Origin of the sequence: Parabacteroides sp. AM17-47 (assembly GCF_003434625.1) — a bacterium.
Classification (GTDB): Bacteria; Bacteroidota; Bacteroidia; order Bacteroidales; family Tannerellaceae; genus Parabacteroides; species Parabacteroides distasonis.
On record NZ_QTLI01000012.1, the window covers coordinates 115,343 to 168,338 of the forward strand.

Genomic DNA, 52,996 nt, shown 5'->3' on the forward strand with positions numbered 1-52,996 from the left:
GCTTCTGATATCTTTTGCGGATAAATCTGCTGTACAGCTTTTTGTTGTTCTTCGTCCAAATCAGCGAAATTCTTCCCGAATTTTTCCTTAGAAACCTTATTTCTCAATTCGTTATAAGCAGCCGCGATTTCATTCTGCACATCGATATAAGCTTGGTATTCGGTACCACGGTCATTCTGTAAAGAAATTACGTGGTTCTTCGTTACCATCATCTTTCCGAAGAATGGAACATCAGCCTCAACACGTTCAGGCTTATGTTCGTCATTGTAAGGATTATCAATGAACTCTTTGATTCTTTCTTTCAATTGCTTGATATCGACAAATTGATCACCACAGAGAATCTGGTTATTACTGTTGATCAATACAACCAACAAGTTTCTCTTTTTGATGTCAACATCGGTATCGTTCTTCTGATCTTTAGGTACAGGGGGCGGCAAACGTCTTGCCAAACCTTTATCTGTATCCATTGATGTAGTAATAAGGAAGAAGATAAGCAACATGAAAGCGATATCGGCCGAAGAAGAACCATTGATACCCGGTGTCTTTCTTTTCTTACCCATTTCTTTCTTGTTTTATCAGTTCGTTATTACTATTATTTACCCATGATTCTCTTTACAGAACCCCAAACTACACATGCTACGATCAGAACCAAAAGTACGATTGTAGACATGATCCACATGTCTGTGATCTTTAACCAACCCGGAGTATTGTAAACTTGAGAGTCTGCGTTCAAGCCTGCTAAAGGAGTCGCGTCACCCATTGTATAGGTGATGAACAATACGGCTACGAAACAAACTAATACTACCAAAGACATGATAGCTGATTTAGCGTTAGTCTTCAGCAAAGTCAAGAATTGCCAAACCGCAAACAATACTGTACTGATGATTGTCACGAAGAACAATACAGAAGTCCAGTTAATCAATAACCCTGTATAGATGGGTTCTTTCATTTCTGCGGCAGGGTCAACGACTCCACCCGCATAAAACATACCCAGCACAATGATACTGATAATAGAACTTATCAGTAAAGTCCAACTGGATATTTTTCTTATTTTAGTAACTGCCATAATTCGTTATTATTTTTTGAATTTGACGTTGTATTTGATAACCAAGTCAAGCAAAGAGATAGAAGCATCTTCCATCTGGTTCAAAATAGCCTCCAATTTGCTTAACAAATAGTTATAGAATACCTGAAGAATCAAGGCTACGATCAAACCACCTACAGTAGTAATCAAGGCCACTTTCATACCACCTGCTACAACCGTCGGGCTGATATCACCAACTTGCTCGATTTTATCGAACGCCATGATCATACCTACTACAGTACCCAAGAATCCCAAAGACGGAGCCATTGCGATAAACAATGTGATCCAAGACATATTCTTTTCCAAAAGACCGCCTTGAACACCACCGTAAGAAACGATAGATTTCTCTACAACGTCAATACCTTGGTCAATTCTCATCAATCCTTGGTAAGCGATAGAAGCGATAGGGCCTCTTGTGTCGCGAGCGATAGCTTTAGCGCCTTCAACATCACCTTTGTCTAAAGCATCCTCAATACCTTTCAACAGTTTGCTGGAGTTTGTCTCAGCCAAGTTTAAGTAGATAATTCTCTCTAAGCAGAATGCCAAACCGAAAATCAAAGCGATAGCGACCAAACTCATGAAGTCGGCACCACCTTCGATAAACTTTGTCTTTAATGCTTGATACATACCTCCTTCAATTGCTGGAGCCGCATCCTGTGCGAATGCTACGGTAGAAGTTCCAAGGGCACATAAACCCAAGAATGCTTTTGCAAATAACTTTTTCATTGTGTGTTTAATTTTTAAGATTAATAATTCTCTTATTTGTTTTTATTTTATTGTTAATTAATTCATGGTATTCTCCACTGCGGAGAGAGCGGGATTCGAACCCGCGAAACCCTTTAGGGGTTTACACGCTTTCCAGGCGTGCCTCTTCAACCACTCGAGCATCTCTCCAATTATTCGCCTAGCTTCTTCTAAAACGACCGCAAAATACGAAAAAATTCCCATATGCAATCTTTTCAGTGCACAAATCTATAGTTTTTGCTTGACATATACACAATATCCGCGAAATAAATTTTGACTTCATTCGAAAAAAAGTGTCTATATGGGTTTATTTAGGCTTTTAAACAATTCTAATGTGTTTTTTCGAGTAGCGTTTACGGTTTCCTCTAGCGTGAGGCCGAATGTTTCCGCCACTTTCTCGGCCGTCTTCCATATGTAAGTAGGCTCATTCCGTCTACCTCTGTAGGGGACTGGTGAAAGATAGGGGGCATCTGTTTCCAAGAGTATCTTTTCAAGATCTGTTTGCCGGATGACTTCGGACAGTTTTGAATTTTTAAAGGTGACAACCCCGTTTATCCCGATCTTGAAGGTGGGCAGTTTCTTTATTTCTTCCAGCTCTTCTGTTGTGCCGGTAAAACTATGAAATACGCCCTTAAGTCTTTCCGCTCCGACTTTATCTATGCATTCCAGAACTTCCGGATATGCGTCACGGGTATGGATGGCTACGGGCAGGTTTAGATCGATGCTCCAACGCAGTTGTTCCTCGAAAACGATTTGTTGCTCCTTCAAATAAGTCTTATCCCAATATAGATCGATCCCGATTTCACCGATACCGCAATAAGTACGTTTAGATAGATAGGATTCCGTTTGTTTTAGGATATCGATATAATTGCTATCCACACTGGTCGGATGCAATCCCATCATAGGGAAAGCGAACTCTGGGTATCGATCGCATAAATCGTGCATTCTGTCAATCGTCGTCAGGTCTACGTTTGGCAGAAGCAGGGTGTCGATACCTGAGTCTTTTGCTTTTTGAGCCAGTTCGTCTTGCTCCGGATCGAAATCCTCCAGATATAAATGGCAATGTGTGTCTATTAAGCTCATGGATTAGGATTGTCTATGCATTAAATGATCACAAACCTCTTTTAGGATCGTTAATTTTTCGGGGGCGACTTGTAAAGCGTTTAAGTTCTCTACGGATGCGTCGTAATAGGCTTGGATTTTATTTTCTGTTAATTGTTTTAGCTGCAATTCGTTGTAGATAGAGGTGAATGCCTGTATCTTTTGAGCCGGGTCGAATTCTTTTTTATCCATCCAGCTACGGAGAGCTTCCGCTTGTTCTTTATTGGCCAGTCTGAGAGCGTTGATCAATAAGAATGTTTTCTTGTTGCAAAGGATATCGCCGCCAATGTTTTTCCCGAAAGTGGCGGTGTCACCATATACATCTAGTAAATCATCTTGCAGTTGAAACGCTAGACCAATATTAATACCAAACGCATATAAATGGTCTGCGTCTTTCTGTGAGGCACCTCCGAGTAAGGCACCTGTTTTAAGGGCGCAGGCCAGTAGTACGGCTGTCTTTAGCCGGATCATCTCGATGTATTCTTCCTCGCTTACATCCATGCGAGACTCGAATTCCATGTCGAATTGTTGGCCGCCACATATTTCCGCCGCGGTTTGCGTAAATAAATCCAACACTTGTTTGAGGTGGCCGTGTTCCGTTGATCCGATTAATTGATAAGCCGCTATTAGCATCGCATCTCCGGATAGAATCGCCGTATTGGCATTCCATACCTTGTGTACGGTAGGTTTGTTCCTTCTTTTATCAGCTTCATCCATCAGGTCGTCGTGCAGCAAGGTGAAGTTATGGAAAACTTCCAGACCTAAAGCGGGCTTGATCGCATTCTCTATACTATTATTATATATATTACATGCCATCAACGTTAACGCCGGACGTATTCTTTTTCCTCCGAGGGACAAGATGTACTCTATCGGCTCGTATAAGCTCTTGGGAGGATTGGTGAATTGTAGTTGAGAGATCTCGCTTTTTATTCTTTGAAGTATATTCTCGAATGCTAACATAGCTGTATCAATTAATGGAGTTATGAAATAAAAAAAGGCTGCGAAAATGAAGCAGCCTTTTTGATATGTTTAATGTTATACTATTGCAATCTGAACGTGATAGGCACAGTATACTTAACACGTACTGGTTTACCTCTCTGCTTACCCGGAGTCCATTTAGGCATGGTACCGATCACACGAAGAGCCTCTTTGTCCAATGATGGGTCTACACCACGTAATACCTCAGCGTCTACTACTGATCCGTCTCGGTTAACCACGAATGCGCAGATTACACGACCTTGGATACCGTTTTCCTGTGCGATTACCGGATACTTGATTGATTTAGCGATAAACTTCAGCAATTCTGCGTCTCCACCGGGGAACTTCGGCATTTCTTCTACAACTGTAAAGATCTGTTGTGCGGACTCTTCTTCCTCTTCTACAACTGCGGGGGGAGTATAAACAGCCTCCTGCGCTGAGGTTTGGTCATCCTCTGATGATAAGATATCCTGCTGTTCCAATTCAACGTCATCTTCAACAACGTTCAAAACCTCGGTTACAACTGGTGCTGGAGGTGGTGGAGGTGGAGGAGGCGTATTCTCCGGTCTCGTGATTTCCACTTCTTCCTCGGCGATGATGTCTGCTACACCCTCGCTAGCCTGAACGACCATTACATCGCGGGTGCTCCATTCGAAGCCCACGAACAAGACAGCTAAGCCCACTACGAATCCCATCAGGATACTTAGAGACTTACCTCTCTCAAGGTCCGCTTTCGGTGATTTTTTAATTTCCATACGTTTATAATAATTTATAAGTGTTTTTCACTTCTGCAAAAATACAAATTATTTCATATATCAAACAAAAATGAGAGCGATAATATACCTTTTTGGCATTTTTCCCGTTTCTGTTAATGTGAAATCCGTATTTCTGAGATTTGCGGGTGTAAAGTAAAAACATTTTTCCGAATTAATGTATCTTTGAACGATTTTTTGCATGAAAATATGAGAAATAAACTATTTATACTGATTTTATTCGTTGTTACACTGTCTGTCTCAGCGCAAAACGGGAGCGAGGCGTATACTTTCTTACGTTTCCCGACCTCGACCCGGGCTAACGCCTTGGGTGGGCATACCGTGGCGTTGGTAGAAAGAGATCCTTCACTTATTTTTCATAATCCGGCGTTGCTAGGCACGGAGATGGATGGGATGATCAACTTGAATTATATGAATTACATCTCGGATATCAACGTAGGGAGTGCCTTGTTCACGAAAGCGCATGGCGAGAAAGGGGCTTGGGGCGTAGGCGCTACGTTTATAAGCTATGGCGATATCCAGGAGGTGTTGCCGGATAATGTCGTGACCGGAGCAAGTCTTTCGGCGAAAGATATCAGCGTGAATGGTTTCTACTCCCGCGACTTGAGCGAGCGTTGGCGGGGTGGATTGTCGTTGAAGTTCTTGTATTCGGGGCTGGCTGATTATACCTCTATCGGTTTATGCGTGGATGCGGGATTGAGTTATTATAATTCGGATAAGGGCTTTTCCTTTGGTTTTGCCTTGAAGAATATCGGCGCGCAACTGAAAGCTTACGAGGATGAGCGACAAAAGATGCCTTGGGATATCCAGATGGGTATCACGCAGAAAATGGCGCATGCCCCGATTCGTTTTTCTTTGACGGCCCAATACTTGAACCGTTGGAAGTTCGATTATATCGATAATACGGATAAAGAGTATGAAGGGGATTCTTTTGTTAAGACGTTGGCGAAGCATTTTATCATCGGCGTGGATTTTATCCCGTCCGAGAACTTTTGGGTGGGCGTAGGATTCAATCCGAAGGTCAATATGGATATGAAGTTGAAAGGCGGGGGAAGTTTCTCCGGCTTCTCGGCTGGCGCAGGCGTAAGGATCAAGATGTTTGACGTGGGCTTCTCGCTGGCGAAATATCATCCGTCCGCCATGTCGATGATGATTAGCGTATCTACGACCTTGGCCGATTTTAAGAAGGTGACAGAATAAACCTATACATTAATATATATATGAAGAAAATAGTTATCGCTATAGACGGCCACTCTTCCAGTGGCAAAAGTACCATGGCAAAAGATCTTGCCAAGGAGATCGGATATACGTATATCGATACGGGTGCCATGTATCGGGCCGTGACTTTGTATTGCATCCAGCATGGATTTTTTGAGGGAGAGAAGATTAAGGAGGAAGAGCTGAAGGCTTCTATCCATGATATCGATATTTCATTTCGTTTGAACGCGGAGACTGGCCGGCCGGATACCTATTTGAACGGTGTGAATGTAGAGAAAGAGATCCGTGGCATGGAAGTGGCGGATAAAGTGAGTCCGGTAGCCACTCTAGGCTTTGTGCGCCGTGCGTTGGTCGCTAAGCAACAAGAGATGGGGAAGGCGAAAGGCATCGTGATGGATGGCCGTGATATCGGTACGGTCGTATTCCCGGACGCGGAGTTGAAGCTTTTCGTGACGGCCTCGCCGGAGGTACGTGCCAAGCGCCGGGTCGATGAGCTGGAGGCGAAGGGGATCCCCGCTTCTTACGAGGAAGTGCTGGAGAATGTGAAGAAGCGGGATTATATAGATTCAACCCGGGAGGAAAGTCCTTTGAGACAAGCTGATGATGCCTTGGTATTGGATAATTCCCATATGACTTTGGACGAGCAAAAGGCTTGGTTGCTGGAACAATATCATAAAGCGATCGGTTCATAAACGAGTGCTTGGAGTTTCCTATAAAGAAACTTTTGTCTCTTCGAATGAAAACTATAGTTTCGTTACTAGGAAACAAAAGTTTCTCTTAGGGAAAACTCTAGTTTTGTTATGAAGAAACTTTAGTTTCTTGTGATTGAAAATTAAGAAAACTGTAAGTGCTTGTTTGTTAATGATATTATAGATATGATAGAAGTCGAGATAGATAAAGATTCCGGATTCTGCTTTGGGGTTGTCACCGCCATAGAAAGCGCGGAGCGGGAGCTGGGTAATACGGATACGCTGTATTGCCTAGGCGATATCGTTCATAACAGTTTGGAGGTGGAGCGGTTGGAGCATATGGGGCTGCATACGATCGATCATGATGGCCTTTCAAAGTTGAGAGACCGGAAGGTGTTGCTCCGGGCGCATGGCGAGCCACCTTCTACCTATTCTTTAGCGAAGCGAAACAATATCACGATTATAGACGCTACTTGTCCGGTTGTCTTGCGTTTGCAGCGCAAGATCCATAAATGTTATCAAGAGACCCGGGCGAATAACACCCAGTTGGTTATCTATGGGAAGAAAGGCCATGCGGAGGTGAATGGCTTGGTGGGGCAGACGGAAGGCACGGCGATTGTTATCGAGAAAATAGAAGACCTCGATCGTCTGGACTTTACCCGTGCGATCAGTCTGTTTTCCCAAACCACGAAGTCCTTGGATGGATTCAAGGCGGTAGTGGCGGAGATCAAGCAGCGGATGGCGGAAGGGGTGGAGTTTAATTATTACGATACGATTTGCCGTCAGGTGGCGAATCGTCTTCCGAATATAAAAGCGTTCGCCTCCAGCCACGATTGGGTCTATTTTGTGGCCGGTCGTAAAAGTTCCAACGGAAAGATGCTGTTCGAGGAGTGCCGGAAAGCGAACCCGAATACGCTTTTTATTTCCGAGGTATCAGAGATTACCGAGCCTTTGCCCGAGGGCGTGCGCCGGGTCGGGGTTTGCGGCGCTACATCCACTCCCAAGTGGTTGATGGAGGAAGTGGCGGTCCGGATCAAGGAACTGAATGCTTCGGAATGATATTTTGATTAAGATTACGTGAACTTTCCGGGAGAAAGACAGAAGGATAACTAAATATTTACTACTTTTGCCGGAGAACATTAAAATCAATGACGCTATGTCTACAGTAAAGTGTGTTGGTATTTTAACGTCCGGAGGTGATGCCCCGGGAATGAATGCCGCTATTCGTGCGGTAACACGTTCCGCTATTTATAACGGAATGAGAGTGAAAGGTATTTACCGTGGTTACAAAGGGTTGATCCTAGATGAGATTGAAGAGTTTAAGACACAAAATGTCAGTAATATAATTCAACGCGGTGGAACAATTCTTAAGACCGCCCGTTGCGTGGAGTTCAAGACTCCCGAGGGACGAAAACAGGCCTATGATAAGTTGCAAGAGCATGGGATCGATGCCTTGATCGCTATCGGTGGTGACGGAACGTTGACGGGAGCGCGTATTTTCGCTCAGGAGTTTAATTTCCCGATCGTAGGATTGCCGGGTACGATTGATAATGACTTGTATGGCACGGATACGACGATCGGTTATGATACGGCCTTGAACACGATCATGGAATGCGTGGATAAGATCCGTGATACCGCTACCTCGCATGATCGTCTGTTCTTTGTGGAGGTTATGGGGCGCGATGCGGGTTTCTTGGCGTTGAACGGAGCGATCGCTTCTGGCGCCGAAGCCGCTATTATCCCGGAAATCTCCTTGGAGAAAGACCAATTGGCCGAGATGATCGAGAATGGATTCCGTAAGTCCAAGAACAGTAGTATCGTATTGGTTGCCGAAAGTGAGGTAACCGGTGGCGCTATGGGTGTCGCTGAGCGTGTGAAGAAGGAATATCCGCAGTTCGATGTGCGTGTCTCTATTTTAGGTCACTTGCAGCGTGGTGGTTCTCCTACGGCACAAGACCGGATCTTGGCGACTCGTATGGGTGTGGCCGCGATCGATGCCTTGTTGGATGATCAACGTAACGTGATGATGGGTATCCAGAACGACCAGATCGTTTATGTACCGTTCTCTAAAGCGATCAAGAATGATAAGCCTATTAACCGGGATTTGTTGAACACGCTCCGTGTTTCTTCAATCTAAATAAGGCATATATTTATACGAATAGGAACCCGGATGTAGCGATTGCGTACATCCGGGTTTTTATTTGAAGAACCTGATATCATGAAGAAGTATAGCGGCGTGGCCTTGAATGTAATCGTATTTGTCTTTCTGTTTATCTTCTTGAGGATATTCAGTGAGTACCACTTTTACTGTGTCGAGCAGAACCAGTTATTCCAGTTGACTCCCATTTTTATTATCGATAAGTTAATGCAACCGGGAGGTTTAGCGATGGTTCTTTCCGGTTGTTTGGTGCAGTTCTTCATTCTCCCGAATGTGGGAGCTATGATAACGGCGGCCCTGCTGACAAGCCTAGGGGCCTTGTTCTGGGCGATCTTGAGGCGGATCGATCCGCGAAGCCATGGTATTTTATGGGCTTGGCTTCCCGTCCTATCCTTGTTGTTTGTGCAATGGGATTTTAATTACAGGTTTCAAGGAACGGTAGCCTTCGGTATGATGCTGCTTGCTTTATATCTCGTTTTAGGGATAAGGAATTTCATACCTCGTTTGATAGCAAGTCTGTTTGCCTCCCTGTTACTCTTTGGGTTGGCCGGGCCGGTCTCTTTGTTGTTTGCCTTGTCCATGATGGGATACGAGGCCATGAGCCGGACGCCCCGTTGGTATTATTCCGCGATTTTACCGATGATCGTGTTGATCTTGGGTGGATTATGTGTGCGTTACTCGGTGATCGGAGAATACCGCTTTGTCTTTTTACCGGATAGTTATTATTATTTCCGTTTGGTGCCGGATAAGGTAATTTATTTCTCATGGATCGCTTTCTATGCGGCGCTGGTTGTAACCTGCCTCTGTAAAAACAAGGAATCATGGGCTGGTAAAAAGCGTCTAGCGCTGGGAATCTCCCAATTCATTATCTTAGGGCTTATCTTCTGGAAAGGCTTCGATCTATATGGCGAACAGAAATCATACCGCTTGAAGATGATGGACTATTTTACCCGGACAGAGCAATGGGACCGGATCTTGGTATCATGCAAGGAGCCGACCACTAATCAACTCTATTTATGTTACCAAAATATGGCTTTGGCCCGGAAAGGTATTCTGGCGGATGAGGCGTTTAAGTACACGCAGCACGGGCCTCGTGGATTAATGGTGGCATGGAATAAATCGACTACCATATCCGCCTTGCTGAGTGATGTTTATTTTACGATGGGAAATGTCGCCGCGGCTCAAGAGATGGCTTTCGAAAGTAATATTGGTGCCTTATGTGATGGAAATCCCCGCATGACGCAACGTTTGGTACAAACGAACTTGATTTATGGAGCCTATCCGGTCGCGGAGAAATATATCGCTGTCTTAGAGAATACTTTCTATTATAAGGATTGGGCCAAAGCGCAGCGGAAATTCCTGTATAATGATGAGGCGGTCGAGACAGATCCTCTATTGGGGAATATGCGCAGGAACCTGCTAGCTGAGAATCATCTGATCCAGATGGATGGATTCGACACGGACTTGATTCGCTTGGCGGAGCAGAATCCTTCCAATAAAGCCGCTTTCCACTATGCCGGCGTATTCTATCTTTTAGCAAAAGATGTGACGCGCTTTAAGACGTTGGTGGAAACCTATTACGGAACGGATTTACTCCCTTCTTTACCGGTCTCTTTTCAAGAGGCGGTCATCATCCTATCGGAGAAAGATCCGGATTACTGGAAACGTTTCGGTGTCTCGGAATCTATCGTAGGGCGATTCACCGATTATAAGAGGCAAGTGCTCGCTGGGCGGAATAATAGTAATGCGCTGCCCGGTTTGATGTATCGCTCTTATGGCGATACGTATTGGTATTATTATATGTTTAAATAGGAGATGAGAAAAATGTATATAATAAGATGTATATGTCTGTGGATGATTCTGGGCTTGATGGCTTGTTCCGGTCCGGTACGTATACAGAAGAATCTGGAAGTCAAGCCGGAGATCTTTCCGGATTATGCGGATGTGACAATCCCGCCGAATATAGCCCCCTTGAATTTTAAGCTGAAAGACGCTTGCGCTGAGGCCCGTGCCATTCTCGAATGTGGCCCGGAGAAATTAGAGATCAAGACCGGGAAAGACGCTTGTTTCGTGATCCCGGCCTCCGGTTGGAAAAGGCTGTTGCGTACCGCTTCCGGGAATCATCTGAATGTAACCGTACAAGCCTTCGTGAATGATGAATGGATCGCGTATGCCCCCTTCATCATCAAGGTGGCGAAGGAGCCGGTCGATGGTTGGTTGGCTTATCGTTTAATCGAACCGGGCTATGAGTTGTGGAACCGTATGGGTATCTATCAACGTAACTTGGAAAATTATACGGAGAACGCGATCATCGAAAATAAGATGAGCGGCAATAACTGTATGAACTGCCATTCTTTCTGTATGCAGAATCCGGAGAAAATGCTTTTCCATATGCGTGAGACCTACTCTTGTACCTTATTGATCGATGGAGATAGGGTGGAGAAGCTGAATACGAAGACCGATCAGACCCTTTCTCCACTGGTCTATCCTTCTTGGCATCCTTCCGGAAAATATGTCGCTTTCTCTGTGAATAAAACCAAGCAAGCGTTTCATATGAACGATAGGAATCGGGTGGAGGTATTCGACTCGGCTTCGGATGTGGTCGTCTATGATACGCAAAAGCATGAGATCGTGACTTCTCCGCTGTTGTCTTCAGAGGGAGCGTTCGAGACTTTCCCTACATTTTCCCCGGATGGAAATACGCTCTATTTCTGTTCGGCTAAAGTCCGTACGATGCCCAAGGAATACGATCAAGTGAGATACGATCTATGCTCAGTCTCGTTCGATCCCGCTACACGCCGTTTCGGGACGGTAGTCGATACTTTGTATAAGGCATCGGAGATCGATAAAAGCGTTTCTTTTCCCCGGGTTTCCCCGGATGGAAAGTATTTGCTCTATACCTTGTCCGGTTATGGGAATTTCTCTATTTGGCATAAGGATGCTGATTTGTACATGATTGATTTATCGACTCTGCGAAGTTATCCATTGGAGGCGGCGAATAGCGACGATGTGGAAAGCTATCATTCATGGAGTAGCGATAGCCGTTGGATCGTGTTTAGCAGCCGGCGGATGGACGGTTTGTATACAAGACCGTTTATCGCTTATATCGATGAGAAAGGACAGGCTTGCAAACCTTTCCTGTTACCCCAGAAGGATACGGATTTTTATTTTCGCTTTATGAAATCCTACAATATACCTGAATTCATCACAGGAGAGGTAAAGAGACAAGGACGCACGTTAGCCGTGAAAGCGAAAGAAGATAAAGGAATTGATGTAAGGTTCAAGTGAAAAAGAGTGTCGCATGATCCGATCGTGCGACATTCTTATACTTTTATTTCGTAGCGATATGATCCAAGAATAAATCAATCATTCGTTTGGCTGCCACGAACGAGCTGATCTCGTTGTTCAAGACTTGCTTCTCTGTTTGTTCCAGCATGCCTTCTACCGCCGGGTTATGGTAGAACTTATCCCGCAGCGTGTCGTTGATGCTTTCGTACATCCAGTATTTAGCTTGCTCGTTACGTTTATAGTTGAAGTAGCCATTCTTTTTGGTGAACTCCATATACTCTCCGACCATATCCCATATTTCCTTGATACCTATGTTGTAATAACCGGAATAAGTCAATACTTTCGGGAACCAACCTGATTCCGAAGGTGGGAAAAGATGCAAAGCGTTCCGGAACTGAGCGGCGGCGAGATTCGCCTTATCGATATTGTCTCCATCCGCTTTATTGATAATAATACCGTCCGCCATTTCCATGATACCTCGCTTGATACCCTGCAATTCATCGCCGGTACCGGCAAGTTGGATCAATAGAAAGAAGTCCACCATAGAATGTACGGCCGTCTCGCTTTGTCCAACACCCACGGTCTCTACGAATACGGTGTCGAAACCGGCGGCCTCGCATAATACGATCGTCTCACGGGTCTTACGGGCGACCCCCCCTAAGGAGCCTGCGGATGGTGAAGGACGGATAAAGGCGTTTTTCTCTCTCGACAAGGCCTCCATACGAGTCTTATCTCCTAGGATACTACCTTTCGAGCGTTCGCTACTCGGGTCGATCGCTAGTACGGCAAGCTTACGCCCTTGGTTGATCAAGTGCATGCCGAAAGAGTCGATAGAGGTACTCTTTCCCGCTCCGGGAACACCCGTAATACCGATACGGACCGATTTTCCAGCGAAAGGCAAACATTTCTCTATAATCTCCTGCGCCACCTGTTGGTGCTCATGCTTAGAGCTTTCCACCAAGGTAACCGCTTGACTGAGTATCGTGATATTCCCTTTTAAGATACCTTCCACGAATTCGGAAGGCGTATATACCTTGCGTTGGGCACGCTTTTTTATATAAGGATTTACGGTAGGGACATCCGCAATGCCCTTATTCACTTTCAATCCCTTGTACTGATCATCGTTTTCTGGATGTTCCATATTAATAATTCATTATTTATATGCGGTGACCTTGATCAAGCGAATAGGCCCGTTCGGGTCGTTGCATACGACATTAATAAGTGCTTCAAGTTTTGTCTTTATCTCTTTCGGTCGCAAGGTTACTTTGAAAGTAGCGGTCGCTCCCGGTTTAAGTTCTTTCTTGCCGCCGGACAAATCGACACGCTCATCATCACAAGTGACGCTGTAGATCGTGAGCGGAGTCTTTCCGGCATTCGTAATCTCAAATGTACCCGATACTTTACCACCGATCAACGGAACGATGTTTTTCTTGTTCGGTAGCTTGCCGAATTCCAGTAAAGTGCCGGATAATTCCGCTATTGGGGCTTGGGCTTTATCCGCAGCGGATAGTTTGCTGAAATTATCGATCACGTTGGCGGAGATCTGGATCTCTCCGGATACTTCCTTCTTTCCGGCGTTCTGTACCATGACCGGCAAAAGCGTAGAGACTCGTCCTTTCCGCTTCAAGACCTTGGCATCCATAAGGATCGTAATGGCACCGACCTCGTCCGGTTGAAGGGTAGCCGGGTTCACCTGTACGTTAAGGTAGTGAGGTACTTTACCCAGATGAATCGTAGCCGAGGTCTTTCCCTCGTTCTTAATGTTGATCTTCTCGCCCAACGTTTCCTCCGGACGGATACTGCTGAATAGAACAGTCTTCGTATGCAGCTTCAGATCACCGATAGAATAAGGATACGTAAAGACCGGCTGCGAAGGTTTCGGGGTGACATTTCCTTTAATGGCTAGGCTGTAACTCCCTTTCTTTCCATTGCTGAATATCGATACGGTTTTATAAAACGGGCCGGGGCGTCCTTTCGGATTATACGTTATCTTAACTTCACCGGTCTTACCGGGAGCGATCGGCGACTTGGTCCATTCCGGCCGTGTACAACCGCATGACGCAGTAACACGGGTGATGACCAAAGGGGCGTCTCCCGTATTCTTTATCGTGAAAGTATGACTGGCGAATCCATCGGCCTCGGCTATTGTCCCGAAATTATAAGTCAACTCGTCCGACAAGATTTGGGCGCCTTGTTGTGCCCAAGCTGTCGTTATAGATATAATTGCTGTAAGAGCAAGGATCAACCTTTTTATATTCAGCATTCCAATTGGGGGTTTTTTACGTATTTCTTATTCAACCTCTCCCCGGATGTTCATGATGAAGCTTCCGGTTTTCCCGTTACTGTATACGGAAATGGTCTTCGTGAAAGGACCCGGACGTCCTGCCGGATCGAAAGTAACCTTGATCTGGGCTTTCTTACCCGGAGCTACCGGTTCTTTCGGCCATTCCGGGGTCGTACATCCGCAAGACGCGATTACACGTGTAATGACCAGAGGCATATCGCCTGTATTGGATACTTCAAACGTATGGGATACTTTTCCGTCCGCTTCCTTGATGGTACCGAAGTCGAAACTGGTTGTTTCCGCGGAAATAACTGCTTTCTTCTGAGCCGAAGCCATTCCTGTCGCTAACAGGATCGCCATGAAAATAAAAACTATTTGTTTCATCTTATCGTTTAGTTTTAATTCGAATTACAAAGATAGTCATTTCAATTGAAAGTTGAGAATTGAAAATTGAAAATTAGAGGAAGATAACGCTTCTTACGGTGCCCATTCTAACCTCCTTATACTGGGCATTGTAAGGAGGTTAGAACGGGCATTGTAAGAAAAGGCTTGTTTAGGGCATGATCCGCAAGCTTTCTCCGGCGGTGTGCGACACGAATTCCGGGGCGTACATACATTGAATCGTACTGATACCTCCGGCGTATTCGCCGCTACGGGATACGTAGACCGGATATTCCAAGACAAACGTACCTTCCGGCAGACGATTGATGAAGAAATTCTCGGATACGTCTTTTGGGGATCTGTAATACCAGATACCGTCTCTTGATTCCGGGCTGGAAAGTTGATCGGCCGGTTCGAAGCAGCCCGCACGTAGATCTTTCAAGAATACGTAATTCATTTCACGGTCTGTCCGGATCGTTAGCCGAACGATTACCTTGTCTCCGATGCGGAGCGGCTGCTCCGGTGTTACGGGACGGATTTGGCGGTTGGTACCGTTATTGGTCTCGACGAATAATTTCTTCTCGACACTCAACACCCCTTTTTGTCCTTTTACCTTGTCGATCTCTTGGAAGTATTGCTCGTAAACAGCTCCCCATGCCGGAGTGTTTCCTTCCTTGCGGATCGAGAGCACGGGGTTGGCGGAACTATTTACCGGCTCGTTCGGAAGTATCGTTTTGAGGTAACCGGTAGCGATTTCCCCTTCCGCTGTACTATAGGTCTTGCCGTCCCATGTCGCTACACAGGTGTTTTGCGTGTTCAGCCAATCACTACCCGTGAGTAGCAAGGCGTAAATGGCGTTTACCGTGGCGGGTACGGATTCCCAGTTTTGTGTACGTTTCTGGTTTAGCAACCATTGTTTCATCCGGTTTGTATTCTGGGTATCCGGCGCGATTTCGTTAAAGACGGACATTAATAAGCAATGCGTGTCGATCGGTGAGGTGAAATAATCACTCCCCCTGCGGTTGTTTGCCCAATACATACCTTTCTCCTCGGAGATCGTAGCGGTCTTCTTTAGTCCTGTCAGGATCGCTGTCGCCACCTCCTTTTTACCGTTTCGATGCATTAACAAGGCGATTTCGCCCTTGCTGATTAAAGAATATTGATTCCAGTGCTTCTCCGCTTGGTTCGTATAGAAACGGATCACTTCCCGGGCGTCTCCCAGTTCCGGGATATCCCGGTAGGAGCTGCGGACGAATAAGAACTCTACCTGCTCCGGCGAGGGCCATGCGTTTTGCCATTTCTTATCGTATTTCAGCAAGTTCTCATAATCCGTTTGCATACTTTTGTCCAAGAACTTGAGGGCCTTCATTTGCATCTCTTTCTCCGCTTGCCCATATTGGATCGCGTTTAGCTGTACAAGCTGTGACATACCTTTCAGGATAGAAAGCGTGATCGCACGGCTTGCGGGGAAACCTTTGAACCAGCTCCATCCACCCTCTTCGTTCTGTTGTTGGATCAGTTGTTGCAAGGCCGCTTCCCGTAATCCGTCCGCACGGTTTAGGTCGAACAATAAAGACAAGCGTTGTTTTTGCTCTGTCTCGTTATCGGCGGCCAGTACCCAAGGCGTCTCTTCCAAGAGTATGTTCTTCAGCTCTTGGTTCTTTTCCAAGTTTGAATAGAGGGTAGAGGCATTCCCTCCTTGGGCGGTCCATTGGTTGATCACTTTCTGGATGCGGGGATGGGCTTGGGCGATATAGGAAGCCAACGTATTGCTGTAATAAGCGGCAAACCAAGATAAGATATTATCATTGTTCGGCTGTGTGATCGTTGGTAATGCCTGTACCGCGTACCAAATCGGATTCCCGGTCATCTCCAGCGTGAGACGGAACGGTGTCGCTCCCTCCGAGTTCCCGGAGATACGGATTTGTTTCTCTCCTTCCTTGAGCAAATAGAACGGGGTACTTTCCGTGATGAGCAATTGATTGGAAAGAACCGGTACGATCTGCTGCTCCCCGTCGCTTCCCTTTTCAGAGTCGGCTAGGATACGTACGCCCAGTAGGCTGATCTGTTTGGGGACCGGGATCATCCAGCTTACAGTAGCGATGCTATCCGGTTGCAACTCAAACGGACGTTGTGACTTGCTCAAGCAGATAATCGGTTGGTCTGTAGCGGGATCGAATAGTTCGATGCGTACACGGCCGGATACCGCTTCCTTGGAATTGTTGATGACTTGCGTGCTGATGCTGACCTCATCCCCTTGGCGGACGAAACGAGGCAGATTCGGTAGAACCATCAAGGGTTTGCTGCTAATGACCTCTTTCGTAAGCAGACCGTATTTTAGGTCTTTGGTGTTGGCCAACATCTGTAGTTTCCAAGTCGTATTACTTTCCGGCAGGGTGAAATTTACGAATACGTCTCCTTCCTCGTTCGTTTGTAAGGTCGGGTAGAAAAAGGCGGTTTCCGCGAAGTTCTGCCGGATTTGCTCCGGACTTATCGGCTGGCTGCTCTCTTTGGCGAAAGGATCGGATAGGCTGAACACGGGTTCCCCTTCCGTAGATTCCACACTAGGCTCTTCTAACACGGCGCTGTCTTCCATGATGTTCATGGATTCCGCCACTACTGGGGCTGCCGCGGATTTCAGCATGATACCACCCGTGGCGAAAGCCCGGTTGCTGGAACCGTATCCTCGTATGACAATCTCATTGAATAGACCGAACCAATTTAAACGGTCATACTGATATTGAGGTACTTTTATATACTTGGCCTCTGTCTGGTCATATTGATAACTACGCTGGAATCCGGCTCCGGTTGAGAAACGGGGAGCTTGTAGCAAGATCGTTCGCCGCGGGGAGAAATACCAATTGAATGGTATGATTTTATCTAGCGAGGCATCATACATGCTGGTCAGTACCTCGGCGGATACGATCGTGGAGTCCGCGTCGGTGATACGGAATTTCCAGCTCTCTTTACTTCCCGGAAGTAAACGATCCCGGAAGGTTATCGGCTTGATGGTTAATTGCCGGTTGGGTAGCTGAAGTTCTACGGGTACTTGTGTGATATATAGCTCACCCTCTTTTACGAACGTAAAGGATACGATGATTCCCTCTCCATATTCCGGCTTGAACGGGATCTTAAACCGATGGTTCGCGTCGCTTAGCTTTATCAACTCGTGATGGATGCGGTTATTTCCGGCAAACCATTCATAGAGTACGTAGGCGTCCTTGTCGGAGGTGCCGAATACGATCTCCGCTTCCTCCCCGGGTAAACAAGTTGTCTTCTCTTTCAGCAGCCAAGTATGGGTAAATACGGGAGGACGCTTGTCGTTCTTTCCGTATAGGATGAAATCGGACTGGTTTTTACTGGGTCGTCCTTGGCTATCTTTGGCTTCTACTAAAATGCGATAACGTCCGGAGGGCAATGGGTTGAAAATAGCCGGACTGATCTCCTTGCCACTGGTAAAGCTACCGGAAGCTACTTGCTTGCCTTCTTGATAGCTCTCTCCGCTATTCTTATCGGATCGGTTCGCGATCAGTTCTACGATCTTGAAAGTACCGGAGGTGGAAACCATCTCCCCATTGATTGTCCGGGCTTCGACTACGGCTTTTACCGAGTCTTTCTCGATTTGTGGCGGTAGGTTCGTGAATAAGACGATACTGGATTCTCCTACCGAGAAGGTGTAATTCGCCTCTTGGGTCTCTCCCTTGCTATCGGTTACGGTAGCCGATACCTCGTAGGTCTGGTATGCGGAAGCGTATGGATTCGTATCCTCCTCTTTTTGGGGACGGAAAGATACGCTGAATGTCCCATCGCCGGAAAGGGTGGTACTCCCTTCCGCAACTTGTGTCGGAGCGCTCGGACGGAAATACCTCCACAACAGGAAGGGCCTGCGTGTAATACGCCAAGTGACATCTCCGCTGGGCAGCGACACGCCGGAGAATGTAGCCGCCTTGCCTTGTATGGTTACGGAATCGCCGAAAGCGATATCGCCCTTGATCGGGAGGAAGTACGCTTGGAAAGTCGGACGTTTGTATTCCTCTACATGAATATATACGCTCATCTGTCCGGTACTTAACCGGAAGACGCCGCTTAGGGTCTGTTTGGGGAGGGAGAACTCTCCGTTAAAGGAACCGAACTCATTGGTCGTGACTTTCTTCTGGGTTATCTCTTTCCCGTTAGCGTCGTATAAGGTCACCGTAAAAGGCTGTCCGGCCACGGTATGCGGGTCGTTCGAGTCTTTTACATAGGCGAGGCCTTTGAAGAAAATGGTTTGTCCCGGACGGTAAAGCCCACGGTCCGTAAAGATAGAGACTTCTATCGGGTTCTTTTCCGGTTTGTGGCCGGAACCCATCGGATAGATATTTGTCAACATAGCGTTGGTATCTCCCGGTCTGCTGGCTTGGAACGCCAATACTTGACTGTTCGCTGGAAGCGTGGCCAAGCCTTCCCGGTCTGTCTTGACGGTACCCAGTTCTTGCAAGCTACGACGCTGACCTCCGTAATAGGTAACGATAGCCCCATCAACAGGCTTCCCGCTAAGATAGTCGGTAACCATGACCTCTTGTTTATTACCGGAAAGATTACGATAGATCGCGGCCAATCGGGTTACGCTAACCGTATTGATCGTCTTTAGCTGTTGTCCGGGTACGGTTACGACACATTCATACAATCCCGGTTGATCCATAGATATATGTAAGGTCGTATCTTGCTGCGAATAGGTGTTGGGCAGTAGCAAAGAGAATGTCTTCTCATTTACGAGTTGTCCCAAGGTGCTGCTACTTGATTTTTTTGCGGATGTATGGGCTGCCGCTTGTAAAGGTGTTTTCGAGCTTCGATAGATTTGTACGATGACTTTCTGTACATTCTTATATTCCAGCTTGATCCCCAGTTGCTGTCCCGGATAAACCGTATTGTTTGTAGATGCGGATAAAGTAGGTTGTTCCAATTGCGCCAAGCGATTCTTTAAGATAGCCGTGCGAGGGTAACCGGAATATCGTTTGATACCCTCCTCGCATAGTTTCACCTCTTCCGCTTTGATAGAATCCCATTGGGTAGAGACGTAACGAAACATACTGCCGCTAACCAAATCCAATTTAGCGATTAAGATCTCGGTGGCATAGTTTTGAGAAGCTAAGTTCCTGTAAAGCTCATCCAATGCGTTCATGTAAGCCTCGAAAGACTCTTTATCCCTTTTATCCCCGTAAAGGAATCGTAGGTAATCCAATTCCGTAAGGAGGACCGATTTCATATTCGGCTCCTTATTTTGAAAGGCGATCAAGTCTTTATAGATCTGTACGGTCGGTTGGATGTCCAGTGCCCGGAAGGCAAGGAACTCATAGAGGGTCGGACGCAGGGTTTGCGAGTCCTTTCCGATCTCCAGAATATCCTTGAACTTGCTGACAGGCGTATTTTGCAATAAGGCCGTAGGTCGCAATGATAAATCGATCTCTTCCTTGATCTTATCCGTGAATAAGTTGGAAGTCCATACCCGGATATCCTCCGGGATATAACCGCTTAATTGGGTTCTTTGGTTGATGGTCCACTGGTTCCGTTGGTAGTAGTTCTGATACATCTCCGCCAGCATGGAATGTAATACCGCCACGGAAGCCGAGTCGGCCAGGCTGTTGGTGTAATTCTCCACCTCCTTGATCAGTTCCGGGAACTGATCATCGTTTACCTCCATCTGTTCTTTCATTTTAAGGATAAGATTCTTGATCACCATAGGGGTATTCTTATCGTTTATAGCTTGCGTGATAACAGAACTTTTTTGTTGAGGCTGGGCGGCCCGGCTATACATAATAACCGCCGAGATGCCGCAAAGTATCAGGGCAGATAAAATAATTGCTCTTATCTTCATATCTTTTGGGTTTTATAAGTTTAACAATAAACCTTTCCTATATAGATACAAAGAAAGAGCAAAAAGTTGTAAAACGTACGTTAATGTTTATTTTTTGCGCACGTAGGTGATGTAGGTGTAGGGGTAAGGGTTCTTCTCGTCTGCGGGATACTCCTCACGTTCAGTCTCTTCCCAAAGGTCCCAGTTTACGACGGGAAAGAACGAGGTCGCGTCGGGAAACTCATGATGGATGCGGGTAATATACATTTTGTCGGCTATTCTCAAGGCCTGTCTGTAGACCAACGCGCCGCCAATGATGAATATCTCGTCCTCTTTCTCACATAAATCCAGAGCGGCCCCCATAGACTCGCAAGCGAAACAATTCACGAAACCAGCCTCGGGCATAGTCGTCAATACGACATTCTTCCGATTGGGCAGTGGCGCTACAGGGAGAGACTCGAATGTCTTACGTCCCATGATTACCGCATGTCCCGTGGTTAATTCCTTGAAACGCTTCATGTCTGAAGGCATGTGACATAATAATTGCTGATTCTTTCCGATCGCGCTTTTATCTGCGATTGCTGCGATGATAGAAATTGTACTCATAGACTTATTGATTTATGATTTGTAATTTATGATTTATGAATTAACTGTCAACTGTCCATCGTCAACTGCCAATTCTCAGACGGCCACTTCTCCCTTGATGTGGGGATGTGGGTCGTATCCGGTCAAATTGAAATCCTCGAACTTAAAATCGAAGATGCTCTTTACGTCCGGGTTGATCTCCATACGGGGCAACGCACGTGGCTCACGTGTCAATTGTAACTTAACTTGCTCCAAATGGTTGCTGTAGATATGGGCGTCTCCCAACGTATGAACAAAATCTCCCGCTTTAAGGCCGGTAGCTTGTGCCATCATTTGTAATAACAAGGCATAGGAGGCAATGTTGAACGGAACGCCAAGGAAAATATCCGCGCTACGTTGATACAATTGTAGGCTCAACCGTCCGTTCGCCACGTAAAACTGGAAGAAAGCGTGGCAAGGAGGCAGGTTCATGTTGTCTAAGTCCGCCACGTTCCATGCGCTTACAATGATTCGTCGTGAATCCGGGTTATGCTTGATCGTCTCCACGGCCTCGGTGATCTGGTCGATAGATCCTCCTTTATAATCCGGCCATGACCGCCATTGATAACCGTATATATGCCCAAGGCTACCATCCGCGTCGGCCCACTCGTTCCAGATGCGTACGCCATGATCTTGCAGATATTTTACGTTGGTATCTCCATTCAGGAACCATAACAATTCGTAGATGATAGACTTCAGATGCAGCTTCTTGGTAGTGAGTAGCGGGAATCCCTCTTCCAGATTGAACCGCATCTGATGACCGAATACGCTGATCGTTCCCGTACCCGTCCGGTCTTCTTTTCTAACTCCCTCGGTAAGCACTCTATTGAGCAGCTCTAAATATTGTTTCATTACTCACTTATTACAATAGTGTGCAAATGTACAAAAGTGAATCGTATTATACTAGAATAACGGGTCAAAATATGAAATCGGTTGAGGATTCAAACGGTTTCTTCATGTATCCTTGGCTGTTTCTTCGGGAGGTATTAGGGGATTTGTATGAAGGTCTAGCTTATTTATCAGCTGTTGGATGATCATCTAACAGCTGTTGCATGATCTTCCAACGGCTGTTGCATGATCATCTACCAATTGGTGGATGATTAAGATGTCAAGAGGAAGGGTGTAGTACTTCGAGTAGAAATCGGTAAGGATTCCCGAGAAAATGCGTAAGGATATTGGACCTCATGTGGATAGAATGCGTATCTTTGCCCGAAGAATAACATTTATTAATTTTAAAGGTAAGAGATGAAAAAACTTTGTTTTGCGGTCATGGCAGTGTGTATGTTATTGTCATGCGGAGGTAAGAATGAGAAGGGGGCGGCTACGGAAGAGGCCACTCTTTCTGGTTTGATGAAGTCGGATTTTGTATCTGAGGTAGATGGTAAGCCGACTGCTTTGTATGTGTTGAAGAATAAGAAAGGGGCTGAGGCTTGCGTAACGAATTGGGGCGGACGCTTGGTTTCCGTGATGGTGCCTGATAAGAACGGTAAGATGACGGATGTTGTGCTTGGGTATGATAATATCGCTCAGTATGTAGCTTTTCCGGATAATAACTATGGTGGTTTGATCGGACGTTATGGCAACCGTATCGCAAATGGTAAGTTTACGTTGGACGGAACGGAGTATCAACTTCCGCAGAATAATAACGGGCATTGCTTGCATGGAGGTCCGAAAGGATATCACGCGGTAGTTTGGGACGCGAAACAGATCGATGACCAAACCTTGGAGTTGACTTATCTATCGAAAGACGGTGAGGCAGGTTTCCCCGGTAATCTGGATATCAAGGTGATCTATAAGCTGACGGATGATAACGCCGTTGATATTAAATACGAGGCGACGACGGATAAACCTACTGTCGTGAATTTGACAAACCATAGTTATTTTAATCTTTCCGGCGTCCCCGGCTCGCAAATCATGGATCATACGATCATGATCGACGCAGATACATATAACCCGGTGGACGAGACGTTGATCCCGACCGGTATCGAACCCGTGGAAGGCACGCCGATGGATCTCCGCAAACCGGTAGTGGTAGGCGCAGATATCGACAATCCGTTTACGCAATTGGTTTACGGTGGTGGTTACGATCATAATTGGATCTTGAACGCCGCCGGCGATATCAATAAGGTAGCCGCTAAAGTTGTATCTCCGACAAGCGGTATCGTTATGGAAGTTTACACCAACGAGCCGGGTCTTCAATTCTATGCCGGTAACTCAATGACGAAAGCGGGTGATAAAGGCAAGTTAGGTGTGGTTTACCCGCATCGTGGCGCTCTATGTCTGGAGACTCAACATTACCCGGATAGCCCGAACCAGCCGACATTCCCGAGCGTAGTGCTTCGTCCGGGCGAGAAATATACGAGTGAGTGTATTTATAAGTTCTCGGTAGAGTAAATAAGGAAGAAAGTTCCGGATTTGGAAATATCCAAATAATGGTGGAGGCGCATATACATTAAATAGGATGTATATGCGCCTCTCTTTTTTACTCACGGAAGCATCTTGTTTATAGTGGAAGGATTTATCGCTAGAGAGTATACGCCATCTTTTCCCAATAGATTTTAAAAGAGAAAAATAAATCCATATGATGTATGAGAAAAAGCGTTATATTTGTATCGATAAAGTAAACTCTTGTGGAAATTCAAGGGTTTATGAATCAAAGTGTGATTACGATAAGCGTTTAAGATATTATCTTTGGAACTGAAAATCGCCAAGTTTCAAGTCGGACAGAGATAATAGGCAACTAAACGCTCACGCTTGTTATATATACTGCCTAATAGTATACGTAATAAGGCGTGGGCTGTTGTTTATTATTTGTCCGATGGGTGTTTGGCGATGCCTCAGTTTCGAATAGTAGATTAACAGTTCCCACGCTTCTTTTTTGTAGCATATAGAAATACCGAACAAGGTGAACGGTCCGGTTTGAGGGAAACGTATATGGAGGTAATTAAAAAGCAACGTTTGGCTGTCTGTCGTATATTATTGGATGTAGTGGAAGGTGCGTGTGAGGTCCGTGATCCGGATCTGATCATGCGGACTCGTCATTATCCGGCACTTCAAAGGGAGATGTGTTTTGCGGATCGGGATTGGGAAGAAGCGAGAGATTTGAGTGTACTTGCCTGCTTGGTACTATCCAAGGAATTGCATTATAAGGTTAAGATGATGATCGGTTTGGTAGCTCATGACTTGTATTCAAGGGAGTCCTCGGTCTCTTATCAGCAACGCCTGTCCTTCGATGTGCTGATGAGTGCGATCGATTGGCCGGTCTCTTTTAAGGAGATCACGCTCTTTGCTCCCTCAAAATAAGTTATAGTTTGTACGTAAGACCTTGAATTCCGTTCTGCGGTTGATCTGGTCGGCGATCTCTTGTTGTTCCGGCGGCAGGGCAAGGATGAATTCCTCGGTAAGCACATCGCCTTCTTTCAAGAAATCGAATTGTTTAGCCATCTTCTTATTGATCGTCTTGGGAACGCTTTCTCCATATCCTTTCGCTTCCAGACGAGCCGCCTCGATACCTCCCGCTATTAGGTAATCCACGACCGATTGCGCACGGCGTTGAGCCAAACGCTCGTTATACTGGTCCGTACCTTTCCGGTCCGTGTGGGCACCCAGTTCGATCGTTACGTTCGGGTTATCGTTCAGCATCTTGATCATCTCGTCCAAAGCTTTCTTGGATTCCGGACGAAGGGTCGCTTTATCGAAATCGTAGAAAATGTTATCGATAACAACCGGCTTGCTGATCGGAGAGAGGAAGAAATCCACGATATACGTCTCGTTTTTCTCCTCGGGGCCGGTATGCAACTCGTAATTCTGGTTGAGGTAACCACGGGCGCTGGCCATCATGACATAACGGATGTCCCGTTCCAACTCGACACGATAGGTACCGTCTTTCTTGACCGGGACTTTCACGTTCAGTCCGTCTTTTCCGACGATGCGTACGGTAGCGTCCTCGATCGGATATTCATCGACATCGTTTACGATTCCTTCGATGAAGATGGTGATCGTAGGCCGTTCAAAGGAATATATATGGTCATAGCCCCGTGCGTCGTTGCGGTTGGAGCAGAAGAAGCCCCGTTCCTCTTTTCCGGCGAAGGTGATACCGAAATCGTCTGCCATAGAGTTGATGGGAGCGCCTAGGTTCTCGACCTTCCACTTCCCTGTACTGTCTTGCGTGGCCTTGAACAGATCGAGGCCGCCCATTCCCGGATGTCCGTTGGACGCGAAATAAAGGGTGACGGAATCCCGGACATACGGGAACATCTCGTCTCCCGGGGTGTTGATCTCTTCTCCTAGGTTCTCCATCGGGCCGAAATCGTTTCCCGCTACCCGGGCACGGAAAATATCCTTGCCACCGAAACCGCCCACGGCGTCGGATACGAAATACAAGTATTTGCCGTCCGGCGAGATGGAAGGATGACCGAGGGCGGTAACCGAGTCTTTTACGATCGTCGCACGGGTTCCTTTTCCCCATTTGGCGCTGCTTCGGGTAGATATGTAAATCTCGGCAGTACGAGGGCCTTCCGGATCTTGGGCGCAATAGGTATAATACATCGTGTTTCCATCGGGGGAGAAAGAGGGGGTTCCTTCGTCGTATTCCGTATTCACCTCGTCTTCGAGCTCTACGGGAGCTAGCCAAGCCCCTTTCTCGTCTTGCTTGACAAGGAAGAGGTTATTGTTATTTTGCCCGGTGATGGCGCTAACTTTCGCGTCTTTGTCTTTCGAGCGGGAAGAAGCGAAGTATAGTTGGTCGTATTTATCTCCGGCCAGCATCGGACTGAATTCTCCCCGGCGGGAATTGAATTTATCCATGCGTCTTACCTCGTAGCGGGTAGGGTTCTTTTTCCATCCGGGAGCTAACTCGCATCCTTGTATGCCGTTGATAGCTAATAAATTGCTAGGATCGTTCTCCATATAGATATCGTAGTTCTTGATCGCCTCCGGATAACGTCCGGTCTTCTGTAACATCTGTCCCATGCGTAGGTAGACGGTGCTATCCGGGTAATCATAGCGGATGGCGTTCATATAGGCGCTAGTCGCTTTCGCCGTATTATTGATCAACCGGTTACATTCGGCCATACGGTAAGCGATATAGCCGCGCAAATCCCTTTTCTTCGGGGATGTTTTCGTGTAAACCTTACGATAAATGGCGGCTGCCTCATAGTATTCCCCGATACGCTGCTTCTCCTCGGCATCGCTCAACTTCGCCGATTTGCAGGAATACAAGGAAGATACGATAAGCAAAAATAAAATATATATAGTAAAATGCGCTTTCATTCAATCTGGAATATATTCGTGCAAATATAACGAATTGTATGGGATCTTATTGTATGTCTGTTACAATAACAAGGAACTATCCCCATAACTCAGGAACCTGAAATCGTGCTCTAAGGCATACTCATAGATGGATTTCCAGTTTCCTTTTACGAAAGCGGAGATCAGCAAGAGCAAGGTGCTTTTGGGCTGGTGGAAGTTGGTGACGATTCCTTTTACGATCTTGAACTCATAGCCCGGGGCGATGATGATTTGCGTAGCCGTTACCAGCGTATCCGCATCATGCTTATCCAGATAATTGAGGATGTTTTGAAGGGATCGCTCCGCTGTCAGCCGGTTGTTATTGGTGTCGTAAGGCATCCATTGTTTTACGACGAGATCTTCGGAAGTCGCTTCCGGGTTATTATCTAGGATCACGCCCATGTAATAGAGACTTTCCAAGGTCCGTACGGAAGTCGTTCCTACGGCGATGATATTTCCAAGGTTGCTTTTGATACGTTCGATGGAACTGCGGCGGACGGAGATAAATTCCGTGTGCATCTCGTGCCCTTCGATCGTGTCGCTTTTTACCGGTTTAAAGGTACCCGCTCCGACATGCAAGGTGACTTCTTCCCGCCCGATGCCCCGAGCATCTATATCGGCAAGTACTTCCGGAGTGAAATGAAGTCCGGCGGTCGGTGCGGCGACGGAGCCTTTTATCTTAGAATAAACCGTTTGATAGGTCTGTAGGTCGCTCTTCTCTGTTTCTCTGTGTAAATAAGGAGGAATCGGCAAGACCCCGGCGGCATCCAAGATATCGGCGAATGTATAAGTCTCGTTATCCCATGTGAATTCGATCAAATGTGTGTCACCATGAGACTTTTTCTTATCTGCTGTCAGCACGACCGGTTGATCCTTAATGAAGATCGTTTTGGATAAAGTGCCTTCTTTCCATTTCTTAAGGTTGCCAACCAAGCAAGTCCAGCTACAGCGTCGGGTCTCTTGAAAAATCAAGGCGTAATCATGAGGCTCGATGGGCTCCAAACAGAAAATCTCGATGCGTGCGCCGGTCTCTTTCTGGAAAAGTAGGCGGGCTTGTATGACCCGGGTATTATTGAATACCATCAAGGTGTTTTGGGGAAGATAATCCGTGATATGCTTAAAGATACTTTCGCTTATTTCCCCGTTACGGTAGAGTAAAAGTTTGGACTCATCCCTTTTAGGCAATGGGAACTTTGCGATTCGTTCGTCCGGTAACGAATAGTTATAATCTTCGATACGTATTTCTTGTGTCTTCATTACTTCTTCTGTCCTGTTAAAAAAACATCCGTTTGTACGGATTCCGAGTGCAAAAGTAGTAAATAGGTTTCGGATTCGCGGATTATTCCCTAATTTTGTGCGCATAATATAATAAGGTATAGAATATGAGTATTCAAATAGGTGATAAAGTTCGCTTCCTGAATAGTGTGGGAGGTGGAGTCGTACGTGGATTCCGTGGAAAGGACCAAGTGTTGGTTGAGGATGAGGATGGGTTTGAGGTTCCTGCCTTGATCAAGGAATGTGTCGTGGTTGGGGGTAATGATATGCAAGTGCATAGCTCGAACCGTCCGAAAGTACAGGCTCCGGTAGAGACTCCTTCCCCAAAGAAGCCTGAACCCAAAGAGGAAAAGGTCGAGGAGACACCGGAGGGAGAGCGTCTGAATGTGTATCTGGCTTATCTCCCGGTCGATCCGAAGGCGTTTCAGCAATGCGGCTATGAGACGTATTTCGTGAATGATAGCAATTACTATTTGTTCTTCAATTATATGAACCGGACGAATAATAGCTGGACAAGCCGTTATAACGGGATTATCGAGCCGAATACGAAAATATTCCTAGAGGAGTTCGGTAAGCCGGAGTTGAATGATCTGGAAAGGATCTGCGTGCAACTGATCGCTTTCAAGAAAGATAAACCCTATTCGTTGAAAAACGCCGTATCTGTAGAGTTGCGCTTGGATACGGTTAAGTTCTACAAGCTTCACTGCTTTATGGAGAATGATTTCTTTGAGGAGGATGCCTTGATTTATCCGATTATCCGCAATGACTTGCCCGAGAGAGAACTATTGGTCTCTGCGGCAGAGTTGAAGGAAGCTATGCAGCAAAAGGTTCGTGAGGAACGTAGGGTTCCCCGGCAAATCGTGAAAAAGAAGCCGACGAATAGCGCTATCCTTGAGATCGATTTGCATATAACCGAATTGTTGGATAATACGAATGGATTGAGCAATGCGGATATGCTGACGTACCAGTTGGGAAAATTCCGTGAGGTGATGGATCAGTACGCTCTTAATAACGGACAGAAGATTGTCTTTATCCATGGAAAAGGCGATGGCGTGCTGCGTAAGGCGATCGAGAAGGATTTGAAGACCCGTTATAAACAACATTATTTTCAAGATGCTTCTTTCCGCGAATATGGTTTTGGTGCGACGATGGTAACGATTAAGGCTGATACCTCGCAACATGGCCATTGAGATAGAACGGAAATTCTTGGTCTCCGGTGATTTCTTACCGGAGGCTGTTAGCTCCACCCGTATCGTGCAGGGATATATTTGCTCACAGCCCGGACGTACGGTTCGTATTCGTATCCGGGGAGAGGAGGGATTTCTAACGATCAAAGGCGCTTCGGATGAGAAAGGCTTGAGCCGTTATGAGTTTGAGCAAAAGATTCCTCTGGTGGATGCCGAGCGGTTGTTGGAGCTTTGCGAGCCGGGTGCGATCGACAAGGTTCGTTATCTGGTTCCCAGAGGCAGCCATACGTGGGAAGTCGATGTTTTCCACGGAGCGAATGAAGGGTTGATCCTTGCGGAGATCGAGTTATCGTCTGAGGACGAGCCTTTTGAGAAACCGGCTTGGCTGGGTAAGGAGGTAAGTGGAGATCGCCGTTATTATAATTCAATGTTGACAAAACATCCTTTTAATAGTTCAAATACATGAAGAAACTCTTTTTATCTGTAGCGGCCGCTATATTGGCGTTTCCGGTCTTGGCCGAAGAGGGCATGTGGCTGCTCCCTTTATTGAAGCAACAAAAGTTTGCGGAGATGCAGGCCCTTGGTCTGCGATTAAGCGATCAGGAAGTGTATAGCGCCGAGGCTCCTTCCTTGAAAGACGCCGTGGTTCGTTTTGGCGGTGGTTGTACGGGCGAGATGATCTCTCCGGACGGGTTGGTGCTGACGAATCATCATTGTGGTTATAGTAGCATCCAACGGCATAGTACCTTGGAACATGATTATCTGACGGACGGCTTTTGGGCGATGTCTCGTGATAAGGAGCTTCCGAATCCGGGATTGACGGTTACTTTTATCGATAAGATCGACGACGTGACGGATTATGTGAGGACGGAACTGAAAAAGATCACGGATCCGAACAGCATGGAATTCTTGTCCGCTAAGTACTTGAATGGCCTCGCTAAAGCGAAAGTAGGTGAGAAGTTCTTACAGGATAACCCCGGTACGGAAGTCGAGATCAAGGCTTTTTATGGAGGTAATAAGTACTATATGTTTACCAAGAAGGTCTATTCGGATGTCCGTTTAGTCGGTGCTCCCCCTTCCTCTATCGGTAAGTTCGGGGCGGATACGGATAACTGGATGTGGCCTCGCCATACCGGAGACTTCTCTCTTTTCCGTGTGTATGCCGACGCGAACGGAAATCCGGCACCTTATTCGGAAACCAATGTCCCGCTTCGTCCGAAACGTTGGCTAAAGCTTTCTTTAAAAGGTGTGGAGGAGAACGATTATGCCATGATCATGGGTTTCCCCGGTCGTACCAATAAATACTATACCTCATGGGAGGTAGCCGAACGTCGGGATATAGATAATGCGGTACGTATCAATATCCGTAATCTCCGTCAAGAGGCGATGCTGGAAGAAATGCTGAAAGATCCGCAAGTCCGGATTCAATACGCTAGTAAGTATGCGGGTTCTACGAACGCTTATAAGAATGCGATCGGTAGTAACTGGGCGATCAACAAACGTAATTTTGAGCAGGTGAAAAACGATGAGCAGGATCGTTTGATCGCTTGGTCGAAGAAGATGTGTGAGCCTGCTTATCCGGAAGCGCTTCTGACATTGGAGCAGATCGTTAATGATCGTAAGGATTTGCGTTTCCGTAGTTGGATGTTGGATGAGGCATTGAGCCGTGGCATCGAGTTCTCCAAAGTTCCGACCGATATCGAGACTGTTTGTGAGGCTTTGGAGGGGAAAGATCGTTCCGAGCAGCAAAAACAGGTCACTCAATTGGAGAGGGCTTTCCACCGTTTCGCTGATAAGGATTATGCGCCGATGGTTGATAAGAAGATAGCAAAAGTCATGTTAAAGGAATATAGGCGTTTGGTCGCTCCGAAGTCGCAGCCGGCTTATTTTTCCGTAATCGATAGCAAGTTTAAGGGGGATGTGGATAAATTCGTTGATTATCTGTTTGATAAATCGATCTATGGTAGTGAGAAGAACTTCAATGCGTTCAAGGAGCATCCGTCTGTCAAAACTTTGAGAGAAGATCCGATGATTCTGTTCGCACAATCCGTAAAGGATGAGAAAAAGGCGTTAGATAAGGCCTTGGCTGATTTTGATGCCGGATATGCGATCGCCCATCGTGCGTATGTGAAAGGACTTTTAGCGATGTATGGAGACTTGGCTAGTTTTCCGGACGCGAACTCTACGCTTCGTCTGACTTATGGGCAGGTGAAAGGTTACAGTCCTCGTGATTGCGATTATTATGGTCATCAAACCACTTTAGACGGCGTCATGGAGAAGGAGGATTCTACGAATTGGGAATTTGTGGTTTCTGCTCGTTTGAAGGAATTATATCAAGCAGGAGACTTTGGCCCTTATAAGATGCCTAACGGTAAAATGCCGGTTGCCTTCTGTGCTACGACCCATACAACGGGAGGGAACTCCGGTAGTCCGGTATTGAATGGACAAGGAGAGTTAATCGGTATCAATTTCGACCGTAACTGGGAAGGAGTAGGAGGGGATATCCAATATCTGCCCGATTATCAACGCAGTATTATCGTAGATATCCGTTATGTCCTATTCGTAATCGATAAATATGCCGGAGCCGGTTATTTATTGAACGAGATGGAATTCTCAAGATAGAGAAGTAAGTTAACTTCGTGGGCGAAGTATGTTAACTGAAATGCCGAAGTATGTTAACATACTTCGCCCATGAACCTAAGTTCCTTTTTCTATAAAGCCAAAAAGAGGAGACATATCCTTGAAAGATACGTCTCCTCTTTTTGTATATGTATATCTATAACTTAATAAATCTTGTCAAGATCAACAGCTTTGACTCTGAAGATATGACCGTTACGAGAGAATACCAACTCTCCGTCTTCCTTCTTCTTCTGATTCACCAAACGCTGAAAAGCTATATTTGCACCTTTTACTATATTCTCTTCGAATTCTCTAACTTCTTGCTCATTCATGATGTTCAAGTTTTGTAAAAATATCTAGATTATACACTTCCCTTTTATCATTCTTGAATCCCTTGGCGATCACTTCCATGGGAGACATCGAATTATCTGTTATCATCCAATAGTCACTAATAGGAAGGTATAGCTCGAATAAATTGTGGATACCGGCCTCATATCGACGCCGTATCGTTGCTTCCGGAATATTGTGACCTCCGGCGGCTACCCTCATTTTCACACGTTCCACGGCTAGATCCGGCGTATTTAGCCAGAAGTAAAGCAATGTAACATAATAACCTTCCCTTTGTGCTTCCCGTATCAAGTTTGCGACTGAACGGGTGGCCAGCGTAGTTTCCATTGCGAAAGTCTCACCAGCACCGATGAGTTCCTTTATCCGCTTATACATAATACGACTAGCTTCAACGGCGACGGCTATACTGTCTGCATTAAAAGGGGAAAGTCCCTTGGCTATCTCGTCTGAGTTAACAAACTCCCTACATTTTAGCATTTCTGGTAAAATCGTGAAGGAAGCTGTTGTTTTTCCTGCTCCGTTGCAACCTGATATTATATACAAATATGGCACTGTTTGCTGTTTTTGATGCTGCAAATATATGTAATAGTTTTTTAATATGCGTCGTTTTATTTCTCAAAAATCGTGAAAATGTGCAGGAAATGTACTTTTAACTAACAGGTTTGTTGGAGAAAGTGGTGGTTTTGTTAATTTTTATACCCAAAGTAGATCACTCATGATTCCGTCGGAAACGAAGATTCCTGACTTGGATAAAATCAATTTGTCACCGGTTTGTAATAAGAGACCTTGGTTGATATGGGGTTGAGCTTGCTTTTGACAATAAGAAAGGAGCTTCCTGCCAAATTTTGTCTGGATATCAGCGAAAGAGACTCCCCACATGGTTCGAAGGCCGGTGATGATGAAGTCGTTGTACCGGGTGCATAGGTCTAAATCCTCGGATTCTATTGTCGGATGCCCATTTTCTATACCGTCTATATATATAGGTAGAGAAGATGGATTCCATTCCCGGTCTATCCCGTTATAAGAATGGGCGGAAGGACCGAGGCCTAGATATTTCTTTCCGGTCCAGTAGGAGCTATTGTGCTTGGAGAAGAACCCGGGACGGGCGAAATTAGATATCTCGTAATGCAAATAGCCTGCTTCTGCCAACCGATCTATTAATGTGGAAAAGAACGAGACGCTTAACTCCTCGTTTATGGGGGTCACTTTTCCCGCTTCCAGCAATTTGTAAAGTGCGGTACCTTCCTCGTAAATGAGGTGGTAGGCGGAAAGATGGGGAACATCCAACCGGATCGCTTGTCGCAAATTCTCTTCCCATGCTTGCTGCGTTTGGTTGGGGAGTCCGTAGATCAAATCGATACTGATATTTGTAATCCCATATTCCTTGCATAGTTCTACTGCTTTAATCGCTTGTTCCCGGTCATGGCGACGATTCAGAAAACGCAAATCTTCCGGATGAAAACTCTGTACACCCATACTGACCCGATTAAAAGGATAATTACGGAGAAGCGATACATATTCTCGTTTCATGTCATCCGGATTCGCCTCTAAGGTAATCTCCATTTGCTCGGCTACATCAAAATGACGATAGATGGCCTCGAATATCTTGCCAAAATCCTTCTCGTCTAATTGGGAAGGAGTACCGCCCCCGAAGTAAATGGTTTCTAATGCTTCGTTTCCTATATATCCCTTCCGCAATTCCATCTCTTTTATAAGTGCGTTTATATACGGCTCTTTATACTTCATCTCCGTATTGGAAAAAAAGTCACAGTATAAACACCGCTTGGCGCAAAAAGGAACGTGGATGTATAAACCTGCCATCTGTATGGACACAATTATATCTTTACACAAAGATATAATTTAAATTTCAAAAAACCTTGCTGCTGCACAACATAGTTCTCAAACACCGGGCGATAATTGCTTTTTTCCTTTACAATCTCTAATTTGCGCCCTCGTGAAAGTGATTCACGCCAAATAAACGTATTGTTAAACTCAAATAAATCCTGATATCATGAAAGTATACCAAACAAATGAAATTAAGAACATCTCTATCTTGGGAAGTTCGGGCTCTGGGAAAACCACTCTCGCTGAAGCTATGCTTTACGAGGGTGGAGTTATAAAACGCCGCGGCTCCGTTGAGGCAGGAAATACGGTGTCCGATTATTTCCCGGTTGAGAAAGAGTATGGATACTCAGTTTTCTCAACCGTTTTCAGTGTTGAGTGGCAGGATCGGAAGCTGAATTTCATCGATTGTCCGGGTTCGGATGATTTCGTTGGAGGAGCTGTTTCCGCTCTGAATGTCACGGATACGGCACTGATGGTATTGAATGCCCAGTACGGTGTTGAGGTTGGAACCATTAACCAGTTCCGGTATACTGAACAATTTCATAAACCGGTGATTTTCGTTGTCAATCAGCTTGATAATGATAAAGCCGACTATGAGGGAACTATCGCCCAGTTGAAAGACCGTTGGGGCAGTAAGATCGTTCCGATCCAATATCCGATTAGCTGCGGCTCTTCTTTCAATGCCGTGGTGGATGTATTAAAAATGAAGATGTATCGTTGGAAACCGGAAGGTGGAGTTCCTGATGTATTGGAAATCCCCGCCGAGGAAATGGATAAGGCGATGGAGTTGCATCAAGCCTTGGTGGAAGCCGCCGCTGAGAACGATGATACTTTGATGGAGAAATTCTTTGAGGAAGGTGCCTTGAGCGAGGATGATATGCGTGCCGGTATCCGTGCGGGCTTGGTTACTCGCGGTATGTTCCCGGTATTCTGCGTATGTGCCGGTCGTGATATGTGTGTTCGTCGTACGTTGGAGTTCTTGGGTAACGTGGTTCCTTGTACCGACAAGATGCCTCGTCTGATTACTACGGAAGGCGTAGAGGTGACTCCGGACTCGAATGGTCCTACTAGCTTGTTCTTCTTCAAGACTACCGTGGAACCTCATATTGGTCAGGTTTCCTATTTTAAAGTGATATCAGGAAAAGTAAAAGAAGGTGACGATTTGATGAATGCCGATCGTGGTTCTAAGGAGCGTATCGCACAGTTATTTGCGGTAGCCGGACAAACTCGTACCCCGGTTACGGAAATGGTGGCGGGTGATATTGGAGCGACCGTTAAGTTAAAGGATGTTCGCCGTGGTAATACATTGAACGGAAAGGGTTGTGATTATCGTTTCGACTTCATTAAATATCCGGATCCGAAATATCGTCGTGCTATCAAGCCGGTGAATGAGGCTGACGCCGAGAAGATGATGGAAATCTTGATACGTATGCGCGAGGAAGACCCGACATGGGTAATCGAGCAGTCCAAGGAATTGAAGCAGACAATCGTTTCCGGTCAAGGTGAGTTCCATCTTCGTACATTGAAATGGAGAATCGAGAATAATGATAAATTGCCGATCGAATATCTGGAGCCGAAGATCCCGTATCGTGAGACGATTACGAAAGCGGCCCGTGCGGATTACCGCCATAAGAAACAATCTGGTGGCGCAGGCCAGTTCGGTGAAGTTCACTTGATTATCGAGCCTTATTATGAAGGTATGCCTGCTCCGGATACCTACCGTTTCGGCGGACAGGAGTATAAGATGAATGTTCGTGATACTCAAATAATTGATTTGGATTGGGGTGGTAAAGTCGTGTTCGTAAACTGTATCGTTGGTGGTGCTATCGACGCTCGTTTCTTGCCGGCTATCCTAAAAGGTATCATGGCTCGTATGGAGCAAGGGCCGTTGACGGGTTCGTATGCTCGCGATGTGCGTATTTGCGTATACGATGGTAAGATGCACCCGGTAGACAGTAATGAAATCTCTTTCATGCTTGCCGGACGCAATGCGTTCAGTACCGCTTTCAAGGAGGCTGGCCCTAAGATCTTGGAGCCTGTTTACGATGTCGAGGTTTCCGTTCCTGCTGATTATCTGGGAGATGTGATGAGTGACTTGCAAGGACGCCGTGCCTTGATTATGGGTATGAATAGCGAGAAGGGATTTGAGAAACTATTGGCGAAAGTTCCTTTGAAAGAGATGTCTAACTATTCTACTTCACTAAGCTCCATTACGGGCGGACGTGCTTCCTTTACGATGAAGTTCGCTAGTTACGAGTTAGTTCCTGCCGATGTACAAGAGAAGTTGTTAAAGGCTTACGAGGCTACTCAATCAGAAGAATAGGTAAAGTAAAATGTCATCATAATTTTTTAATATTTAAAGTTAAACGAGAAAAGGCCGGCTTTGTGAAGAGCTGGCCTTTTTGTTATGTCTTTTTCATTAGGTTGTCGTGAACTTGTAATACCGAAAGTGTTCTTTTGTATCATCTTAAACAAGGAAAAGATGATATTAAGAAAGTACTATCCGACTATTGTCCTCTCTGACATCCATTTGGGATCGGAACATTCCCGGACGGAGGAGGTCACCCGTTTTCTCAAGCACGTAGATTGCGATCGATTGATTTTGAATGGTGATATCATCGATGGCTGGCAATTGAAGAAATCCGGTAAACGCTGGAAACAAAAGCATACCGATTTCTTTAAGGTATTGATGAAGATGATGGAGAAAAGGGGTACGGAGATTATCTATGTAGTGGGGAACCATGATGATTTTCTCGATAGCTTGGCTCCTTTTAAGTTCTCCAATATATCGATCGTAAAGGATTATTTACTGAAGACGAGACAAGGAAAACGCTATTTCGTGACACATGGCGATATTTTCGATACGGTTACGACCCATATGCGTTGGCTTGCCATGCTCGGGGATGTGGGATATACTTTTTTATTGTGGTTGAATAAGGTTTACAATCATCGTAGAGAGCGGCAAGGAAAACCTTATTTCTCTTTATCCCAAGAGGTGAAACACCGGGTGAAAAGTGCGGTCTCTTATATCTCGGAGTTTGAGAAAGAGCTGGTACGCTTAGCGGAGGCCAAGCATTTGGATGGGATTATTTGCGGCCATATTCATCAAGCGGCGAGCGTATGGTATGGTAATGTGCATTATCTAAATTCCGGCGATTGGGTGGAAAGCATGACCGCTCTCGTGGAGGATGAACAAGGAGAGTGGGATATTGTTACATATAATAATGTACAACTATATGCGGATGCCGTATGAAAATTCTGTTTATCATACAAGGTGAGGGACGTGGGCACTTGACCCAAGCGTTATCCTTACGCCAGAAATTGATGGCCGAAGGACATGAGATCGTTGGTGTGTTGGTAGGAAAAAGCCCGGCCCGCCGTTTGCCGGATTTCTTCTTGAATAAGATACAATCGCCGGTATATCCGTTTGAGAGTCCGAATTTTTTACCGACGGCTAAGAATAAACAAGTGAGTTTGATGCGTAGCGTATTATATAATGTATTGCGTCTGCATAAATACATGGGAAGTATCCGTTATATCGACCGGATGATTCGGCAGACGGATGCGGATGTTGTCGTGAACTTCTACGAGCTATTGACGGGGCTGACTTACTTGATTCTCCGTCCGAAAGCAACGATGGTATGTATCGCCCATCAATATCTATTCTTGCATCCGGACTTCGTTTTCCCGAAGCAGAGCACATTGTCGTTGGCATCGCTACGATTTTTTACGAGATTAACGGCGATAGGCTCCGTCAAAAAATTAGCCTTGTCTTTCCGGAAGATGCGCGAGGCGCCGTTGGGAGGAATAGTCGTGGTTCCTCCTTTATTAAGGCAAGAAGTCTTGGATGCGGTTCCCTCGAACGGCAGTTATTTGCATGGTTATTTGTTGAATAGCGGGTTTAGTGAGGAGATCCGTTCTTGGCATTCCCGTCATCCTTCGGTTCCGATGCATTTCTTTTGGGATAAGAAAGATCAGCGAGCCGAGGTGAAAATAGACGATTGCCTTTCTTTCCATCAGCTGGATGATACGTTGTTTCTACGTTATATGTCGGGGGCGAAGGCTTATGCTACGACCGCCGGGTTCGAATCCGTATGTGAGGCGATGTATCTGAATAAACCTGTATTGATGGTTCCTACACATATTGAGCAAGCTTGCAATGCTTACGATGCCTCTTTGTCTGGCGCAGGCGTTGTCGCTGATTGTTTTGATCTGGACGTGTTATTATCCATTTCGGAAAGTCATGTGGAGAATCCGGTCTTCCGGCATTGGGTGAAACAGGCGGATTGGCTTATTCTTCGTGAGTTCCGTGAGGATTTGTTGCGTGAGGAACATCCGGTAACGAGCCTAGGGAGGATTACGACAAATTGGGTGGCGCGTCTGGGGAGATTCCTGCCTATCTAGGAACTTATAGCAGTACCGTGCTGTAGATGCAGGTGTGCCATGCTGATGGCACAGGCGTGCCACACTGATGGCACAAGCGTGCCACGCTGATGGCACAAGCGTTTCATCAGCATGGCACAGATGTCTTATTTATTGAGCGCTTGCTCAATATCGGCGATGATATCATCGGCGTTCTCGATACCTACAGAGAAGCGGATCAAGTCCGGAGCCACGCCAGCCTCTATCAATTGCTCATCGCTCAACTGGCGGTGCGTATGACTGGCCGGGTGAAGCACGCAAGTACGGGCATCCGCTACGTGAGTTACGATAGCGGCGAGTTTCAAGCTATCCATAAACTTGATCGCCACCTCACGTCCACCTTTCAATCCGAAGGATAATACACCGCAAGAGCCATTCGGTAGATACTTCTTGGCGAGTTCATGGTACGGATTGCCTTCCAATTCCGGATAATGAACCCAAGCTACCTTATCACATTTCTGTAGCCACTGCGCTACCGCCAAGGCGTTTTTGCAATGCTGCGGTACACGAAGATGCAAGGTCTCCAATCCCAGATTCAATAGGAATGCGTTTTGCGGGGATTGGATCGCTCCGAGGTCACGCATCAGTTGGCTAGTCGCTTTCGTGATGAACGCTAATTTCCCGAATGTCTTGGTATAGGTCAATCCGTGGTAAGAAGGGTCCGGTTGGCAAAGTCCCGGGAACTTCTCGGCATGCGCTTCCCAATCGAAATTACCGCTGTCCACGATACAACCACCCACGCTCGTGGCATGGCCATCCATATATTTAGTCGTGGAGTGCGTAACGATATCCGCTCCCCATTCGAACGGACGGCAATTGATCGGCGTGGCGAACGTATTATCGACGATCAAGGGTACGCCATGATTATGGGCGATGCGGGCAAACTTCTCCACATCCAATACCATAACGCCCGGGTTGGAGATCATCTCGCCGAACATCGCCTTCGTATTCGGGCGGAAAGCCTTGGAGATCTCTTCCTCGCTCGCATCTTGATCTACGAACGTGCATTCGATTCCCAGCTTCTTCAAGGTAACGGCCAGTAGATTATAAGTACCTCCATAAATGCTGGTAGCGCTTACGATATGATCGCCAGCCTCGCAAATATTGAAGAAAGCGAAAAAGCTAGCGGCCTGTCCGGATGAGGTCAGCATGGCGGCCACGCCACCTTCCAACGCCGCGATCTTGGCGGCTACAGCCTCGTTTGTCGGGTTTTGAAGGCGGGTATAGAAATAGCCGCTTTCCTCCAAATCGAACAATTTAGCCATCTGCTCGCTCGTCTCATACTTGAATGTCGTGCTTTGATAGATCGGGAGGACACGGGGTTCTCCTTTCTTGGGTTGCCAACCGGCCTGTACGCACAGGGTTTCCGGTTTGAATTTGTTATCCATATAGGTTGTTTTTTTAATTGAATGTCATTTTAATCGCGAATGTACGGAAAATCGGTAAGAATTGTTCCGCTTACAAGATCTTCTTCTGTAAGATACTGAACCAAATGAAAGCGACGACACCTTTTAGCATGCTGGAAAGGCTGATCGCCCACCAAACACCCGTAATACCCAGTCCCGCTGCCGCTAGCCCGATGGCCAAAGGTATGCGTAAGGTGTTACACGAGATGCTGATGATCGCCGGCGGAACCGTTCGGCCGGTACCGTAGAACATGCCTTGCGTGGTAATCTCCAGCATCATGAAGATCATCGAATATCCGTCGATCCGGAGAAATATACCACCGGCCTCATAAGCGGCTTGCTCCGGCACGATCAGCGAGAAGACCTCGCTACCGTAAAAGACGAATAACAACGTGCAGAGTACACCGATGATAGAAGTCATTTTAAGCGTCGTATGATAAGCGGTCAAGATACGTTCTTTCTTGCGTGCGGCGTAGTTCTGGGCGGTGAAAGCGGAGAGGGCCGTACTGAAGCCTTGTGAGGTGTTCCATGCGATCGCCTCCATTTGTCCGCCTGCCGTAAGCGTCATCAAACCGATATGCCCTCCGTAGGTGGAAGCTGTACGAGCCATAAAAAGATTGATGATCGCGAAGAATGTATTTAATAACGCTACCGGCAGGCCCAATTGGAAGATCCGCTTGGTGTAGCGTTCCTTTAAACGGACAAAGAAAGGGAATCCCCCGAACAATTTATTGCGGCATTTTAGCTGATAGACGAATAGTCCGCAAACCACCGCTTGGGAGATCCACGTAGCCCAAGCCGCGCCCGCCGTGCCCAAATGGAAGCCGAGTATAAATAAAGGATCTAGCACCATATTCAGTAAAAGACCTGTTCCGCTGATATAAAATGGAATCTTACTCAATCCCGCCGCATTATGAATCCCGGTAAACGCCGCCGAGAGGAAGATAAATGGGAATGCGGAAGCGACGATTCTCAAATATTCCACGGCGTTCAACGCGATCGGTTCCTCCAGTTTGTAGAAGCCGATAATCGGATGAGCGAGGACGAATAGCAAGAATCCCCAACAAAGCGAGAGGATCAAGGCGATCGTTAGGTTATGGGAAGCGAATCCTCGGGCATCTTCCACGTTTTGCGCCCCGATACTTTGCCCGACACTCACCTCCGAGCCTACTTTATTCAAGTAGGAGATCGAGTTCGTCATCCAAGTAAGGATACCAACGGCGCCGATAGCGGCTACGGCCTCGCTTCCCAATCGGCCTACCCAAGCCATGTCGGTGATGCTATAGGCCATTTGGATAAATGAGGTACCCATGATCGGCATCGCCAGATTGAATAGTTGCCGGGAGATGACCCCTTCGGTCAGATTTTTTGTTCCTTGCATGATCGTTTGTTTAAATGTGCGCGAAAGTAGAAATAATTTTGCTACCTTTAGCGACGTTAATCTTAAAGAATAGTATGATGATAACGAGACGGAATTTTTTGAAAGCGGGTGCCGCTGTGGCTGCACTGAGTGTAGTACCGAATGGCTTTGCCTCTATCTTGGCTAAGAAAGAGAAAGCGATAGGTGTACAGTTGTATAGTGTCCGGGACGACTTGAAGACGGATTTTGACGGTACGATGAAGGCTTTGGTGGATATCGGTTATAAACGGATGGAAGCCGCCGGTTACCGGGATGGCAAATTCTACGGGAAATCCCCGGCCGAGATGAAGAAATATCTGGCGGATCTGGGTGCCCGTATGGTAGGTTCCCATACCGGAAGCGGTTTGCTGGCGGAGGGTGATACCAAGGGATGGGACTTCTGGAAAAAGAATGCCGCCGATACGGCAGAGGTAGGCTGTAAATGGATTGTTCAGGCGGGTTATCCCTCCAAAGATATCAAGAGCCTTTCGGACGTGAAGCGTTTAGCGGATCAATTTAATAAATGTGGTGAGATTGCGAAGGCGAATGGGTTGCGTTTCGCTTTCCATAACCATGTGGATGAATTCCATGAGCTGGAAGGGAAGATCCCGTTCGACGTGATGATCGAGAATACGGACAAAGGGCTGGTTACTTTCCAGATCGATACGGCTCAATTAGTGTATGGCGGTTTTAAATGTCATGATTACGTGAACCGTTATCCCGGTCGTTTCGCCAACTGGCACTTGAAAGACGCGAACGCGGATGGAAAGGGCAGCACGGAGATGGGCGCCGGAATCGTAGACTTCAAATCCTTATTCGCTGTGGCGGAGAAAGCCGGATTAGAGGATTACTTCATTGAGCAAGAGCGTTATAATATGACACCGCTGCAAGCGATGAAACATGATTATGACTTCTTGATGAATGCTTCTTATGTGAAGTGGTAAACGGGAGTATAGGCGTAGCCTTATGCCAGTATCGGTATAAGGCTGCGCCTATATCAGTGTGAGGCTATGCCGATACTGGCGCAAGGCAACGCCAGTACTGGTGTTTTTTATCGGATAAACAGGAGTTCCCTATACTTCGGCAACGGCCACATCTGGTTGTCCACCATCAGTTCCAGATCATCGATATGGTCACGGATCTCATCCAAATAAGGGGCTACCGAGTCGTGGTAAGCGATCGCCTTTTCCCGCATATCGGTCAAGCGGTTCGCTTTCTTGCGGGCCTCTACCATCTCATCCACTTTCTTGGTCACGGCACAGATATGTCCGGCTATCTTACGAACCAAGCGACGGGGTTCTTCCGACATATCGCGGAATTCCGGGTCATCGCCGAATGTCTCTTTCAACTTCGCTATATTATCCAGCAATACGCTCTGGTAGCGAACGGCTACCGGGATGATATGGTTCAAGGATAAATCCCCTAATACCCGAGCCTCGATCTGTACCTTTTTGATATAGACTTCCCATTTTACCTCATTACGCGCTTCCAATTCTTTCTGGGTAAGTACGCCGGTAGACGTGAACATCTCGATCGACTCCGGTTTAAGATAAGCGTCATATTGCAAGGGAACACTGTTTTGGCAATCCAGACCTCGCTTGGCAGCTTCCTCTTTCCATTCGTCCGAATAACCGTTTCCATCGAAGCGGATCGGCTTAGATTCCTTGATATAGGCTTTCAGCACCTTGAAGATCGCTACTTCCTTGCTTTTTCCTTCCGCTTGCAAAGCCTCTACGTCCTTCTTGAATTGTTGCAATTGATAGGCTACGGCGGAGTTCAACGCTAACATGGCCGATCCGCAGTTCACGGAAGAGCCCGGGGCACGGAACTCAAAACGGTTTCCGGTGAAGGCGAAAGGAGAGGTACGGTTACGATCCGTATTGTCCAACAGCAGTTCGGGGATCTGCCCGAAGCCAAGATGCAAGCCCTTTTTATCGTCTACCTCGATAGCGTCCTCGATAGAGCTATTCTCGAACTTATCCAAGATATCACTGATTTGCGTTCCGAGGAAAGTGGAGATGATAGCGGGAGGTGCCTCGTTCGCGCCTAGGCGGTGTGCGTTCGTGGCGGAAGCGATACTCGCTTTTAATAAAGCGTTGTATTTATAAACGGCCATGATGGTGTTTACCACGAAAGTGATGAAGCGTAGGTTGTCCTCACGGTCTTTACCCGGAGAGAATAAGTTTACACCCTTGTCTGTTCCCATAGACCAGTTACAGTGTTTACCGGAACCGTTTACCCCGTTAAATGGCTTCTCGTGCAATAATACACGGAAATTATGACGGCGGGAGACACGTTTCATGACCGACATCAATAATTGGTTATGGTCGTTGGCTAGGTTACATTCCTCGTAAATAGGAGCTAGCTCGAACTGGTTGGGGGCTACTTCGTTATGGCGGGTCTTTACCGGGATACCTAGTTTATAGCATTCGGTTTCCAAGTCTTTCATGAATTCTTGTACACGAGAGGGGATAGCGCCAAAATAATGGTCGTCTAATTGTTGGTTCTTTGCGCTCTCATGTCCTAGCAAGGTACGCTCGGTCAGTGAGAGATCCGGACGAGCGGAATACAAGTCCTCGTCAACAAGGAAATATTCCTGTTCCCAACCAAGGTAAGTAATTATCTTATTGACATCCTCATCGAAATACCGATATACGTCCTTGGCGGCCTCTCCCAATACTTCGATAGAGCGGATCAGCGGGGTCTTATAATCCAGCGCTTCACCGGTATAAGCGATAAATACGGTTGGGATACAAAGTGTGTCATCTACGATAAAAGCGGGAGAGGAAGGGTCCCAAGCGGAGTAGCCGCGGGCCTCGAAGGTATTGCGAAGTCCACCGTTCGGGAAACTGGAAGCGTCCGGTTCTTGCTGGACGAGCAACTTGCCGCTGAACTCCTCGATCATGCCGCCGTTGCCATCGTGTTCTACAAAAGCGTCGTGCTTCTCGGCGGTGCCATCGGTAAGCGGTTGAAACCAGTGGGTGTAATGAGTGACTCCTTTTTCCAGTGCCCACATACGCATGCCGGCTGCCACATGATTGGCGATTTCCCGGTCGATAGGTGTGCCATTGTCAATGGCGTGGGTCAAGGCTTTGTACGTTTCCTTGGAGAGATATTTTTGCATCGCCTTCCGGTTGAAGACATTCTCGCCATAGTACTCAGATACTTTGTGTTCGGGAGTAACGGCTTCCACGGCCTTTCGGTTGGATGCCTTCTCCACAGCATTAAAGCGTGAGATTGACATTGTTGAATTGTTTTATGTTTTTACGACGCAAAGTTACTACAAAAAAGTGAAATGCGGAAAGATATAGTGATAGAATTGAGTTACAAGGGTTTTAGTTAAAGTGGCGATAATTCGTGAAGCCATTACAATCCTTGCCGAAGCCAAATCTTGACGCCGCAACGTTACTTGTTCGTAACCATGTCCGAAAATGCGACAAACGGGTACGAATGGCGAAACAAGACACTATGTTATAGTGAGTTACCCACAACTCACGTAACAAATACGGTTACGGAAAAAAGATTGCGCCGTTCCTCCCCGTTTTGCGTACCGACACCGGACTCTTCACCAACTAATTTTGAAATCCAAAAATTAAGAACGATGAAGAGTACATTTTCAGTAATCTACTACCTCAAGCGTCAGGTAGTGAAAAAGGACGGGACGGTTCCCGTCATGGGACGCATCACGGTGGACGGCAGCCAGACGCAGTTCAGTTGCAAGTTGAGTGTCGATCCGAAGCTGTGGGACACCAAAGGGGGACGTGTCACGGGCAGAAGCTCGGCGGCACTCGAAACGAACCGCATGCTCGACAAGATGCGTGTGCGCATCAACAAACACTATCAGGAAATCATGGAGCGTGACAACTTCGTCACGGCGGAGAAGGTAAAGAACGCCTTTCTCGGACTGGAACACCGCTACCACACGCTGATGCAGGTGTTCCGTCGGCACAACGAGAACTATGAGAAACAGGTGGAAGCAGGCATGAAAGCAAAAGGTACACTGGAAAAGTACCGTGTCGTTTACAAGCACCTGCAAGAGTTCCTCGACATCCGCTACCATGTGAAGGACATCGCCCTAAAAGAGCTTACTCCCGCTTTCATCTCCGACTTCGAGATGTTCCTGCGCACGGACAAGCACTGCTGCACCAATACCGTGTGGCTGTACGTCTGCCCGCTACGGACAATGGTGTTCATAGCCATCAACAACGAGTGGCTGACACGCGACCCGTTCCGCGAGTATGAAATCAAGAAGGAGGAAACGACACGCAGTTTCCTGACCAAAGACGAAATACGCCTGCTGATGGAGGGGAAACTGAAAAACGCCAAACAGGAACTGTACCGCGACCTCTACCTGTTCTGTGCGTTCACCGGATTGTCGTTCGCGGATATGCGCAACCTCACGGAAGAGAATATCCGTACCTATTTCGACGAACACGAGTGGATAAACATCAACCGCAAGAAAACGGGCGTGGTGTCCAACATCCGCCTGCTTGACATCGCCAACCGCATAATCGGCAAATACCGTGGGCTATGCGAGAACGGCAGGATATTCCCCGTTCCGCATTATAACACGTGCCTTGCCGGTATCCGTGCCGTCGCCAAGCGTTGCGGCATCACCAAGCATATCACGTGGCATCAAAGCCGCCACACGGCAGCCACGACAGTTTTCCTTTCCAACGGCGTACCCATCGAAACGGTCAGCTCCATGCTTGGACACAAGAGCATAAAGACGACGCAGATTTACGCGAAGATAACCAAAGAAAAACTCAATCAGGATATGGAAAACCTTGCCGCAAGGTTAAACAACGTCGAGGAATTTGCAGGTTGCACCATCTAAAAAAGAGGAGCCATGAAACGTGACATAATCATCATAGAGGACAAGGCGGTCAGCGTAACCGGTAACGATGTGTGGATGACCGCCACCGAAATAGCCGGACTGTTCCATACGACCGTCCCGGCAGTGAACGCCGTCATCAAAGCCGTCCGCAAGTCTGACGTGCTGAACGACTACAAGGTGTGCCGCTACATGCAGCTTGAAAACGGGCTGTACGCGGACGTGTACGCGCCTGAAATCATTATTCTGATTGCTTTTCGGCTGAACACCTACAACACCTACCTGTTCCGCATGTGGCTGGTAGGAAAGGTTCTCTCACAAGAGAAGCGGCAAACATACGTGATGTTTATACAGAACGGAAAAACTGCGTACTGTTGAAGATATCAAATGAAAATTATACGAAAGAATTTCTATATGGATCCTTATCTAAATAGCCATATCATATCTCAAAAAATATAGAGGTAATAATATGGCTATTATTTAATTCTTTTGATTTGTCGTTATGCAACGAATTCCGTTCATAAAATGTTTTAATATATATTTGTCAAATGAATGGAGATTAGGTATTTTTTGTTCAAGGTATTCAATTCCTATCGTGTTAAATTCCTGTATAACGATTGTAATCTCTTTAGAATCGTCTTCAAGATTTATAAGACCTGCATTTTGTATCTTTTTACTAATCATCCTCGGTAATCCGTATTCTTCAAGTTGAAATACAATTTTAGGTAAAAAGGCATTTGATGCTTTATATACAAAATTGGCGATATTTGAGGAATTAGGATAAAGTTCTTGACGTATAATATTAATTACCGCAATAATAGATGAGAGATTAAAGGATACATATCTTTCAAATGTAAATATATCCTCATATGTAATACCATAATCTTTTACTGTGTTATATAGCTCTTTTATAGTCATTTTCCATCCATTACTACATGCACATGCATAATACCGTAAATGTCCTTTTCGATGATATTCCAAAATTTCTATGATATCTCCTAAAGCATCCCTCCATTCCCATGTATTATTGTTTTGTAAAGCATCGCAATTTGTTGGCCAATTGGAATCAGTTTTCAATTTTTCCGCAATTATCTTTAACATTGATGGTTTACAACTTCTGATTTGTGGTATTCTTTCAATTCTATGCCAAATATCCGTTCCAAGAAGTTCTATCATTTCATCTTGATATCGTTGAATTTTTACATATTGTTCATTATTCAATTTTATACCGGGGTCATTTCCATCAAGTTTTTTACTACATCATCAGGAAACTCTAATCTCAATTTAGTATTTTCTTGACTTGGTGGCTCTTCAAGCATATAGACACGACCTACAAAATAACGAAACATTCTGCCTGCGCGTCCAATGATGTTGCGAAAGGTAAAATAATCAATCTTATGAGCCCCGTTCTTATTTGACCATAAAACGACACTCTCTGCTTGAGTATTTACTCCTTCAATTATAGACGAGGTCGATACCAAATAATCTAACCCATTCTGTTCTTCAAATAGTTTTATTTGAATTTGACTAAGAGAACGATGTAGCTGACCATTATGAATACCAATACCATGTTTGACTAAATCTTTAAGAATATACTTTTCTCCATAATTGCATTCCAGCCAATCAGAAAAATTAGCAAGCAGTTCAGAGTCTTTATTATATAAATTTCTGTTAAGAATTGTTGTTACTTCTTCAATTCCCTTATATGTGCCGGTATATATCAAAGCTTTACCTATACCTGTATTTATTAATTCAATAAGTTTACGTGTCTTAAAACTCTGTTTATCTTCATTCTTTGGTCTGCTTTTATATAACCGCCATGCATGCGTTACAACGGTCTTAAAATCCATACGCAGAAATGTCATCCCTTCAGTGAATACATTTTCTTCTATTTCATGGATATTTGGGGCAAGATAATATCTTTGTTTAGCTTTCTTTCCGAGTTCTACCATTGAACTGAGTAAAGTGGAGCTTCTTTCAAGATCAAAATTTGTACTTGCCTTATAAAACTCATCAACGATTAGAATATCAATTGAAGGAAGTTTATCTATATAGGCAAAAGCTCTTTCTTGCGGAAATACCAATATGTTTTTCTCCGCAAGTTCTACATCTGTTGTTGTAATTATTTTATATTGATGAGAGAATTTTCGGCAAATTCGTCTTCTTGTTTCATCTGCAAGAGCAACCGTAGGTACTAATATTACAACATTAATTGGTTGTTTAATCGCAATAAATGCATCAATAACAAAACTTTTACCAAAACTTGTAGGAGCACTCACCGCAACGCTTTTCCCTTCTAATAACTTCTTTAATACCTGTGATTGAGCAGTATGTAAGACACAAGGTTTTCTTTCTCCAATATTAACTTTAAAAACTTCACATACAAACCGATCTTCCCAAGATGCAGTATATGTATCAATATACGGTAAAAGCCCCACTTCACGAATAAGATGGTTGACTAATTCCATATATGAATTATTGTTAGTACCATTAATCTCATGAAGTAATGTAATTACTTTGGATCTTGCATTACTTATATCACCAGCATTTAGAACATTACTTATATCTAAACATGTATTATATATATCATTCGTCTGCATCATTTTTGAGATTTTTTGCTTGTGAAATAAACCAGTTTACTATTTTTGTTTTATCAGGAACAGGAAAAAGAATCAAATGAAAGTTTATTTCCGAATACTTATGAACAGAACTAAGCTTGTTGATCTGCTTCTTAAAAAACGAATGAGCACGATCTCTATGAAAAGAAATAATACTATTTTTATACTCATCACTCATTTCAGTAGTACTTGCTGTTATCTGGCATTCATGTAATAAAAGAATAGGTATATGTAGTTTGGGTTTTATTTCGTCAATGGAAGTATTCTCATCGAAACATTCTTTTATCTTTTTAAGTAATGTTTGGTTTTCAATTTGTTTATCAAGTTCATTGAGATTGGTCATTATTCCGCATTCCTTTTTCATAATAGGTTTGCGCAACATTTGTTCAACAGAATTTATTGGTTCGTATAATCGCGCATCCTCAAGAGAATTATAAAATTTAGCTTCTCCTAACCAAAGTTGAAAGCCTCCATTTGGGTCAATTACAATGTGTACAGAATCAGAGCCCTTTGCATTATCATTATCATTCTGTTTATAAAAAATTTTAGGTATTGCAGATAAGGCTTTATAATGGTTCTTCATTATGCCATATAGAATAATTTCCGCTATTTCACTTCCCTTTCCATTCTGCTCTTTGTCAACAAGTCGTAAATGTTTGGCAGCCTCAATAAGCCTACCGTAATCATTATCTATTAATTTCTCTCGTTCTTGTGCAGACAAAGCTGTTTCTGCAATATTACTGAAAACAAATTCTTTGAATTGACGATATCTCCAACTGCCATCTTCAAAGCCATTAGCAACTGATAATAACCTGTCATTATGATCTGGATTTATTTCTTGCTTTTTTGTATTAAAATTAACAAAACAATCATCAACTAATATATCAAAATTCCAAATTTTATTGCTCATACACTTTATTTACATGCTTAAAAATGGTGAAACATCTATATTCCTTTAGATACTATTTTTTTGTATGACAAATAAGTTCATGAACATCAACATCAAGCAAATTTGCAATACGAACAAATGTGTACAAATCAGGTTGAGAATGATTATTACACCATTTAGATACTGTTGCAGGATCTTTCTGTAATTGTTTTGCCAACCATTTGCTCATAACTCCTTTTTCTGATAGTACATTTTTAATGTTGTTTAAAATTGCCATTACAATTAATTTTTAGATTGCGTTAAATGCAAAGTTACAACTTTTTATTAACTATATGAATTTCTAACGATAGAAATTGGTTGGATCAATCAAAAAACTGGTTTTAAGGTCATTAAAACACCCAAGTATATAAAAAGTAAACGGGCAGCACCACAAAATGTCGCCCGTTTCCTTTTTCATGTTGGCCGCCTCACTCCAGCGGCTTGCGGTAGTTCGCTTCCAGCACCTCGCGCAGCCCCGTTTCCGGGTAAAGCACCTTCCCTCCCAAAAGTATGAAGGACAACACGCGGTTGTTGCGGTATTCCTGCAAGGTGCGTCGGCTGACACGGAGCAGTTCCGCCACCTCACCGTCAGTCAGGTAACGTTCCCCGTCCAGCGGAGGGCGGTAACTTTCCAGAAATACAGACAGCCATTTCGAGCCTTTGCGCATATCCTGCATCACAGAGGCTATCGGCTCGTCTTCCATCGTAAAAACATCGTTGTTCTCGTTCATCATAACTTCGGATTCAGTGGGTGAATAAATCAAATCATCTGCCGTGCGGATAGAGCGTGCCGACAAGCGGTATCAGCCGCTTCACCTCCTCTGGCTTGTAATAGAACCTGCGGTTTATCTGCGAGTAGCCGATAAGCCGCCTGTCACGCAGCGTCTGCAACGTGCGCGGGCTTATTCTCAACTGCCCGCAGACCTCCTCGCCCGTGAGCCATCTTTCCATGCGCCCCGTGTCGCTTTTGCGCCTTAGGGCGGCGACCTTCTCCGAGAGTGCGCCGAATGCCGCCACCATCATCTCGAAAGTCTTTTTCTCGATAGATACTATTTCCATATTCATGCAATTATCGGTTTGCCCGCAAAGGTAACGATGCAGCCCTTAACACGTACCGTTTTCCGCTGAAAGGCTGCCTGTTGCACCGTTTGACCGGGTTACGGAGCCATCTTCCGTAAAAATCTTACGTGAGTCACGTAGTGAGTTGTTAAAGCCCCTTTTGTTTATTGCCGAATTTTGTCGCAGAAACATAGAGCAAGCCGAGTGTAGAGCGTCAAACTTGCTTGAACGGTATGCCGAGGCGCAGCCTATGTTCATGAAAATAAACAAAAATAAAGGACTGAATATGAAAGTGATAACGATGGAAAGTTCTGCCTTCCGGTCATTGACGGAACAGATAGCGGAGATTGCGGCACACGTCCGTGCCGCCTCCGGCGACAAGAAAGCGGCATCGCCCGACAGGTTGCTCACCACACGCGAGGCGGCGCACCTGCTTAACGTGAGTACCCGCACCCTCCAGCGTATGCGCAGCGAGCAACGCATCGGTTATGTCGTGCTTCGCGGTAAATGCCGCTACCGGCAGTCGGAAATAGACCGCCTGCTTGAAGCGTGTGCCGTCAACGAGGACGCGGCGACACCGCAGGAATTGAAACGCAACCACACGCTGCGCACTGGCGGCAAACCAAAAGGAAGGAGGACATAGGTCATGGAACTGCTCACACGAAACAACTTCGAGGGCTGGATGCAGAAGCTGATGGAACGGCTCGACCGTCAGGACGAACTGCTGCTGGCGATGAAGGCTGAGGGGAAACAGCCCACTATCACGGAAAGCATCCGCCTTTTCGACAATCAGGATTTGTGCATGCTGCTCCAGATAAGCAAGCGCACACTGCAACGCTACCGCAGTGTCGGCGCATTGCCCTACAAGACACTGGGCAAGAAAACCTATTACAGCGAGGAGGATGTGCTGACATTCCTTTCCAACCATATCAAGGACTTCAAAAAAGAAGATATAGCCTTCTACAAGGCTCGTATCCATAATTTCTTTCATAAATACCCCATTAAAACATTTTTCAAATGGCAAAGAAAAAAGACGAAAAGGACGTGCTGGTAGTCCGTGACGAGAAGACGGGCGAGATCAGCGTGGTAGCCGGGCTGAATGCAGACGACACACCCAAGCGTACCCCTGCGAAAGCTGAGAACGCGCAGAGTTTCCTGCAATTCGACCGACACGGCGACGTGCTGGACAACTTCTTCAAGAACTTCTTCCGGCAGTGCAAGGAACCCAGCCGCTTCGGTTTCTACCGCATCGCGGCAGACCAAGTGGATTCCATGCTTGGCGTGATGAAAGACCTGCTTCAGCATCCGTACCAGAACAAACAAATCCTTGCACCGCACAAAATCGACACCTTCCCTTATCAACAGCAGGTGCAGGAAGAGATGGCGGCACAAAAGACAGAGAAACAAGAACCTCAAAAACAGGAAAACATGGAACAACAGAAAGAACAGCAGGAAAGCCCGCAACAGACGCAGGGCAGACAGGGCTACCAACCCATCAACGAGAGCAAAATCAACTGGCAGGAGCTGGAGGACAGATGGGGCGTGAAGCGTGACGACCTTGAAAAGTCCGGAGACCTTACGAAGATGCTCCACTACGGCAAGTCCGACTTGGTAAAGGTCAAGCCCACCTTCGGCGGCGAATCATTCGAGCTGGACGCCCGCCTCTCCTTCAAGAAGGACGGCGAGGGAAATGTCAGCCTCGTGCCGCACTTCATCCGCAAGGAGCAGAAGTTAGATGAGTACAAGGAACACAAATTCTCCGACGATGACCGGAAGAACCTGCGCGAAACGGGCAACCTCGGCAGGGTCGTGGACATTGTGGACAGGGAAACGGGCGAAATCATCCCCTCCTACATCAGCATCGACCGCAAGACGAATGAAATCACGGACATTCCGGCAAACAAGGTGCGCATCCCGGAGCGCATCGGCAAGACGGAAATCACCAAACAGGAGCAGGACATGCTCCGCGCCGGACTGCCCGTGCGCGACAAGCTCATCGAGCGCAACGACGGCAGGAAGTTCGTCACCACCCTTCAAGTGAACGTGGAGCAGCGCGGCGTGGAGTTCGTGCCGGGAACCGGAAGGTCGCCCCGTACCGCACAGACGCAGGAAGCCAAAGGTGACACCTCGAAAAGTCAGGCGCAAGGCGGGGAAAATGCCGCACAGACCAAGAAGGAGCAACGCCGCAACACGTGGATGAACGAGGACGGCAGCATCCGCCCCATCAGCAAATGGAGCGGCGTGAACTTCACCGACAAGCAGAAAGCCGACTACGTGGCGGGTAAAGCCGTGAAACTGGAGAACGTGACCGACAAGCAGGGCTTCCATGCCACGATGTATATCAAGTTCAACCCGGAGAAGGGCCGCCCGTACCGCTACGAAACGAACCCCGACAACGCCCAGCAGGTCGCCCCGTCCAACGAGAGCCGCACACAGGTGGCGGTGAACAACGAGGGCAAAACCAACGAGGCGACAAAGAACCTGAAAGAGCCTTTGCAGAAAGGTCAGACCGCCCCAAAGGACGACCGCCAGCAACAGCAGCAGGAGAAGCCGAAAAAGAAGAACAACAAAGGCATGAAAATGTAATCCCGTGTCCGCCACTGAATCCAAAA

At 46.1% G+C, this 52,996-nt stretch carries 45 protein-coding genes, 1 tRNA gene and 1 pseudogene (1 of these 47 only partly in view); 20 read left to right on the forward strand and 27 right to left on the reverse strand.

Annotated features, from left to right (window positions below; all coding sequences use genetic code 11):
- The 7 genes from DW205_RS11525 to DW205_RS11555 all read right to left on the reverse strand — a co-directional run.
- On the reverse strand, window positions 1–560 hold the 5' portion of the coding sequence (locus DW205_RS11525) for a biopolymer transporter ExbD (protein WP_005858924.1). Its footprint begins 31 nt before the window's first position; the window shows 560 of its 591 coding nt (coding positions 1–560); the start codon lies at window positions 558–560; its stop codon lies beyond the left edge, outside the window.
- A gap of 32 nt (window positions 561–592) precedes the next feature.
- Window positions 593–1,066, reverse strand: a complete 474-nt coding sequence (locus tag DW205_RS11530) for a hypothetical protein (RefSeq protein WP_005867928.1) — start codon at window positions 1,064–1,066, stop codon at window positions 593–595.
- A 9-nt stretch (window positions 1,067–1,075) separates the two neighbouring features.
- Window positions 1,076–1,810 (reverse strand): MotA/TolQ/ExbB proton channel family protein, encoded by a 735-nt coding sequence (locus DW205_RS11535; RefSeq protein WP_005867929.1) that lies wholly within the window; start codon window positions 1,808–1,810, stop codon window positions 1,076–1,078.
- Between the two features lie 80 nt (window positions 1,811–1,890).
- Window positions 1,891–1,978, reverse strand: a tRNA-Ser gene (locus tag DW205_RS11540).
- 147 nt (window positions 1,979–2,125) lie between these two features.
- Window positions 2,126–2,911, reverse strand: a complete 786-nt coding sequence (locus DW205_RS11545) for a TatD family hydrolase (protein ID WP_005867930.1) — start codon at window positions 2,909–2,911, stop codon at window positions 2,126–2,128.
- Window positions 2,912–2,914: 3 nt separating this feature from the next.
- Window positions 2,915–3,889 carry a polyprenyl synthetase family protein gene (locus DW205_RS11550; RefSeq protein WP_005867931.1) on the reverse strand — a complete coding sequence of 325 codons (975 nt, stop codon included), beginning with the start codon at window positions 3,887–3,889 and terminating at the stop codon, window positions 2,915–2,917.
- A gap of 80 nt (window positions 3,890–3,969) precedes the next feature.
- Window positions 3,970–4,662 carry an energy transducer TonB gene (locus DW205_RS11555; protein ID WP_008777931.1) on the reverse strand — a complete coding sequence of 231 codons (693 nt, stop codon included), beginning with the start codon at window positions 4,660–4,662 and terminating at the stop codon, window positions 3,970–3,972.
- A 207-nt stretch (window positions 4,663–4,869) separates the two neighbouring features.
- Here DW205_RS11555 and porQ point away from each other — a divergent pair, with 207 nt between their 5' ends.
- The 6 genes from porQ (at window position 4,870) to DW205_RS11585 (ending at window position 12,033) form a co-directional block, all read left to right on the forward strand.
- Window positions 4,870–5,880: a type IX secretion system protein PorQ gene (porQ, locus tag DW205_RS11560; RefSeq protein ID WP_005867934.1), complete on the forward strand. Its 1,011-nt coding sequence runs from the start codon at window positions 4,870–4,872 to the stop codon at window positions 5,878–5,880.
- A 20-nt stretch (window positions 5,881–5,900) separates the two neighbouring features.
- Window positions 5,901–6,590: a (d)CMP kinase gene (cmk, locus tag DW205_RS11565; protein WP_005867936.1), complete on the forward strand. Its 690-nt coding sequence runs from the start codon at window positions 5,901–5,903 to the stop codon at window positions 6,588–6,590.
- A 183-nt stretch (window positions 6,591–6,773) separates the two neighbouring features.
- Window positions 6,774–7,646, forward strand: coding sequence for a 4-hydroxy-3-methylbut-2-enyl diphosphate reductase (locus DW205_RS11570; protein ID WP_005867938.1), 873 nt, complete (start codon window positions 6,774–6,776; stop codon window positions 7,644–7,646).
- Window positions 7,647–7,743: 97 nt separating this feature from the next.
- Complete coding sequence (pfkA, locus tag DW205_RS11575) at window positions 7,744–8,724, forward strand: 6-phosphofructokinase (protein ID WP_005858904.1); 981 nt, start codon at window positions 7,744–7,746, stop codon at window positions 8,722–8,724.
- A gap of 81 nt (window positions 8,725–8,805) precedes the next feature.
- Complete coding sequence (locus DW205_RS11580) at window positions 8,806–10,557, forward strand: DUF6057 family protein (protein WP_005867939.1); 1,752 nt, start codon at window positions 8,806–8,808, stop codon at window positions 10,555–10,557.
- Between the two features lie 3 nt (window positions 10,558–10,560).
- Entirely contained in the window at window positions 10,561–12,033 is a 1,473-nt protein-coding gene (locus DW205_RS11585; RefSeq protein ID WP_008777932.1) for a PD40 domain-containing protein, read from the forward strand.
- Between the two features lie 43 nt (window positions 12,034–12,076).
- Here DW205_RS11585 and meaB read toward each other — a convergent pair whose 3' ends face one another.
- From meaB to DW205_RS11615, 6 genes are all read right to left on the reverse strand, one after another.
- Window positions 12,077–13,174 (reverse strand): methylmalonyl Co-A mutase-associated GTPase MeaB, encoded by a 1,098-nt coding sequence (gene meaB / locus DW205_RS11590; protein WP_005867941.1) that lies wholly within the window; start codon window positions 13,172–13,174, stop codon window positions 12,077–12,079.
- Between the two features lie 12 nt (window positions 13,175–13,186).
- Window positions 13,187–14,296, reverse strand: coding sequence for a DUF1573 domain-containing protein (locus DW205_RS11595; RefSeq protein WP_005867942.1), 1,110 nt, complete (start codon window positions 14,294–14,296; stop codon window positions 13,187–13,189).
- A gap of 27 nt (window positions 14,297–14,323) precedes the next feature.
- Window positions 14,324–14,701 carry a DUF1573 domain-containing protein gene (locus DW205_RS11600; RefSeq protein ID WP_005858893.1) on the reverse strand — a complete coding sequence of 126 codons (378 nt, stop codon included), beginning with the start codon at window positions 14,699–14,701 and terminating at the stop codon, window positions 14,324–14,326.
- Between the two features lie 169 nt (window positions 14,702–14,870).
- Window positions 14,871–20,552: an alpha-2-macroglobulin gene (locus DW205_RS11605; RefSeq protein WP_005867943.1), complete on the reverse strand. Its 5,682-nt coding sequence runs from the start codon at window positions 20,550–20,552 to the stop codon at window positions 14,871–14,873.
- 87 nt (window positions 20,553–20,639) lie between these two features.
- Entirely contained in the window at window positions 20,640–21,137 is a 498-nt protein-coding gene (locus DW205_RS11610) for a dihydrofolate reductase (RefSeq protein ID WP_005858889.1), read from the reverse strand.
- 75 nt (window positions 21,138–21,212) lie between these two features.
- Complete coding sequence (locus DW205_RS11615; RefSeq protein WP_005858887.1) at window positions 21,213–22,007, reverse strand: thymidylate synthase; 795 nt, start codon at window positions 22,005–22,007, stop codon at window positions 21,213–21,215.
- 393 nt (window positions 22,008–22,400) lie between these two features.
- On the opposite strand from DW205_RS11615, the gene DW205_RS11620 reads away from it, so the two are divergent.
- Window positions 22,401–23,549 carry an aldose epimerase family protein gene (locus DW205_RS11620; protein ID WP_005867945.1) on the forward strand — a complete coding sequence of 383 codons (1,149 nt, stop codon included), beginning with the start codon at window positions 22,401–22,403 and terminating at the stop codon, window positions 23,547–23,549.
- A 540-nt stretch (window positions 23,550–24,089) separates the two neighbouring features.
- Complete coding sequence (locus tag DW205_RS11625; RefSeq protein ID WP_005858880.1) at window positions 24,090–24,458, forward strand: hypothetical protein; 369 nt, start codon at window positions 24,090–24,092, stop codon at window positions 24,456–24,458.
- Here DW205_RS11625 and DW205_RS11630 read toward each other — a convergent pair.
- Window positions 24,450–26,426 carry an OmpA family protein gene (locus DW205_RS11630; protein ID WP_005868464.1) on the reverse strand — a complete coding sequence of 659 codons (1,977 nt, stop codon included), beginning with the start codon at window positions 26,424–26,426 and terminating at the stop codon, window positions 24,450–24,452. The genes DW205_RS11625 and DW205_RS11630 overlap by 9 nt on opposite strands.
- A 60-nt stretch (window positions 26,427–26,486) precedes the next feature.
- Complete coding sequence (locus DW205_RS11635; RefSeq protein WP_008777933.1) at window positions 26,487–27,701, reverse strand: S-adenosylmethionine:tRNA ribosyltransferase-isomerase; 1,215 nt, start codon at window positions 27,699–27,701, stop codon at window positions 26,487–26,489.
- A gap of 125 nt (window positions 27,702–27,826) precedes the next feature.
- Between DW205_RS11635 and DW205_RS11640 the strand changes: the two genes are divergently transcribed.
- Genes DW205_RS11640 through DW205_RS11650 form a run of 3 tightly spaced genes read left to right on the forward strand, consistent with a single transcriptional unit; the run spans window position 27,827 to window position 31,528 of the window.
- On the forward strand, window positions 27,827–28,909 hold the full coding sequence (locus tag DW205_RS11640) for a DUF2027 domain-containing protein (RefSeq protein WP_005868468.1): 1,083 nt from the start codon (window positions 27,827–27,829) through the stop codon (window positions 28,907–28,909).
- Entirely contained in the window at window positions 28,899–29,372 is a 474-nt protein-coding gene (locus DW205_RS11645) for a CYTH domain-containing protein (protein WP_005858868.1), read from the forward strand. Before DW205_RS11640 ends, DW205_RS11645 begins: the two co-directional genes overlap by 11 nt.
- Window positions 29,369–31,528, forward strand: coding sequence for a S46 family peptidase (locus tag DW205_RS11650; protein ID WP_005868469.1), 2,160 nt, complete (start codon window positions 29,369–29,371; stop codon window positions 31,526–31,528). Before DW205_RS11645 ends, DW205_RS11650 begins: the two co-directional genes overlap by 4 nt.
- Before the next feature lie 161 nt (window positions 31,529–31,689).
- On the opposite strand, the gene DW205_RS22265 is transcribed toward DW205_RS11650, so the two are convergent.
- The 3 genes from DW205_RS22265 to hemW form a co-directional block, all read right to left on the reverse strand.
- Window positions 31,690–31,857, reverse strand: a complete 168-nt coding sequence (locus DW205_RS22265) for a hypothetical protein (RefSeq protein ID WP_005858864.1) — start codon at window positions 31,855–31,857, stop codon at window positions 31,690–31,692.
- The gene (locus DW205_RS11655) at window positions 31,850–32,449 is read right to left on the reverse strand and encodes a zeta toxin family protein (RefSeq protein WP_005858862.1); all 600 of its coding nucleotides are present in this window, start codon (window positions 32,447–32,449) and stop codon (window positions 31,850–31,852) included. The genes DW205_RS22265 and DW205_RS11655 overlap by 8 nt, the downstream gene beginning before the upstream one ends.
- 117 nt (window positions 32,450–32,566) lie before the next feature.
- A complete protein-coding gene (gene hemW / locus DW205_RS11660) occupies window positions 32,567–33,694 on the reverse strand; it encodes a radical SAM family heme chaperone HemW (protein ID WP_005868470.1) in 1,128 nt (375 codons plus the stop codon).
- A 190-nt stretch (window positions 33,695–33,884) separates the two neighbouring features.
- Here hemW and DW205_RS11665 point away from each other — a divergent pair, with 190 nt between their 5' ends.
- The 3 genes from DW205_RS11665 (at window position 33,885) to DW205_RS11675 (ending at window position 38,122) form a co-directional block, all read left to right on the forward strand.
- Window positions 33,885–36,041 carry a translation factor GTPase family protein gene (locus DW205_RS11665; RefSeq protein ID WP_005868471.1) on the forward strand — a complete coding sequence of 719 codons (2,157 nt, stop codon included), beginning with the start codon at window positions 33,885–33,887 and terminating at the stop codon, window positions 36,039–36,041.
- 159 nt (window positions 36,042–36,200) lie between these two features.
- Window positions 36,201–36,971 (forward strand): UDP-2,3-diacylglucosamine diphosphatase, encoded by a 771-nt coding sequence (locus DW205_RS11670; RefSeq protein ID WP_005868472.1) that lies wholly within the window; start codon window positions 36,201–36,203, stop codon window positions 36,969–36,971.
- Window positions 36,968–38,122 (forward strand): glycosyltransferase family protein, encoded by a 1,155-nt coding sequence (locus tag DW205_RS11675; protein ID WP_005868473.1) that lies wholly within the window; start codon window positions 36,968–36,970, stop codon window positions 38,120–38,122. Before DW205_RS11670 ends, DW205_RS11675 begins: the two co-directional genes overlap by 4 nt.
- 125 nt (window positions 38,123–38,247) lie before the next feature.
- Here the strand turns inward: DW205_RS11675 and DW205_RS11680 are convergent, their stop codons facing one another.
- A complete protein-coding gene (locus DW205_RS11680; protein ID WP_005868474.1) occupies window positions 38,248–39,528 on the reverse strand; it encodes an O-acetylhomoserine aminocarboxypropyltransferase/cysteine synthase family protein in 1,281 nt (426 codons plus the stop codon).
- Window positions 39,529–39,598: 70 nt separating this feature from the next.
- The gene (locus tag DW205_RS11685) at window positions 39,599–40,927 is read right to left on the reverse strand and encodes an MATE family efflux transporter (protein WP_005868477.1); all 1,329 of its coding nucleotides are present in this window, start codon (window positions 40,925–40,927) and stop codon (window positions 39,599–39,601) included.
- Between the two features lie 74 nt (window positions 40,928–41,001).
- Here DW205_RS11685 and DW205_RS11690 point away from each other — a divergent pair, with 74 nt between their 5' ends.
- Window positions 41,002–41,889, forward strand: a complete 888-nt coding sequence (locus DW205_RS11690) for a TIM barrel protein (RefSeq protein ID WP_008772604.1) — start codon at window positions 41,002–41,004, stop codon at window positions 41,887–41,889.
- Between the two features lie 107 nt (window positions 41,890–41,996).
- On the opposite strand, the gene DW205_RS11695 is transcribed toward DW205_RS11690, so the two are convergent.
- Complete coding sequence (locus DW205_RS11695) at window positions 41,997–44,189, reverse strand: glutamine synthetase III (protein WP_005868480.1); 2,193 nt, start codon at window positions 44,187–44,189, stop codon at window positions 41,997–41,999.
- A 357-nt stretch (window positions 44,190–44,546) separates the two neighbouring features.
- On the opposite strand from DW205_RS11695, the gene DW205_RS11700 reads away from it, so the two are divergent.
- Window positions 44,547–45,782 carry a site-specific integrase gene (locus DW205_RS11700; RefSeq protein ID WP_121963092.1) on the forward strand — a complete coding sequence of 412 codons (1,236 nt, stop codon included), beginning with the start codon at window positions 44,547–44,549 and terminating at the stop codon, window positions 45,780–45,782.
- 12 nt (window positions 45,783–45,794) lie between these two features.
- The gene (locus DW205_RS11705; RefSeq protein ID WP_002561010.1) at window positions 45,795–46,157 is read left to right on the forward strand and encodes a hypothetical protein; all 363 of its coding nucleotides are present in this window, start codon (window positions 45,795–45,797) and stop codon (window positions 46,155–46,157) included.
- A gap of 102 nt (window positions 46,158–46,259) precedes the next feature.
- On the opposite strand, the gene DW205_RS22530 is transcribed toward DW205_RS11705, so the two are convergent.
- The 6 genes from DW205_RS22530 to DW205_RS11730 all read right to left on the reverse strand — a co-directional run bounded on the left by DW205_RS22530 (window position 46,260) and on the right by DW205_RS11730 (window position 50,390).
- Window positions 46,260–46,955, reverse strand: a complete 696-nt coding sequence (locus tag DW205_RS22530) for a hypothetical protein (protein WP_233523149.1) — start codon at window positions 46,953–46,955, stop codon at window positions 46,260–46,262.
- Window positions 46,956–47,002: 47 nt separating this feature from the next.
- Complete coding sequence (locus tag DW205_RS11710; RefSeq protein ID WP_233523150.1) at window positions 47,003–48,382, reverse strand: DEAD/DEAH box helicase; 1,380 nt, start codon at window positions 48,380–48,382, stop codon at window positions 47,003–47,005.
- Window positions 48,366–49,307 carry a DUF1837 domain-containing protein gene (locus tag DW205_RS11715; protein WP_002561007.1) on the reverse strand — a complete coding sequence of 314 codons (942 nt, stop codon included), beginning with the start codon at window positions 49,305–49,307 and terminating at the stop codon, window positions 48,366–48,368. The genes DW205_RS11710 and DW205_RS11715 overlap by 17 nt, the downstream gene beginning before the upstream one ends.
- A gap of 52 nt (window positions 49,308–49,359) precedes the next feature.
- Window positions 49,360–49,563: a helix-turn-helix transcriptional regulator gene (locus DW205_RS11720; protein ID WP_002561006.1), complete on the reverse strand. Its 204-nt coding sequence runs from the start codon at window positions 49,561–49,563 to the stop codon at window positions 49,360–49,362.
- A 190-nt stretch (window positions 49,564–49,753) separates the two neighbouring features.
- Entirely contained in the window at window positions 49,754–50,059 is a 306-nt protein-coding gene (locus DW205_RS11725) for a helix-turn-helix domain-containing protein (protein ID WP_121963093.1), read from the reverse strand.
- A 31-nt stretch (window positions 50,060–50,090) separates the two neighbouring features.
- Window positions 50,091–50,390, reverse strand: a complete 300-nt coding sequence (locus DW205_RS11730; protein WP_004291426.1) for a helix-turn-helix domain-containing protein — start codon at window positions 50,388–50,390, stop codon at window positions 50,091–50,093.
- A 280-nt stretch (window positions 50,391–50,670) separates the two neighbouring features.
- Here DW205_RS11730 and DW205_RS11740 point away from each other — a divergent pair, with 280 nt between their 5' ends.
- The 3 genes and pseudogenes from DW205_RS11740 (at window position 50,671) to DW205_RS11750 (ending at window position 52,970) form a co-directional block, all read left to right on the forward strand.
- Window positions 50,671–51,027 (forward strand): helix-turn-helix domain-containing protein, encoded by a 357-nt coding sequence (locus DW205_RS11740; protein ID WP_002561004.1) that lies wholly within the window; start codon window positions 50,671–50,673, stop codon window positions 51,025–51,027.
- 3 nt (window positions 51,028–51,030) lie between these two features.
- Window positions 51,031–51,378 (forward strand): annotated as a pseudogene (locus DW205_RS11745) (helix-turn-helix domain-containing protein); the annotation flags it as partial.
- A 23-nt stretch (window positions 51,379–51,401) separates the two neighbouring features.
- The gene (locus DW205_RS11750) at window positions 51,402–52,970 is read left to right on the forward strand and encodes a DUF3945 domain-containing protein (protein WP_002561002.1); all 1,569 of its coding nucleotides are present in this window, start codon (window positions 51,402–51,404) and stop codon (window positions 52,968–52,970) included.
- The last annotated feature ends 26 nt before the right edge of the window (window positions 52,971–52,996 follow it).

Coding starts and splice junctions, on each gene's coding strand:
- DW205_RS11625 (WP_005858880.1), top strand. CDS start 24,090: ATGGAGGTAATTAAAAAGCAACGTTTGGCTGTCTGTCGTATATTATTG.
- pfkA (WP_005858904.1), top strand. CDS start 7,744: ATGTCTACAGTAAAGTGTGTTGGTATTTTAACGTCCGGAGGTGATGCC.
- DW205_RS11595 (WP_005867942.1), bottom strand. CDS start 14,296: ATGCTGAATATAAAAAGGTTGATCCTTGCTCTTACAGCAATTATATCT.
- DW205_RS11720 (WP_002561006.1), bottom strand. CDS start 49,563: ATGGCAATTTTAAACAACATTAAAAATGTACTATCAGAAAAAGGAGTT.
- DW205_RS11665 (WP_005868471.1), top strand. CDS start 33,885: ATGAAAGTATACCAAACAAATGAAATTAAGAACATCTCTATCTTGGGA.
- DW205_RS11710 (WP_233523150.1), bottom strand. CDS start 48,382: ATGATGCAGACGAATGATATATATAATACATGTTTAGATATAAGTAAT.
- DW205_RS11630 (WP_005868464.1), bottom strand. CDS start 26,426: ATGAAAGCGCATTTTACTATATATATTTTATTTTTGCTTATCGTATCT.
- hemW (WP_005868470.1), bottom strand. CDS start 33,694: ATGGCAGGTTTATACATCCACGTTCCTTTTTGCGCCAAGCGGTGTTTA.
- DW205_RS11550 (WP_005867931.1), bottom strand. CDS start 3,889: ATGTTAGCATTCGAGAATATACTTCAAAGAATAAAAAGCGAGATCTCT.
- DW205_RS11545 (WP_005867930.1), bottom strand. CDS start 2,911: ATGAGCTTAATAGACACACATTGCCATTTATATCTGGAGGATTTCGAT.
- DW205_RS11645 (WP_005858868.1), top strand. CDS start 28,899: ATGGCCATTGAGATAGAACGGAAATTCTTGGTCTCCGGTGATTTCTTA.
- cmk (WP_005867936.1), top strand. CDS start 5,901: ATGAAGAAAATAGTTATCGCTATAGACGGCCACTCTTCCAGTGGCAAA.
- DW205_RS11695 (WP_005868480.1), bottom strand. CDS start 44,189: ATGTCAATCTCACGCTTTAATGCTGTGGAGAAGGCATCCAACCGAAAG.
- DW205_RS22265 (WP_005858864.1), bottom strand. CDS start 31,857: ATGAATGAGCAAGAAGTTAGAGAATTCGAAGAGAATATAGTAAAAGGT.
- DW205_RS11725 (WP_121963093.1), bottom strand. CDS start 50,059: ATGATGAACGAGAACAACGATGTTTTTACGATGGAAGACGAGCCGATA.
- porQ (WP_005867934.1), top strand. CDS start 4,870: ATGAGAAATAAACTATTTATACTGATTTTATTCGTTGTTACACTGTCT.
- DW205_RS11740 (WP_002561004.1), top strand. CDS start 50,671: ATGAAAGTGATAACGATGGAAAGTTCTGCCTTCCGGTCATTGACGGAA.
- DW205_RS11555 (WP_008777931.1), bottom strand. CDS start 4,662: ATGGAAATTAAAAAATCACCGAAAGCGGACCTTGAGAGAGGTAAGTCT.
- DW205_RS11535 (WP_005867929.1), bottom strand. CDS start 1,810: ATGAAAAAGTTATTTGCAAAAGCATTCTTGGGTTTATGTGCCCTTGGA.
- DW205_RS11605 (WP_005867943.1), bottom strand. CDS start 20,552: ATGAAGATAAGAGCAATTATTTTATCTGCCCTGATACTTTGCGGCATC.
- DW205_RS11685 (WP_005868477.1), bottom strand. CDS start 40,927: ATGCAAGGAACAAAAAATCTGACCGAAGGGGTCATCTCCCGGCAACTA.
- DW205_RS22530 (WP_233523149.1), bottom strand. CDS start 46,955: ATGATAGAACTTCTTGGAACGGATATTTGGCATAGAATTGAAAGAATA.
- DW205_RS11705 (WP_002561010.1), top strand. CDS start 45,795: ATGAAACGTGACATAATCATCATAGAGGACAAGGCGGTCAGCGTAACC.
- DW205_RS11680 (WP_005868474.1), bottom strand. CDS start 39,528: ATGGATAACAAATTCAAACCGGAAACCCTGTGCGTACAGGCCGGTTGG.
- DW205_RS11730 (WP_004291426.1), bottom strand. CDS start 50,390: ATGAATATGGAAATAGTATCTATCGAGAAAAAGACTTTCGAGATGATG.
- DW205_RS11615 (WP_005858887.1), bottom strand. CDS start 22,007: ATGAAACAATATTTAGAGCTGCTCAATAGAGTGCTTACCGAGGGAGTT.
- DW205_RS11750 (WP_002561002.1), top strand. CDS start 51,402: ATGGCAAAGAAAAAAGACGAAAAGGACGTGCTGGTAGTCCGTGACGAG.
- DW205_RS11700 (WP_121963092.1), top strand. CDS start 44,547: ATGAAGAGTACATTTTCAGTAATCTACTACCTCAAGCGTCAGGTAGTG.
- DW205_RS11670 (WP_005868472.1), top strand. CDS start 36,201: ATGATATTAAGAAAGTACTATCCGACTATTGTCCTCTCTGACATCCAT.
- DW205_RS11690 (WP_008772604.1), top strand. CDS start 41,002: ATGATGATAACGAGACGGAATTTTTTGAAAGCGGGTGCCGCTGTGGCT.
- meaB (WP_005867941.1), bottom strand. CDS start 13,174: ATGGAACATCCAGAAAACGATGATCAGTACAAGGGATTGAAAGTGAAT.
- DW205_RS11640 (WP_005868468.1), top strand. CDS start 27,827: ATGAGTATTCAAATAGGTGATAAAGTTCGCTTCCTGAATAGTGTGGGA.
- DW205_RS11715 (WP_002561007.1), bottom strand. CDS start 49,307: ATGAGCAATAAAATTTGGAATTTTGATATATTAGTTGATGATTGTTTT.
- DW205_RS11620 (WP_005867945.1), top strand. CDS start 22,401: ATGAAAAAACTTTGTTTTGCGGTCATGGCAGTGTGTATGTTATTGTCA.
- DW205_RS11530 (WP_005867928.1), bottom strand. CDS start 1,066: ATGGCAGTTACTAAAATAAGAAAAATATCCAGTTGGACTTTACTGATA.
- DW205_RS11610 (WP_005858889.1), bottom strand. CDS start 21,137: ATGAGTACAATTTCTATCATCGCAGCAATCGCAGATAAAAGCGCGATC.
- DW205_RS11635 (WP_008777933.1), bottom strand. CDS start 27,701: ATGAAGACACAAGAAATACGTATCGAAGATTATAACTATTCGTTACCG.
- DW205_RS11650 (WP_005868469.1), top strand. CDS start 29,369: ATGAAGAAACTCTTTTTATCTGTAGCGGCCGCTATATTGGCGTTTCCG.
- DW205_RS11580 (WP_005867939.1), top strand. CDS start 8,806: ATGAAGAAGTATAGCGGCGTGGCCTTGAATGTAATCGTATTTGTCTTT.
- DW205_RS11585 (WP_008777932.1), top strand. CDS start 10,561: ATGAGAAAAATGTATATAATAAGATGTATATGTCTGTGGATGATTCTG.
- DW205_RS11675 (WP_005868473.1), top strand. CDS start 36,968: ATGAAAATTCTGTTTATCATACAAGGTGAGGGACGTGGGCACTTGACC.
- DW205_RS11600 (WP_005858893.1), bottom strand. CDS start 14,701: ATGAAACAAATAGTTTTTATTTTCATGGCGATCCTGTTAGCGACAGGA.
- DW205_RS11570 (WP_005867938.1), top strand. CDS start 6,774: ATGATAGAAGTCGAGATAGATAAAGATTCCGGATTCTGCTTTGGGGTT.